This is a genomic window from Nocardioides sp., assembly GCA_037045645.1.
Lineage (GTDB): Bacteria > Actinomycetota > Actinomycetes > Propionibacteriales > Nocardioidaceae > Nocardioides.
In genome coordinates this window covers 1-55,977 of sequence record JBAOIH010000003.1, presented here as the reverse complement: position 1 = coordinate 55,977, position 55,977 = coordinate 1, and the positions used below count along the sequence as shown (strand labels likewise).

The following is a 55,977-nucleotide window of genomic DNA, read 5'->3' as shown; positions in this document are numbered from 1 at the left end:
GCGTCGCGTGCCGCGCCGATGCAGTACGCCGTCGAGCTTCTCCCGGATTGGAGGTGCGAGCCACCTCCACCGAGGCTCGACTGCTCATCACCTCCACCGCGCGATCAAGCGCATCCTCGGCGGCGGTGCCGGAGTCGGAGTTGAGAATGACCAGCAACGGGTCCACCCGCCGGACAGTAGCCCAGCATTGGTAAACGCGAGGTGACTTGGCGCAGCGCCTATTTGATAGCGTCATCCGGGCTCACCCGGTGGGCTCTGTTCGGACGAGTTTACGAAGGGGGCCCGCAATGCCCGCGATCGTGGTGCTGGGTGCCCAATGGGGCGACGAGGGCAAGGGCAAGGCGACAGATCTGCTGACCTCCCAGGAGCAGATCGACTACGTCGTACGCACCAGTGGGGGTCACAACGCCGGTCACACCATCGTCGTCAACGGCCAGAAGTTCGCGACCCACCTGCTGCCCTCGGCGATCCTCACGCCGGGCGCGACCTCCGTCATCGGCAACGGTGTCGTCGTCGCGCCGGACGCACTGTTTCGCGAACTCGACGGCCTCATCGCGCGCGGGGTCGACGGCGTAGAGGAGCGGCTGCTCGTCTCCGCCAACGCCCACGTGATCGCGCCGTACCACCCCACCATCGACAAGGTCACCGAACGTTTCCTCGGCAAGAACAACATCGGCACGACCGGTCGCGGCATCGGCCCGGCGTACGCCGACAAGGTCAACCGCCTCGGCATCCGGGTCGCCGACCTCTTCGACGACAAGATCCTGCGCCAGAAGGTCGAGGGGGCCCTCGACGTCAAGAACCACCTGCTGACCAAGATCTACAACCGCCGCGCGATCGAGGTCGATGCGGTGATCGAGGAACTGCTGTCGTACGCCGACCGGTTGCGACCGATGGTCACCGACACCGGGTTGCTGCTCAACCGGGCCCTCGACGACGACAAAACGGTGCTCTTCGAGGGCGCCCAGGCCACCATGCTCGACGTCGACCACGGGACGTACCCCTTCGTGACGTCCTCCAGCGCCAGCGCGGGCGGGGTGTGCACCGGATCCGGGGTCGGGCCCACGCGCATCGACCGCGTCATCGGCGTGATCAAGGCGTACACCACGCGCGTCGGCTCCGGCCCGTTCCCGACCGAACTCTTCGACGAAGACGGCGAGAAGTTGTGGAAGGTCGGCGGCGAGGTCGGTGTCAGCACCGGTCGCGACCGTCGCTGTGGCTGGTACGACGCGGTGATCGCACGGTACGCCAGCCGGGTCAACGGCCTGACCGACCTGTTCCTCACCAAGCTCGACGTGTTGTCGACCTGGGAGAAGGTGCCGGTCTGCGTGGCGTACGACGTCGATGGGATCCGGCACGACGAGATGCCGATGACGCAGACCGAGTTCCACCACGCCAAGCCGATCTATGAGCACCTCGACGGCTGGTGGGAGGACATCTCCGGCTGCCGGACCTTCGCGGAACTGCCCAAGAACGCCCAGTCGTACGTCTTGGCGCTGGAGGAGATGTCGGGCACCCGGATCTGGGGCGTCGGGGTCGGCCCGGGGCGCGAGCAGACCCTCGTCGTGCGCGACTGACTACGTCCATCTGAGACGGGTGGTCGCGTGCGTACGGCGGCTTCGGTCAAGGTTGGCCTCATGAGTCGTCCTTTCAGCAAGCAGCCGCGCGACCTCGCCGGACTGAAGATCGCCATCACAGGAGGCGCGCGCGGCATCGGTGAGGCCACGGCCGAACGCCTGACCAAGGCGGGGGCCGACGTGATCATCGGCGACCGTGACCTGGAGGTAGCGCGCAGCACCGCCGAGCGGATCGGTTGTCGCGCGGCACCACTAGATGTGACCTCCGTGGAGTCGTGGGAGGCGTTCGCGGCGCAAGCAGGAGCGCTGGATGTGCTCATCAACAACGCGGGCATCATGCCGATCGGTCCGATCTTGGAGGAGCCGGCCGCGGTAGCGCACGCGGTCTTCGCGGTCAACGTCCACGGCACGATCAACGGCGTGAAGACGGTAGGGCCGGCAATGGTGTCCCAAGGCTCCGGCCACATCGTCAACATCTCGTCTGCAGTGGGACGTATCCCGGCTCGTGGCGGCGCGACGTACTCCGCCTCGAAGCACGCGATCGTCGGATTCACCGACGCGGTGCGCCAAGAACTCGCGCCGCACGGGGTGATCGTCAGCATGGTGCTGCCGTCGATCATCCGTACGGAACTCGCGGCTGGGGTGCCGGACACCCCCGGTGTGCCACCGCAGACGGCCGACGACGTGGCCGTGGTGATCGAGGACGTCCTGCGCAAGCCGGTCCCCGAGGCGTGGGTGCCACGGTGGATCCAGCCGATGTCTCGGCTCACCGGTGTCCTGCCGCGCGGAATCCAGGCCAAGATGATGGAGCGCGCCAAGGGCAACGTGCTCGATGAGGTGGATCCCACGGCGAGGGCGGCGTACGAGGAACGTGCGCGTGGCTGAGCGGGCGGACTCAGCCCCCGTTTTGTCCGCTCAGCCCCCGGTTCGCCGGGGGTTGAGCGCACCTGGGTCCGCTCAACCCCCGGCGACCGGGGCTGCGTAGGCTCGCCTCCCGTGAAGACCCTGATCATCGGCACCGGCGGCCGCGAGCACGCGCTGGCTCTCGCGCTGTCGCGCGAGCCGGGTGCGCAACTCCACGCCGCGCCGGGCAACCCCGGCATCGGGCGGCTCGCGACCCTGCACGACCTCGATCCGCTCGACGGTGTGGCGGTCGCCGCGCTGGCGCAGCAGATCCACGCCGACCTCGTCGTGATCGGCCCCGAGGCGCCACTGGTCGCCGGTGTCGCCGACGTCGTACGGGAGGCTGGCATCGCCTGCTTCGGCCCCTCGCGAGAGGCGGCGGTGCTGGAGGGTTCGAAGTCGTTCGCCAAGGACGTGATGGCAGCCGCTGGCGTACCGACGGCCAGATCGCACTCGTGCACCACCAAAGCCGAGGTCGAGGCTGCCCTGGACGACTTCGGGGCGCCGTACGTGGTCAAGGCGGACGGACTCGCGGCAGGAAAAGGGGTCGTGGTCACCGACGATCGGGACGCCGCGATCGCACACGCCGAGGGTTGCGATCGGGTCGTGATCGAGGAATATCTCGACGGTCCCGAGGTGTCGCTCTTCGCGATCTGTGATGGCGCGGCGGCCTATCCGCTGCAACCGGCACAGGACTTCAAGCGGATCTTCGACGGCGACGAGGGACCCAATACCGGCGGCATGGGGTCCTACACACCGCTGCCCTGGGCGCCCGAAACGTTGGTCGACGAGGTGCTGAGCAGTGTCGTCCAGCCGACGCTGGACGAGATGGCCGCACGAGGCACACCGTTCGCAGGCCTGCTCTTCGTCGGTCTCGCGCTCACCTCCAAGGGCACCCGAGTGGTGGAGTTCAACGCCCGCTTCGGTGACCCCGAGACCCAGTCGATCCTGGCGCTTCTCGACAGCCCACTGGGGCCCATCCTGTACGCCGCCGCAACGGGGCATCTCGCGGACGTGGAGCCGCCGAGATTCAAGCCGGGCGCCGCCGTCACCGTGGTGATGGCCAGCGCCGGGTATCCGGCGTCGAGCAGCAGCGGCGACGTGATCGTCGGCACCGAGACGCTCGACCGGGAGCCCGACGTGCACGTGCTCCATGCCGGGACCGCCGACCTGGTGGGAGAGTTGATCACCGCCGGAGGTCGCGTCCTGGCCGTCACCGCGACGGGTGCCGACGTGGCGGACGCACGCGCCAAGGCGTACGAGGGGGTCGCGTCGATCACCTTCCCGGGTGCACAGTGGCGCCGCGACATAGCGGCCCGCGCTGCTGGACTCTCCTGACCGCTCAGCCGACCACGGTCGCGCGTACGTCCGAGGAGATTTCTTCTTCGCGGGGTGCGATCACCATCGTCGGTCCGACCACCGCGAGGGCGGTGGGTGCTTCCAGTCCCAGCGCCGGCCAGGCCGACGCCACACACGAGAGCCCCTCGACCGACCACGCGTGCTCGACGACGACGTCGCCCGCTCGCAACCGGGCGATGAGGGGGAGCAGTTGCTCCCACGAACTGGGTGCGTCGGGGCTCAGCCCGGCCCAGTCGGCCGAGTCCACGGCTGCCTTGAGCGCCTGGTCGCTCAACTGCGACAACAATGCGACACCACCGGCGGTGCGTACGGCGTGGGCGAACGGTGCCGGTCGCTGCATCGCTTCGCGAAACTCCGGTCCCTGCCATGTCGCCAACGGCTGGGCCGACAGCCCGGTCAGTTTCAACGCGACCGCGGTGACGCCGAGTCGACGACCGATCCCGCCCACGATGTCGGTGACATAGCCCAGGATGTCGGCCGGGGCGCCCCAGCCCATGCCCAGGGCGCGCGGGCCCAGCACATACCGTGTCCCGGTGCGCTGCACCCAGCCCTCACGCGCGAGACCGGCGAGCACCCGGCTCACACCGGCCTTGTCGACGCCGAGCTCGCGGGCGAGTTCGGACACGCCGCGAGGCTCGGCCTGGATCAGTTCAAGAGCCGAGAGACCACGAAGCAGGCTCTGGGACATGCGGTCCATCCTCCCATGAGTGCATGAGATGAAACCTGGCGAGGCAAGGCAAACCCAAGGAAACGAGCGGCATCGCCAGATCACGGCCTGGTGAGGGCAGATCCGCCGACAGCCGGACCCGTCGCGAGCCAGGCCCGCCGATAGGCTGCGGGCTGTGACCGTTCCCAACGTCTTGGCCACCCGATATGCCTCCCCCGAGTTGCGTGGGATCTGGTCGCCGGAGCACAAGATCGTGCTCGAACGCCAGCTCTGGATCGCGGTGTTGCAGGCACAGAAGGACCTCGGCATCGACGTCCCGGACGAGGTGATCGCGGCGTACGAGCAGGTCGTCGAGCAGGTAGACCTGGCCTCGATCGCCGCGCGCGAGCAGATCACCCGCCACGACGTGAAGGCGCGCATCGAGGAGTTCTCCGCCTTGGCCGGGCACGAGCACATCCACAAAGGCATGACCAGCCGTGACCTGACCGAGAACGTCGAGCAACTGCAGATCAAGCAGAGCCTGGCGCTCGTGCGGGACCGGATCGTCGCGACGCTCGTACGCCTGGGGCGGCTGGCCGCCGAGCACGAAGCCACCGTGATGGCGGGACGTTCGCACAACGTCGCTGCCCAGGCCACGACCCTCGGCAAGCGTTTCGCGACCGTCGCGGATGAATTGCTGCTCGCCCTCGAACGTGTGGAGGAGTTGAGTGCGCGCTATCCGCTGCGCGGGATCAAAGGCCCGATGGGAACCTCGCAGGACATGCTCGATCTCCTCGACGGCGATGCGTCGAAGTTGGACGCGTTGGAACAGCGCGTGGCGCAGCACCTCGGCTTCGACCGGGTCCTGACCAGTGTCGGGCAGGTCTATCCCCGCAGCCTCGACTTCGATGTGGTCTCGGCACTGGTGCAAGTCACTGCGGCGCCCTCCAACCTGGCGACGACGATCCGGCTGATGGCCGGCAACGAGTTGGTGACCGAGGGGTTCAAGGAGGGCCAGGTCGGCTCGTCGGCGATGCCGCACAAGATGAACACCCGCTCCTGCGAGCGCGTCAACGGTCTCGCGGTGATCACGCGGGGCTACCTCTCGATGCTCGGCGAACTCGCCGGTGACCAGTGGAACGAAGGCGACGTCTCGTGCTCGGTCGTACGCCGGGTCGCCCTGCCCGACGCGTTCTTCGCCGTCAACGGCCTGTTCCAGACCTTCCTTACGGTGCTCGACGAGTTCGGCGCGTTCCCCGCGGTGATCCAGCGCGAACTCGACCGCTATCTGCCGTTCCTGGCCACGACCAAGGTGCTGATGGCGGCCGTACGCAACGGGGTGGGCCGCGAGGCCGCCCACGAGGCGATCAAGGAGGCGGCCGTGGGCACGGCCCTGGCGATGCGGCAGGGGCAGGCCGACAACGACGTCTTCGCCAAACTCGCGACGGACGAGCGCCTCGGCCTCACCCGTGAGCAGATCGAGTCACTGGTCGCCGCCCCGATCGAGTTCACCGGGGCAGCGGTCGCGCAGACGCAGGCCGTCGTACGCCGGATCGACAAGGTCGCCGCGCGCTACCCCGAGGCTGCGGCCTATCAGCCGGGTGCGATCTTGTGAGTCGACCGACCCGTCGGATAGCCGCACGGTCGCGGACGCGGCGATCCCCGGTTGACGTTCCGAACTAAGGCAGTTGGCGACTTCGGCGAGCGCCGCCACGCTCGGGCGCGGGCGGCGCTGGCCCGAACTGCCTTAGTTAGTAACGCCATGCCGCCGTCACCTCACGCGGTCGGGCGTACGTCCATCACCACGTCGAACTCCAGCAGGTCGGCGCCGGAGGCCACCGGCGTGCCGTGCTCGCCCTTGTGGGACGCGCGGGCGTCGCCGTCGCGCCAGGCAGCGTACGACTCCTCGTCCTCCCAGTGCGTCACGACGAAGTAGCGAGACTCGCCCTCCGTGGGGCGCAGCAGCTGGAAGCCGAGGAAACCCGGCGAGCCGTCGATGACCCCGGCGCGGGCGCCGAAGCGGCGCTCGAACTCCTCAGCCGCCGGAGCAGGGACAGTGATCGCGTTGATCTTCACGATGGCCATGCAGCCACACTAGGCCGCGTCCGGTCGGCGTACGTGTGCGGCCAGCAACTAGGCTCGATCCGTGGCCGAGCTCAGCATCCCTCCCGCGACGCCGATCACAGGCGCCACCCATCTGCACTCGGGGAAGGTCCGCGACCTCTACCGACTCGAGGAGGGGCCCTACGCCGGCAAACTGTTGATGGTCGCGTCCGATCGGATCTCGGCCTTCGATCACATCCTGAGCCCCGAGATTCCCGACAAGGGCGAGATCTTGACCCGGATGAGCCTGTGGTGGTTCGAGCAGGTCGCCGATCTGGTCCCCAATCACATCGTCAGCACCGAGGTGCCCGACGCCGTGCGAAACAGAGCGGTCATCTGCGAGCCGCTGGAGATGTTCCCGGTCGAGTGTGTGGCGCGTGGCTATCTCACCGGCTCCGGACTGCTCGACTACCAGGCGACCGGCGCGGTCTGTGGAGTCGACCTCCCCGCGGATCTGCGCGACGGCGACCGACTGCCGACCCCGATCTTCACGCCTGCGACCAAGGCCGCTTTGGGCGATCATGACGAGAACGTGGACTACGTCACGGTCGAGCAGACGATCGGGCGCGACGACGCTGCGATCCTGCGCGAGTTGACTCTGGCGGTATACGCACGCGCCGAGGAGATCGCGCGCGAACGCGGCATCATCCTGGCCGACACCAAGTTCGAGTTCGGCCGTCGCGGCGACCACGAGATAGTGCTCGCCGACGAGGTGTTGACCCCCGACTCCTCCCGCTTCTGGCCCGCCGACGACTGGCAGCCCGGGCGGGCTCAGCCGTCGTACGACAAGCAGATCGTGCGCAATTGGCTGCTGTCACCCGAGTCGGGCTGGGACCGCGCCAGTGACACCGCGCCACCCAGCCTGAGCGGCGAGGTCGTCGAGCGGACGCGCGCGCGTTATCTCGAGGCGTACGAGCGCCTCACGGGTCAGTCCTTCTGATGGCGACGGTCCGGTTCGCGACCGCCGTCGATTTCGCCCACCCGCCCTCCGTCGCGTTCAGATATCTGGTCGAGCCGCGCAATCGGCCCGAGTGGCAGGCATCCCTGCTCAGCGTGCGGCTGGACGACAAGTCCGAAGCGCCGCATCCGGGCATGCGATGGCGCGACACCACGATGGCCGGCGTCAAGCCGCACATGGAGATCACCGAACTCAAGCCATTTCGACTCTTCTCCGAGCAGGGGCGGTGGCGTGGCGTCACCGGGATCCTCACGCTTCGTTTCGTCGCGACCCCGACCGGGTCGCGAGTCGTCGCCGAAGGCGCGATCCACGGCAGCGGTGTCTGGTCGGCTCCGGCGCGAGCCGCAGGAGCGTTGGCCAGGCGTTCGATCCGATCCGACCTCAAGCGGGCGGACCGTGTGCTGACTGATCGGGGGCCGCGGGAATAGGTTTGGCTCCATGACCAACCTCGCCTCGCTGCTCGAAGACTCCGCCCGTGACTTTCCCGACCGCACCGCGGTGGTGCTCGGCGACCTGCGGTTGTCGTACGCCCAGGTCAACGGCGCCGCCAACCAGGTGGCCAACGCGCTCACCGAGCGCGGCATCGAGCCGGGCGACAAGGTCGCGCTGAGTTGTCCCAACCTGCCGTTCTTCCCGATCGTCTACTACGGCATCCTCAAAGCTGGCGCGACCGTGGTTCCGCTCAATGTGCTGCTCAAGGGCCGCGAGGTCGCCTACCACCTCGCCGACAGTGACGCGAAGGCGTACTTCTGCTTCCAGGGCACCCCGGAGCTGGCGATCGGTGCCGAGGGCTGGGCGGGATTCCAGGAGACCGACGCCTGCGAGGACTTCTTCTTGATCACCGTGGACCCCGCGGCCGATTCGCCGATCGAAGGCGCGCAGACGCTGGGGCAGGCACTCCACGGCAAGGCGCCGACCTTCGACACGGTGCCGACTGATGACGACGACACAGCCGTCATCCTCTACACCTCCGGCACCACCGGCCAGCCCAAGGGCGCCGAGTTGATGCACCGCAACATGATCAGCAACGCGAGCCTGGGCACCGAGCTCTTCAACGCCGATCCGCAGGATCCCGACACCTATCTCTGCGTGCTGCCGCTCTTCCACTCCTTCGGCCAGTCCGTGATCATGAACGGTGGTTTCGCGTACGGCGGGACGGTGGTCATGTTGCCCAGGTTCGAAGCCGTGCCCGCGCTGCAGTTGATGGACAAGGAAGGTGTCACCTTCTTCGGCGGCGTCCCCACGATGTACTGGGGCCTGCTCGGTGCGCTGGAGGACAGCGGTGTCGACCCGGCGAAGGTCAGGGCCAACCTGCGTGTCGCCGTCGCCGGCGGCTCGGCCCTGCCCGTCGAGGTGCACAAGGAGTTCGAGAAGCGCTTCGGCGTCGTGATCTTGGAGGGGTACGGGCTCTCGGAGACGTCGCCGGTCGCGAGTTTCTCGCGGCTCGGCGCGGCCGTACGCGTCGGGTCGATCGGCACCCCCGTGCCGGGTTGCGAGATGAAACTGATCAATCCCGAGCCGGGCGTACGGGAGGACCTCGAGGACGCGCCCGACACGGTCGGTGAGATCGCCATCAAGGGCGACAACATCATGAAGGGCTACTACCAACGCCCCGAGGCCACCGCCGAGGCGATCGTGGACGGCTGGTTCCGTTCGGGGGACCTGGCTCGCAAGGACGCGGACGGGTGGTACTACATCGTCGACCGCTCCAAGGACATGATCATCCGCGGCGGCTTCAACGTCTATCCCCGCGAGATCGAAGAAGTGCTGCTCACTCACCCCGACGTGTCGCTGGCCGCGGTGATCGCAGTGCCGCACGAAAGCCACGGCGAGGAGGTCAAGGCCGTTGTCATCCGCAAGCCTGGCGCCACCGTCACCGAGGACGAGTTGATCGCGTGGGGCAAGGAGCAGATGGCGGCGTACAAGTACCCCCGCATCGTGGAGTTCGTCGACTCGTTGCCGATGACGGCCACTGGCAAGATCCTCAAGCGCGAATTCAGCTGAGACCGGGGGCGGTTGCCGTCGGGTGCAACGGGCAGACTTGGGTCCGTGCCCACCCCGGATGCCGATGAGAACGAGCGCAGATCTGCTGCGTCGTGGCTGGCTGAGCGTACGCCGGGCCAGTGGGGATGGGTCTGCTCCTGATCGCCTTGGCGATCTCTGCGCCGTTCGGGGGTCTGGACCGCGCGGTGGATCGCACCGAGCACGACCTCGAGCCCGGCAATACGGTGACCGCTCGGCCGTTCGAGATCGAGATCGAGAAGGTGCGTCAGGTGTCGACGCTGGACCCCGTGATGACGCCCGACGAGGGCAACAAGATCCTGTGTGCGTTGGGCAAGGTGACCGTCGATGCCCAGCAGCCGGTGTTCGCCAAGACCCTCGCCGAGGCCGTGCTGTTCCAGGATGCGGGGGTGATCGACCCGCCGCCCGGTCAGATGCCCGCGACGGTCCTCTCGCGACAAGACGGCAGCCTGATCGACCTGTTGCAGCCAGGCGTCGAGTACGACGTCGCCGTCTGCGCCCAACAGGACGGAGCCTGGCAGCGTCGTCAGGTCCGAGTCGGCGTGGCGCAGTTCGACTTCCGTGACGACGAACGTTTCCGGCTCTTCACCAAGGAGTGGTACTACGACAAGCCGGTGCACAGCGGCGACTACGACGTGGAGATCCGGTCGTGAGGGCGGGCTGGCTGCGTACGAGCGTGCTGCTGGTCCTGGCGCTGGGACTGGGACGTTGGATCAACGCCACCTACTCGACCGAGCAACTCTCCGGTGACCCGTTCATCCGAGACGCCCGGGTTGGCACCACCGTCGAGTTGCGGTACGCGGACGTGACGGCCGACGAGGTGCGGTTCGCCCAGGAGTTGCGCATCGCGGGGTTGCCGAGTGTGCGTACGACGGGCACGTTCGTGTTGGTCGACCTCACGGTGCGGGCTCGCACGGAGCCGATGCGGATCGGTGGCCTGCAGATCCAGACCGATGACGGGCGCGAATACTGGCCGAGCTCGCGGTTGAGTTGCTATCCGGGGGTGGCGCCCACCGGGCTGGACTGGCACGCCACGGCCTGTTTCGAGTTGCCGACACGGGCGCTGGCGGGAGCGGTGCTGCTGGTCGCCAGGGGCGCGATCCCGGAAGGTGCCCACCGTCGTGACGATGTGGCGCGCGTCGACCTCGGCATCTCGCAAGTGGCCGAGGACGCTGTCGGGTCCCGGGATCCGGTGAGTGTGGTGGCCGTACGCGGTTCGTTCGACGAGCCCGACCGCCGCGAGCAGCCGCTGGAGGAGGTGACCCGGTGAACGACTCAGGATCCTGGTGGCGCCGCAATCTCTGGGGCCTGCTCGCGCTGCCGCTGGCGGCAGGAGTCTTCGCGGCGGGCGGTGCCGACCGGGTGCTCGATCTGCAGCGTGCCCAGAAGGTCACCGTGCAAGAACGCGTCGACGTGGGCGAGTGGGCGGAACTCGATTCGTCGTACGAGGACATCCTGGGCCGCATGCACCGCGAACTGCGGGTGAAGCTGGAGTCGGTCGGCAACGCCACGGCCGACGGCGACCTGGACTGGGTCGACCCGCCCGCGCAGGGTCGCGCAGTGGCGTTCAAGCTGCGTTGGGAGGCTGCGCCGGATCAGGTCGTGGCGGGCTGTCGCGCGTTCGTCTACGACGAAGAGGGACGTGAATATCAGGCGCTCAACCCTGCCGGTGTCGACTGCGTCCCCCTCGCCACGCCAGGGCCGTACGAACCCCTGCCGGGCGCGACCGAGCGTGACCCAGGACACGGTGATCCCCGGCCCGGCAGGTGGACGACGACCATCCGTTTGGTGCTGCCTGACGACGTCACCGCGCAGGTGCTGCGACTTCAGTGGACGGGTCCGGACGCGTTGGAGTTTCGTTTGCCCGGATGAGCCACTCGGTGGCGGCGGCCAGCAGGGCAGCGATGACCACGCTGGTCAACGCGAGCCCGAGGGAGCGTTCATAGGGCGCCAGCGCGATGAAGGAGTCGTACTCCATCGGCCCGAGGATGGCGCGCGACGCCAGGGGGACCAGAGCCGGCAGTCGGGTTGCGATCACGAAGGCGAGGCAGAACAGCAGCGCGGCACCGAAACCGCCACGAGTCAGCATCCGCAGGCCGTTGCTGAAGGCCGAATAGCGCTCTCGTACGTCGTCGGTGATCGGCGAACTCACCTGGGCGAGTCGGCCGAGTGGCCCGTTCTCGCGGCGATCGACGGTGGGAGTGGTCGGGGGAGTCAGCTTGTGTCCTAACACGATCGAGCCGAGCAGGAGCCAGGCGACCGGCACGACGATCACTGAGTCGAAGGAGGAGATCAGGTCCCAGGCCCACCTCAGCGGATCGGCAAACCATGAGCCCTGCGCCATCAGGGACTCGTAGCCGTCGAAGCCGTCAGCTACGAGCTTGCGGGTCGTGATCCAACTGAGCGCGTCGAACTTCCACACGACGAGCAGGTTGGCGACCTGTGCGGTGTAGTAGAACTCGACCAGCACGCCGGTGACGGCCAACAGGGCCCAGGGTTTGGAGCGCTCGGCTCGCGCAAGCAGCCACCGTACGACCCAGGCCCCGACCACGAGCAGCGCCACCACCCACCAGGCGTAGAGCCCGATGCGATCCGTGGGGTCGAAGTTCGCCTGGTTGGTGAAGACCTGATCGAACTCCGCGACCGAGGCGGAGTTCTTGAAGTACTGCAGGTCATCGTCGAAGAGGCCGAGCCCCACGTACACCCCGAAGAACGGCGCGAGCACGCTGGCCATCACATCGATCAGCCGCCGCTCGCGGTGCGTGGTGACGTCATCGGGGGCTTTGACCTCGCGCAACGTGCTGATCCGGGGGAGTCGGGAGCCGGCGATGATCACCATCACGATCAACGGCAACAGGAAGGCCAGCGGCGACATCGCCAGCAGGATCTGGGCGAGGAACGACTGGTGATCGCTCAACGCCACCGCAGCCCAGATCAGTGCCAACCGCAGACCTTGCCCGACCAAAGCCAAGGAGAGCAGCACGGGCCAGTGGTCCCACAGCACCCGACCCGCGGTGCGCAGCACCGTGAAGGCCGAGGCGAGACTCACGCGCAGAGTCGACACGGCACCATCCTTCCCGCATTCGGGCCCGCTGATGCTCGCGGACCCCGTCCACACCGCGAACGGCAGAACCCTAGACTGCCGCCATGGCACGGTTCGTCGTCGATGTGATGCCCAAGCGCGAGATTCTCGATCCCCAGGGCAAGGCGGTGCTCGGAGCCTTGCCTCGGCTGGGATTCGAAGGCGTGATGGACGTACGCCAGGGCAAACGTTTCGAGATCGAGGTGGAGGGCGAGCCCTCCGACGAGTTGCGCGAACGGGTCCGGTCGATGGCCGAGACGTTGTTGTCCAATCCGGTGATCGAGGACTACGAGGTCCATGCCGAAGAGCACACCGTCGCCGAGATCGCCCACGAGGAAGGCCGATGAAGGTCGGGGTCGTCACCTTTCCCGGCACGCTCGACGACGTGGACGCGGCTCGCGCCGTACGCCTTGCCGGGCACGAGTCGGTCTCGCTGTGGCACGGTGACGAGGATCTGCGAGGAGTCGACGCGGTCGTCTTGCCCGGCGGCTTCTCCTACGGCGACTACCTGCGTTGCGGCGCGATCTCGCGTTTCGCACCGGTGATGCGCTCGGTGATCGCGGGTGCTGAGCAGGGGCTGCCGGTGCTGGGGATCTGCAACGGCTTCCAGATCCTGTGCGAGTCCCACCTCCTGCCCGGAGCCCTGATCCGCAACGATCACCGCAAGTTCGTCTGCCGAGACCAGCGGCTGCGAGTCGACAACACCGACACGGTCTGGACGCGGGCGTACGAGCCGGGGGCGGAGATCACCATCGCGCTCAAGAACGGCGAAGGCGGATTCGTCGCCGACCAGCCGACGCTGGACCGGCTCGAAGGCGAGGGTCGGGTCGTGGTGCGCTACCTGGACGACAACCCCAACGGCTCGCTGCACGACATCGCCGGGATCGCCAACGACCGCGGCAACGTGGTGGGGCTGATGCCACATCCCGAGCATTCGGTCGAGGCGCTCACGGGCTCGGGAACGGACGGTCTGGGGTTCTTCACCAGCTTGCTGGAGACCGTCGCTTCCTGACGTCAGCGGCGTAGGACCCCGCGCTGAAGCAGCCGCCAGGTCTTGGGGGCAGCCACGCCCGTGACCTTGATTCGGGCGGCCGACTGCCAGGCACGCAAAGCCGCATCGGTGGCTGCGTCGAACGTCCCCGACACGGTCAGTTGGGCGTTCCCAGCAGCATTCAACGCCCGTTGCAGGCGGCGTACGGCCGGCCCAGCGGAGCCGACCTTCACGATGGTGCGGTCTCCGGCGGAGAGCAGGGCGACCCAGTGGGCTCGCTTCCAGTTCTTGCTCGCCGGGAATCCTCGGGATTGCAGCCAGGCCAGCGTCGTCTCTGGGAGCGCACGCTGCTTCAGGTGGCGTGGCCGGATCCGCTGCGACACTCCCTGCTCGGACAGCAGGCAGTTGAGCGCGGCGAGGACTGCCGGATCGGTGCTCGTACGGACTCGGCGATAACGAGCGAAATCCACCGCGACTCCACCACAGTGGGTCTCCGGCGCGGCGACCGAGCCAAGTCCCAGGTCGAGGTAGTTGGAATCGATGTTGATCGTGACGCCGCCCCAGGTTTCGTGGTGACCACCGCGGTATTGCTTCATTCGGCCGCCGGGTCGCCAGCCGTCGTCACGGATGTACGACGTCGAGGTGTTGGCGTACCCGTCCCAGCGCGCGATCCACACCTGATCGGGCAGCGCGAACTTCCCGGGACGCAGCACTCGCGCGTCATCGAGCATCTTGATGCCGGAGCTCGCGCTGGAATAGAAGCCGGCCACGTAGCCGCCCGCCTTCACCTGAGTCACCCAGGCAGAGGTGAAGCGCAGCGCCGACTCCCGGCAGTGGGTGTTCTTGATGTCGAATCCCTCGAGGTCGTACCAGAGGGTGCTGCCTGGCGCGAAGCCCAGCGCCTTGGCGTCCGCGACGCTCTGATTGCCTTCGAGTACGCCCTGGGCGGTCGCTTTGGCGTACGACCTATCGGCCCCAGGCGTCGGGTCGATCGAGTAGTCGTCGGAATAGCGCGGGAATCGGGCCAGGCACGAGGCCTGCGGGCCCAACGTGATCGGCAGCAGGCGCCAGCCCATGGCCAGGTTGCGCGCGACCCATTCAGGCGTGATGTTCGGCTGGTCGCGACAGGCGCGCGACTTCCCGGAGATGTAGATGCCCGCGGCCAGGAACGGCGAGAACTTCATCCACCGGTCCATCGCACTCTGGGTCGGTGCCAGGCACTGGTCGAAGCCGTAGCCGGTGATGTTGCCCGGAGTGACGGGATTATCGGCCTGTGCTGGTGGCCCCCACAGGGTGCTTGTCAGCGCGAGGCTTGCGCACGCGGCAAGGAATCGCAGCGGCAATCTGGGCATGGGGATTCTCCGGGTCGGCCAGCGAGGTAGCGAACACCGTAACCTCACCAGCCACTTTGGCCACAGCCGTCGTCGCGTTCAGCCGAGGAAGTCCGTGGCTGGGCGCAGCGTGGTTCCCTCCAGAATCCAGCCGCGAGCCGCCTTGGTCTGCGAGACGATCGAGAACGAGAACGGATAGTCGCAGTAGGCGGTCGACATGTCATACGTACGCTCCGGAGTGCCGCGGCCGTACCACACAGCCCGATCGCCGCTGCAGTCGCTTTCGGAGTTGTAGCGAGTCCCAGTAGAGCTCGAACATCTCGTTGATCGAGCGCCACCAGGTGTAGCGGACATACCCGGTGTCGTAGTCGTCGACCGGACACTCCCAGGAATCGATGGCACCCACCGACAGGTCGTCGCTGGGCCGTTGGAAACACGAGGAGTCGGTCGCCAGGTCAGGAAACACCCACATCAGGCCTTCCGTTCCGGTTGGCTCGCCGCAGGAGGATGCGTCCTCGGCGGTGGAGCCGTCCCAGCATTCGTAAGCGTCGGCGGTCGTGGTCTCCTCGGTGGGCTCAACCTCGGCATCAGGCGACGTGTCGTCCTCCGGGGTCTCCTCCGGGGCGGGTGTCTCACTGGTCGCCGTTGCGGGAGTGCCGTCATCACCGCGCTGTTGCCACAACCACCATCCGCCGCCGATCACAACGGCGATGAGCAGACCCGTCAAAGCGCCCACCAGGGCCATCAGCCCCACGCCGCTTCTGCGAACTGGTGGCGGCGCCGGACTATATGCGGCGGGTGGCGCGGCCACCTCTTGTCTGCGACCGCAGTTCTCGCAGAACGCGGCGCCAGTGGAGCGGGCGCCACAGTCCACACAGAAGTCATTCGCTGCCATGGGACCTCCTTCGACGTCAGCGGTCGGGCGAATCGGGACCGGCCGTCCAAGGCCCTGGTGGTGCTGCCTGGGGAACGGGTGTGGCGGTGCCCTGAAGATTCGCCATCAGCCGGGGCACGCTGGGCAACGCGAGGTAGATCAGCGCCGCGGTGGGGATGGTGAACAGCCAGGCCACGTCGCGAGCAAGGAGCGTGGAGGTGCCGTCCTGGTCCCGGAGTACGGCGACCACCACTGTCCAGAGCACCACAAGGACCGCGGAGATCACCATCGCGACCTTCCGGCCTGCGGAGCCTCTCAGTATCAGCGTCGCCGTGATCGCCATGGCTGTGGCGATCAGCGACAAGAACAGCCCGACTGCCTTGCCGGCGCTGGTGCTGGTGACATCGCCCAACAGGACGATGGAGAACGCCACGCTCAGGGTGAAGGCGATCGCACCGAGCATCGGGGTCAGCAGGAGCAGTTTGCCGGTGGCCACGAAGCCCGCCTGACGGTCGTACTGCCTGACTCGGGCGACGACCGGACGCGCGACCGCGAGTGCCGCAGCCGCCCCGATGGCAAGCACCCCACCCTGCAAAGAGTTCCACTTCTCCACGTCGTTCACCATCAAGAGGTCGTACCCCTCGAAGCTGTCGCTCCCCGGGCCGCGGGCCAGCAAGGAGACGCCTAGCACCGTGAAGCCGAGCACTGCCATCAGCACCGGCCCACCCGGGTGGGACGACAGCATCGAGAGCGCGGCCGGAACATGGACGATCAAGGTGACCACCAGCGTTCCTAAGATGATCCAGGCGAAGTAGTCCCAGCCCACGTAATCGCCGACGTCGCGGATCCCCCACAGGCCGAGCACGCTGTACCCCGCAGCGGACACCAACGCCAGAACGGCCGCAATCTTGGCCGCCGCCACCCATCCCGAGCCCCTGAGCGGATCGTCCTCGGTCTGGCGAGGCTGGATCGCAAGGAAGAGCCCGGCCATTGCCATGCCGACGCCGGTCCCGATCCCGCCCTCACCGAGGTCGTTGATGTTGATCAATTCGTTGCCCACCGCGAGCAGGATGCCCATTGCCAAGGGCAACCCGAGCGCGGCCTTGATCAGGCCGATGGCCGCGGGCTGTAGGCCCGGGGCGAGGAGGCGTACGTACGGCACCCCCAGGGCAAGCGCTGCGATCAGGACGCCGAGCACCACCCACCAGTGACCCGCCCCGTCGTCGTCAAGGTCCCACGGCATCGCCAGGCTGGCGAAGAGACAGAACAGCGCACCTGCGTCGCGCGCAAAGTCCGACCAGGAGAGTTTCTTGGCCAATGCCGAGAGGTCCGGCGTGGGGAGCGGGGCGTACGCCTGCGGCGGCGGCGCCTGGCCGGCTGACTGGTACCAGGGTTGATCTCCCGGCTGATCGCCGGGTTGGAATCCGGGTTGGCTTCTGGGTTGGCTTATGGGCGGTGGCGCCAATGGGGCTGCTGGTGGCGCTGCGGGTGCCGGTGCGGGAGCGGGCGGCGCAGCATCCCCGCGGGCTGCTCGGGTGGCGAAGTCTGACACCACGGTCTGCTCAATGGGAGCCGAACTCGGCGGCGTCGCGGGAGGGGACGGTGGCCGCTGAGCGGCCGTCGGAGGCGGCGCAGGCGCGGCGGGCGCAGTCGGTGCCGCGTTCGGAGCAGTCGCGACAGCGGGGGTGCCGCAACTGCCGCAAAAGCGGGTGCCCGTGTTGCGAGCACCGCAGTTTCGGCAGAATTGTTCCATGGGACGTCCTTCCGAGCGTGTAGTCGGAAGTTAGCCCGAGCCGCACCTGGACAGCCGTGGAATCCATCTCCGGCAGCCTCCCCTTTTTGGGGGTTCTTTGCGCTCATGGCCGGGATTTCGGTCCCCGTTGACGCTGACCTTGTGACGATGCGGTCGTGACGCACTGTCGAGGATGCGGGACCGAACTGGACCCGGGAACGCGCTTTTGTGGCCATTGCGGGACCCCTGTCGCCGAGGCGCCGGGGCAACCTGCCAGTGCGACGCCGAGAACACAGTCGCTCCTCGAGCAGGCCCAGCAACGGCAAGCCGCATATCAACAAGCCCCAGCCCAGCACGGTGGGTCCGTTCAGGGGCCTGCGCACCCCAAATCGCGCCGCGGCTTGGTGCTGATGCTGGTGGCGGGCGCCTTGGCCGCGGCCCTGGCGTTGGTCCTCGCCTTTACCGTGGTGCTCCCGAGGTTGACCGGGACGGACTCCAACGCCCCCGACGCGGTGGCGGCGCAGGCCCGTGGGGCGGACGAAGAACCGGAACGCGCGTGGAACTTCGCGGAGCCTGGAATGGGTGCCGGGAATGTGGTGTTCGGCGGGGACCGGATCCTCGTGGGGATGACTACCGTCGAGGGCGGCTCCAGCGAACTGATCGCCCTGGATGAGGACGGCAAGGAGAAGTGGCGAGCCTCGCAACCCGAGGGCTATCCCGAGTTCCAGTTCGTCGGCGGTGATGACCGAGTGCTGGTCAGTTGGTTTGAGGAAGACGCCGACACGATCACGGTGCAGTTGTTAGATGCCAGCGACGGTAGGGAGATTTGGCAGCAACGCTCGGTCGCTCCGACGGTCGTCGGGGATACGGCCGTGACCTGGGAGTACGTCGACGAGGGAGCGGTCCTGCACGGCATGGATCTCGACTCCGGCGAGCCCACCTGGACCTACGAAACAGAGCAAGTCTCGTTCAATCGGCACGTCCTCTTGGCGCTGGAGGACTCGACGATCACTCGGGTCGATCCCGAGAACGGCGAAGAACTCTGGTCGACTGATACCGAGTTGGACCTGGGCGAGGACTACGCGGTTGTCTCCGCATATGTGGGGGACACCGCGCTCGCGGCCAAGGGCGAGTACGAGGTTGCGGCGCTCGATCTCGACAGTGGCGCCATCTTGTGGGCCAAGCAGGATTCGGGCGTCAACAACGGCTTCTTCGGGGACCTGCTGATGCTTGAGAGCACCTCGGACGACGAGTACGAGGACGGCGAGGTCACCTTCTATGACCGAGAAGGCGAGGCGGTGGGCCGAGTCGTGGTCGACAGCGACGACTATTTCTTTGCCGAGCCCTTGTCCATCGAGGGCGACCCCTATCTGTACGACTCCGGGGGCGACCGGCTCATTGACGCGTCCCTCGAAGTCATCGACAACTTTGGCTCCTCGACAACCTTGACGGGTGTGTCCAATGGCTTCTACGCCCTGACTGACGGAGTCTTGGAGTTTCGAGACGTCGACGAGACGTCACCGAAGTGGAGCAAGACCCTGGGCGGGTCCAACGACTCGTTCGTCATCCGTCCGGTCGATGATCTGATCCTGGTGGTGAGCGACGACTTAACGGCGTACAAGTGACGAGATCCCGCGATCGCGAGCCAAGAGTCCGCTGAGCTCGGACGCCAGTCAGAACGCGGAGCGGGGCCGACTAGATTGGCACCGTGCTCGACACTGTTTCTGCCGCTGCCCAGGACCCCCACCACGAGCAGCCGTGGGCCGAACTCGGCTTGAAGGCTGACGAATACGACGAGATCCGCCAGATCCTCGGCCGTCGACCCACCAGCGCCGAACTCGCGATGTATTCGGTGATGTGGAGTGAGCACTGCTCGTACAAGTCCTCCAAGGTGCATCTCAAGCAGTTCGGCGAACTCATCCAGGAGACCCCGCGCGGGAAGATGCTGGCGGGCATCGGCGAGAACGCGGGCGTGATCGACATCGGTCAGGGCTATGCGGTCACGTTCAAGGTCGAGTCGCACAACCATCCGTCGTACGTCGAGCCTTATCAGGGAGCGGCCACCGGAGTCGGCGGCATCGTCCGCGACATCCTGGCGATGGGCGCCAGGCCCGTTGCGGTGATGGACCCGCTGCGCTTCGGCCCGCTCGATGCCGAGGACACCAAACGGGTGCTGCCCGGGATCGTCAGCGGCGTCGGCGGCTATGGCAACTGCCTGGGCCTGCCCAACATCGGCGGCGAGGCGGTCTTCGACGAGACCTATCTCGGCAATCCGTTGGTCAACGCTCTCTGCATCGGCGTCCTGCGCCACGAGGACCTGCACCTGGCGAAGGCGTCCGGAGCAGGCAACAAGGTGATCCTCTATGGCGCGGGCACGGGCGGCGACGGCATCGGCGGGGTGTCGGTTCTGGCCAGCGAGACCTTCACCGAGACCGGACCGACCAAGCGGCCCAGCGTCCAGGTCGGCGACCCCTTCATGGAGAAACTCCTGATCGAGTGCACGCTCGAACTCTTCAAGGCCGGCGTCGTCGCCGGCATCCAGGACCTCGGCGGCGCCGGGCTCTCGTGCGCGACCAGTGAACTGGCCAGCGCCGGTGACGGTGGCATGCATGTCGACCTCGAACTCGTGCCCCTGCGTGACCCCACGCTGGCGCCGGAAGAGATCTTGATGAGCGAGTCGCAGGAACGGATGATGGCGGTCGTCGAGCCCGCCGATGTCGAGGAGTTCCTGACGATCTGCGCCAAGTGGGACGTCGAGGCGACTGTGATCGGCACCGTTACCGACACCGGGCGCTTGCATATCGACTGGCATGGCGAGCGGGTCGTCGACGTGCCCCCGCGCAGTGTCGCGCACGACGGACCGACGTACGAGCGCCCGTACGCTCGCCCGGACTGGCAGGACGACCTCCAGGCGAACGTCCCCGACGGACTGTGGCGCCCGAGCACGGGCGACGAACTGCGCGAGAACGTGCTGCGGTTGGCGGGCTCGCCGAATCTGTGCGACAAGTCGTGGATCACCGACCAGTACGACCGCTATGTCCAGGGCAACACCGTGCTCTCACAGCCGTCGGACAGCGGGATGATCCGCGTGGACGAGGACACCCATCTCGGCGTCGCGGTCTCGACCGACTGCAACGGTCGTTTCGCGAAACTGGATCCGTACGCCGGTGCTCAACTCGCGCTCGCCGAGTCGTACCGCAACGTCGCGACGGGCGGCGCCACCCCGCTGGCGATCTCCGACTGCCTCAACTTCGGCTCGCCCGAGGACCCGGCGGTGATGTGGCAGTTCGCCGAGGCGTGTCGGGGCCTGAAGGACGCGTGCGCCGAGCTCGCCATTCCCGTGACGGGCGGGAACGTTTCGCTCTATAACCAGACCGGCGAGACCGCGATCCTGCCCACGCCAGTGGTTGCGGTGTTGGGCGTTATCGACGACGTACGCCGCCGTACGCCCACCGGATTCGTGGCGCCGGATCAGCCGATCGTGCTGCTGGGCGAGACGCGGGAGGAGTTCGGCGGCTCGGAGTGGGCGCACGTCGTGCACTCGCACCTCGGCGGGTTGCCACCGCGCGTGGATCTGCGCGCCGAACGAGCCCTGGCCACGGTGCTGATCGACGCGTCTTCGGCGGCGTGTGTGACCTCGGCCCACGACCTGTCCGACGGCGGGCTCTCCCAGGCACTCGTCGAGGCGGCGCTGCGGCGCGGGATCGGCGCCCGGGTGACGCTGGACGACCCGTTCGTGGACCTCTTCAGCGAAACTGCCGCACGCGCGATCGCTACCACCACCGACGAACGCCTCGACGCCCTGCTCACGATGGCGGGTGCGCTCGGAGTGCCGGCTCGCGTGATCGGGCGTACGGGCGGCAACGAACTGGTCGTCGAGAACCAGTTCGGCATCGGGCTGGACGAACTGCGTGCGACCTGGGCGGCCACGCTGCCGAACGCCCTGGCCTGACCTCGGTTGAGGAGCGGCCCACGGCCGCGTCTGAGAAACCGCGCCCACCCCGGTGGTTGAGGAGCGGCCCACGGCCGCGTCTCGAAACCACGTTCATGAGCAAGCGGATGTGACGGGCGCTCCCCGGCGTCGCCCGCCTCATCGGCTCGTGGTGCTCGCGACGCAACGCCCCCCCGGCGCTGCACCCCGCGTGCGTACAGGATGTTAGGCGGCAACGCCCCTGTCTGTCGGTAGGGTTAACCCCCCTGATCGGCGACTTGCGGCCACAGGTCCGGGCGCGGAACCTCGCGGATCGACCGGCTCGCGGTGACCAGGGTCGCGCAGATGGCTGATCCCGCGATCAGCGCCGCGATGGCGACTGCGCTGCCGTACGCATGCAGCAGCCAGCCGCCCAACAACGGAGAAAGCGGCAGCACCGACAACGCCAGGAACTTGGAGGCAGCCGAGACCCGGCCCTGCAGTGCATCCGGCGTGATCGCCATCCGATAGGCCGAGATCCCGGCATTTCCTGCGGGGTTGATCAACAGCAGCGAGAAGGTCACGGCGGCGACCACCGCGGGGGAGCCCCACCAGATCAGCGGGATCAGGGGAAGCGCGCTGAGCCAGGCGATCAGCACAGTGAGCCGCCCCGTTGCCAACCGCGAGACGATCGCCGGAGCGAGCGCGGCGCCGATAAGCCCGCCGGCGCCGGCGGCGGTCGAGACCAAGCCGATCGCGGTGGGGGCGTACCCCTCGGTGATCATCCGCAAGAACACGACGAAGAAGACGGCATCACCGAGCAGATTGTTGACGGCCGCCCAACTCAGCAGCACCCGGAAGAATGGCCGCTGCCACATCCAACTGAAGCCCTCGCGGATGTCGCGCCGCCACGAGGAATCGGCGGTGCGCGACGAAGGCCCTAGGTTCGTACGCAGTCTCGTCACGGTAAGGATCGCGACGGCATAACCACGGCGTCCACTGCGAAGGGCAACCATCGGCTCATCGTGTAGAGCACGCCGCCCAAGGGGCCGCCCGCCAGACTCGCCACATGCTGGCGAGCCTGCACCTGACTCAGCGCAGTCGGCAGGTCGTCCTGATCGACGATGGTGCGGATCGCGCTGGCCTGTGCGGGGTCCATCAGTCCGTTTGCGCAGCCCATGGCCAAGGCAGCCAGCATCAGGTGGGGCAGTGTCAGAGCGTCGAGTCCCGCGCTGACCGCCAGTGAGGCCGCCGCCAGCAGGCCCAGAGCGCTGGCGTTGCGCATCAACCGTTGCCGGTCGACCCGGTCGGCGATCACGCCTCCGGGGAGCAGGGTGCCGACCCAGCCGAGCAGGAACGCGGCTTCGACCCAGGCTGCGGCGACCACTGAGCCGGTGACTGCATAGGTCACGAGTGGGAACGCGAACCCGGTGACCTTGGCGCCGAGTTCGCTGACTGTGTCGCCCCACCACAACAAGGTGAAGTCGCGGTTGCGAGCGAGCGCTCTGAAGCCGGGCACGTTCACCACAGTAGTTGCGCAAGATTCATTGCGCAATAAGTGTTGCTAAAGTTGTGGCGTGCCTCCACCGGTTCAAGATCCGACTGTCTTGCGGGCTATTGCGCATCCGTTGCGTTCGCGGATCCTGCACGAGCTGACCTCGTCCGGACCGATGCGTGCGGCTGACGTTGCCAAGCGGCTGGGCGTCGCGGCCAACAGCGCCAGCTTTCATCTGCGGCAGTTGGCCCGATATGGCCTGATCGAAGTAGACCCCGAGGTGGGTCGTGACCGGCGAGATCGCTTCTGGCGTGCGGTTTCCCACGACGGCGTCAAGGTCCAGGTGGAGGGCATGGCCACCACCCCAGAGGGCCGTGCCGCGATGGCCGTGTGGAGCCGGCAGAGTCAGGCGTGGGCACAAGCGGTGGTGAGGGCGGCGTACTCCTATCCCGGGGGCGAACGCGAGTCCGGCGAGAGTGCGTACGTGGGGATCGGTGACTCGCTACTTCGCCTCGATGCGGCTGACGCCGCGGAGCTGAACGACGAACTGTCCGCGGTGCTGGATCGCTGGCGCGAGCGCACCCGCGGTCGCGAAGATGGGGAGACGTACGTGTTCCTCTCGGTGCTGTTGCCCGATCCGGGCCGAGGAGTCTGATGCGGCGGTTGACCTATGGGCCGGACGCCTCACAGTTTGCGGAGCTGACTGAGCCGGACGGGCCTTCGCGTGGGGTGGTCGTGGTCATCCACGGCGGCTTCTGGAAGGAGGCGTACGACTGCTCGCTCGGCCGTCCGCTCGCAGCCGACCTGGCCAGCCGTGGCTGGGCCGCACTCAACCTCGAATACCGCAGGGTCGGCAACGGGGGAGGGGTGCCGCAGACTCTCGACGACATCTCCGCTGGGATCGATCTGCTCGCCGACACCGACCTCGATCTCTCGACGGTCGTGACCTTGGGTCACTCCGCGGGTGGGCAGTTGGCGGCGTGGGCCGCCGGTCGTCACCGGCTGGCGCCGTGGTCTGACGCCCGGGTTCGGCTGACAGAGGTGATCTCGCAGGCGGGCGTACTCGACCTGGCGGCAGCGCATCAAGCAGGCCTCGGCTCCGGCGCGGTCGAGCGATTCCTCGGCGTGGTCGATGACGACACGCTCGGCCTGGCGGACCCGAGCAGGCAGTTGCCGTTGGACGTACGCCTGTGGGCGGTGCACGCGCGTGACGACGAAGATGTCCCGTTCGGGCAGTCGGAGGCGTACGTGGCGCGGGCTGGTCCGCGCGCGACCTTGGTCGAAGTCACAGGCGGGCACTTCGGGGTCATCGACGTGACGAGTCCGGCCTGGGCCGACATCGTCGAGATCCTGGAAACCTAGGGGACAATCGGGTGGCCAATCGGTGTAGGCGCACACTTGATGCCTCCCGCCGCCCCCCTCCAAGGAGCCCGCCGTGCCCGGTCGACTGCGTCGCGCCAGTGCCGATGAGGTCGAGGGCGCCCTGGCGCGGGACGGCCGCGACCGGGCGACCACCCGGATGCTGGTCAAGCACTTCCTCGCGGTGCTCTCCGAACGCGCGCCCGGCAATTCGGTCGAGGTGCGCGTGCCACCCCACGCGGCGGCGCAGGTGATCCCCGGCGTACGCCACACCCGCGGCACTCCACCCGCGGTCATCGAGACCGACGCCGACACGTGGATCGCCCTGGCCACGGGCAACCTGACCTGGGCGGAGGCCGTCGGGTCAGGTCGCGTCCGCGCGAGCGGCGAACGCACCGACCTCACGGCGTACCTCCCCCTCCACGAGCCCAAAAATCAGTAGATCCAACCCGGAGCATCGGGGATGTCTTCGGAGAGTTCGATCCCCTCGGCGGCGGCGATCACCTCGGCGGTCGTCACCAACGCGACCCGTGGGTCTTTCAGGAGTTCGGCGAACGCGGCCAACGACAGATCGGGATTGAGCTTGCCCAACTTGTACGTCGTCGGCAGGCCGTAATAGTCGAGTTCGACGATGGTGTCGCCGTTCTTGGCCAGCACCATCTCCAGGTTTCCCGGCGCGGTGGCAGCGGTGGGCTCGTTGAAATAGATCACGGTGCCGTGGCGGCGTTGGCAGTCGTCGAAGGCATAGAGTTCTTCGCCGACCATCCCGGTCTTGACGAAGCGTTCGTCGCAGGCGCTCTGGTTGGCGTACGCCGTGGCCGAACTGGTCTGGTGCACCTTGATCAGGGCGTACTCGTCAGAGTCGGTCCACAGGCCCGCCTCGATCCACAGCTCCCCGTCCTCGGTGCGAGTCTCGCCTGTCGCCTCCCTGGTCGTGTTGCCGGTGGCGTCGGCAAAGAGGTGTACGAGTGCCTGCGGCGTCAGCTCGGTGGACTCCTCGCCTGCCGAGGTCAGGGCTGATCCCGCCATGACGGCTTTCTGCGTGGTGAGCCAGTCGATGCGTGGATCCTTGAGCACTGCGACGAGGCGCTTGACCGAATAGGGCAGCGTCAGCATCTCCACGGGGTTTCTCGTGATCGGTTCACCGTTGTAGGACAGATACGCCACCGAGTCACCCTTGGGCAGGGCGATGTCGATCAGGCCGGGGTCCTCCTCGGGCTCTTCGAGATCCCAGGTGACGATCGCGCCGTCGACCTCGGCGCACTGCTGCGGTGCCTCCAAGTCCGAGCACGACGCAGGCAGCGGCGACGACTTGTCGAGTCGCCGCAGTCCGATCCGCAGCGTGGAAGTCGTCGTCGGGCTCATCGACCCGCGGATCGAGTCGGCGTCCTGCGAGACATCGACGTCCAGCGGCTCGGCATCGAGCAACTGCGACATCACCCAGACCAGTGACGCAGGGGTCGCCTCGACCGACCCGTTGTCGGCCGGATTCTCCTGACCCGCACCGCAGGCAGTGAGCAACGCGGCAGTGAGAACGCCGCCGACCCACCCCGAGACACGCATGGGTCAGTGCTGGTCAGCCAGCACGGCCGTGATCTGGCTGATCAGCAGGTCGATGTCGTCCTCCGACGCGACCAAGGGCGGCGCGAGCCGGACGGTCTGACCGTGCGCCTCCTTGGCCAAGATGCCGCGACCGAGCAGCGCCTCGGTGACGTGGCGACCAGTGGACACGGTCGGGTCGATGTCGAGACCAGCCCACAGACCGCGTACGCGCACCGCAGCCAGACCGCTGCCCAACAGGGGCGTGAGCCCGGCTTCCAGTCGCTCACCCAAGACGCGAGCCCGTTGCTGGAACTCACCAGTCGCGAGCATGGCGCACACCTCGTGCCCGATCGCGGCGGCCAACGGGTTGCCGCCAAAAGTGGAGCCGTGGGTGCCAGGCGTGATCACGCCGAGCACGTCGCGGTCCGCCACGACAGCCGACACCGGATAGAGGCCACCGCCGAGCGCCTTGCCGAGGATGTAGACGTCCGGCACGACGTCTTCGTACTCACACGCGAACGTCTTGCCCGTACGCGCCAGCCCCGACTGGATCTCGTCGGCGATCATCAAGATGCCGTGCCGGCTGCACAGCGTGCGTACGTCGCGCAGATAACCCTCGGGCGGGATCACCACTCCGCCCTCGCCTTGGATCGGTTCGAGCAGGATCGCGACCGTGCGGTCAGTGATCGTGGCCTCCAACGCCTCCAGATCGCCGTACTTGACGACCGAGAAGCCGGGGGTGAACGGGCCGTAGTCGCGGGTCGCATCGGGGTCGGTGGAGAAGGAGACGATCGTGGTCGTACGCCCGTGGAAGTTGCCCTCCATCGTGACGATCTCGGCCTGGCCCTCGGGCACGCCCTTGACCAGGTAACCCCACTTGCGCGCCACCTTCAGCGCCGTCTCCACGGCCTCGGCGCCGGAGTTCATCGGCAGGATCATCTCCTTGCCGCACAGCGCCGCGAGGTCGCGCGCGAACGGGCCGAGTTGGTCGTTGTAGAAGGCCCGCGACGTCAGCGTGAGCCGGTCGATCTGCTCGTGCATCCGGGCGAGCAGCCGTGGGTTGGAGTGCCCGAAGTTCAGCGCCGAATACCCCGCAAGGCAGTCGAGATAGCGCTTGCCGTCCACGTCGGTCACCCAGGCGCCCTCGCCGGAGGAGAGCACCACCGGCAGCGGGTGGTAGTTGTGCGCCGCATAGCCCTCGGTGAGTTCGATGTGGGCCGCCGACCGCGTCTGGTGACGCGTGATCTCCTCGCTCATCGGGCCATCGTGGCACCACGCGTCAATCGGGGCGAATCATCCCCGCGCGACGCCCGCTAACGTGGCGCTCATGACGACGCATGCTGACGACGCGACCCTGCAAGCCAATGTGCAGGAGGTGCTGCCCGGCCTGCGCCGCGACCTGGAGGACCTCGTACGCATCCAGTCGGTGAGCGCCGATCCCGAGCGCGCCGCCGAGGTGCAGCGCAGCGCGGAGGCTGTCCGTGACCTGTTCGCCGCGGAGGGCTTCGATGCCCGCATCGTGACCGCGCACGACGACGGTGTCGCGCCGGCGGTGATCGCGCACAAGGCGAGCAAGATCGAGGGCGCCAAGACCGTGCTGCTCTATGCCCACCACGACGTCCAGCCCGAGAACGATCACGCCGACTGGGACTCCCCGCCGTGGGAACCGACCGAGCGCGACGGCCGGCTCTACGCGCGCGGTGCCGCCGACGACAAGGCCGGGATCGTGGCCCACCTGGGTGCCGTACGGATCTTCGGTGACGACCTGCCGGTCAACCTGGTGATGTTCGTCGAAGGCGAGGAGGAGGTCGGCTCCGACACCCTGCCCGCGTTGCTGGAGCGCTTCAAGGAGGACTTGCGCGCCGACGTCATCGTGATCGCCGACTCCGGCAACTGGGACATCGGGGTGCCTGCCCTGACCACCAGCCTGCGCGGTCTGGTGCGGATGGACGTGGAGGTACGCACGCTCACCCACGCCGTGCACAGCGGCATGTGGGGCGGACTTGTGCCCGACTCGATCATGACGCTGGCACGCCTTATCTCGACGCTGCACGACGACGAGGGAAACCTCGTGATCGAAGGCCTGTTCAGCGGTCCCGCCGCCGACGTCGACTACCCCGAGGCGCGCCTACGTGCCGAGTCGGGTGCGGCCTCCGGGATCGAATGGATCGGCAGCGGTTCGACCGTCGAGCGCCTGTGGACCAAGCCCGCGTTGAGCATCACGGGCCTCGACGCCCCCAAGGTGGCAGGCGCGTCCAACACCCTGGTCCCGGCGGCCCGCTGCCGGATCTCGTTGCGGATCGCGCCGGGCGACACCACTGCCAACGCGGTGGCGCGGCTCCAGGCTCACTTGGAAAAGCACGTCGCCTGGGGAGCCACGCTGGAGACGACCGTGGTCGACACAGGCGAGGCGACCCAGATCGACGCGACGGGTCCGGCGTACGACGCGGCGCGCGCCGCGTTCACCCAAGCCTGGGACGGCACCGCGCCCATCGATATGGGTGTGGGCGGGTCGATCCCCTTCATCGCGGAGTTCCTCGACGCGTTCCCCGAGGCGAGCGTGCTGGTCACCGGTGTCGAGGACCCCGACACCCGAGCACACGGCGCCAACGAGGGATTGCATCTGGCCGAGTTCGAGCGGGTCGTCCTGGCCGAGGCGTTGTTGCTGCGCAACCTCGCCGACGGGTCATGACGCCCGGCTGAGCACCTCGCGCACGATCTCGACGGCGGCTGCTCTCAGTTCGGCTGGGGGCCGGTCGTCGCCGTACTGCACGGTGACGAGCAGGTTGCCTTGTCGCGCCGTCACTACCTGGTTGTTCGCGCCACCGCCCTCGGCCTGGAAGCCCCACGCCTCGGCCTCGTCGCCGAGACCCTTGATCACATCGTCACGACCGTCCGCGGCGAAGGCCGCGGCGGCCGTCCGCACTGCGGTTTGACCCGTCGCTGCCGACGGTGGCACCGCGTACGCCGAGACCGTGAGGTAGGGGTAGACCGAACTCAACGTGCCCCAGTGGCAGCCGCTCAGTCGTCTCTGCGACTGGCGAGGGGTCGTGGCCACGCTGGGCGCGTCCTCGACCAGGTCTTTGGCGGCCGTGGCCACGCTCTTGCACAGGTCCGAAGTGGCGGTGTGGGGTCCGTCCTTGCCTCGGGTGGGCGCCTTCGCGGGCGCACCCAATGCTGCGAGGATCTCGCGGGCGGCGCCGACGACGGCTGACTCGACCGCGTCCGGGCGTACCAATTCGGCATAGCGGTCCTCGATGAGTCCGGCCTGGGAGGCTCGCACGAGCACCACCGCATTGCGCCAGCGTGCCACGATCGCCGTCTCGGTCTGCGCGCCGTCGGTCGAGGGGCGCGTGGCGAACCACGCCTGGTCTCCGAGGCCTTCGAGTGCGCTCGGGGTGAGTCCGTCCGCTTTCAGCGTGTCGGTCAGCTTTTCCGCGCGGCGCTCGGCGGCTGCCTGCGCGGTCGTCGAGTCCGTGGGTGTGGCGATGTCGACCGAGGTCCGCAGGTTGCGTTCGACGTACGACGGATCGAGGGATGGTACTCGCGCAGTCCGTGAATCGCGCCAGGTGTCGTGGACAAGCGAAGCCACCGAGTATCAGGCGCGCCGCTTCCGAGGCATCCGCGTTGCCGTTAGCGAGGTCGATCTGCTCGACTTCTGGCATCGCCGCCGTGGGCGATGTCGTGCGCGATGGCCTCGCTCAGCGACGGGTTGATCGTGCGCACCTCCGGACGCCAGTCTCGTCGACGTTGAGATCGATGTCGTAGGGATAGATCAGTTCCTTGGCCGTCAGCCTTGCCCGATGTTCCAAAGGTCCGACACCACCATCTGCATCAAGCCGGATGACGCCCCGCGTCTGCTGGAACCCGTCGTTCTCCTTGAACTTGCCGACCAGCTCGCGCAGATCCGGGTGGAAAGGGATAGGCATCGACCACGCGCGTAGTGCAGCGACTCCGGCGTCGTAGGTCGTCAGGTTCATGCGCGCGGCGTCGCGCAGGGCGTCGCGGTAGGCTGCTAGCAACGCGCCTCGACCTTCAGACCGTCGGCGCCACGCCCTCGAAGAGCCGCTTGCGCAAGGATGTGGTACAGCTCGTCCCCGTTGGGGTTCACCGGCGTGATGGGCACCGCAATGCGCTTGGCCTCGGCGCCGATGCCCTGCACGGCACGGCCGAAGGCAGCCTGCAAGACTGGCTCTGGCCGATGCTGAAGTTCGTGCCCGCCAAATCGGACAGCACCAGACAGACGTTGTCCATCTCGGCCACTGCGACGAACAAGGTTCGCGAGCGCCGTGGTGGTGACCACGCCCAAGGTCGGCGTTGCCAACCGGCACCGCCACCGCGTACTCCAGGTACGGCGGCAGTTCGTCCAGAAACAAGCACCAACGGATCACCGCCGAGCAGCTGCTTCCAGGCCTCCGGGCCCGGGCGCGCTGCAGCAGTGGGAGAAACGTAGCGCGCGAACTGCTCTGCCCTGCCCACCTGCTCAGCAATTGAGCCCCAGATGCCGCCGGGCGCATCGGTGCTGCGCCCGTTGAACCCGACCACGCGGCAACGGCCGAGCTTAGGTGCCGGATCCTTGTCTCCCAGCACTCCGACGCCGCAGTTCCGGGTCCCTGTGCCAGCAGCCCAAGGCCGATCATGCTGTGGGTCTTGCCGCCACCCATAGCCTGCGACAAGCAGAGAACACGGACGGACCCCGCGCCGCTACCCGACAGGTGCCTGAAGTGCTCGGTCGAACCAGCATCATGCATGCCCGCTGGTGAAGTAGTTCTCGTCAAAGAACTCACCGCCATGCACCTTACCCTTAAGAAAGGTATCGAGGCTCAACACCGTGGCGCGACGATCTGCCGCAAACACGGATCCGCGTGGAGTGCACAGGGTCTTGATTGTCATGAGCTCTGGTGTTGAGATAGGTCTTGCGGGGCGCCCGCAGCGAAGCTGTTGGGCTGAGAAGAGGGCTTCACTCAGTAAGCAAGAGTGGCTTTGTCTGTGGGCACCTCACCCTCCCCTCTCAGTGTATTGGCACGGCTCCTGTCCTCAGCCCTCTTCGTGAAGTCATTGCGGTACTGCGATTTGCCTTGGTAGTGCTGCATGAGATTCACGATCACTTCGGGCCGCCGCTCTTCTTCTGTCGATCCCGATTGGAAACAACCGGCGCAGACTCAACTTCAACCTCAGCGACCGATGCGTTGAACGCATAGAACTCATGCAGCTTGGCCGCCAGCATCTGCTTGTCCGGCAGCTGGGTCTGGTACTGCGCCACCAAGCGCCGGCGACAGCGATGCGGCTGAGCGCGTACTCCACCACCTCGCTGTCCTTGGACGCGCACAGCAGCACGCCGATGGCTGGGTTCTCGTGCGGCTTGCGCACGTCGCGGTCCAGCGCTTCAAGGTAGAAGTTCAGCTTGCCCAGGTGCTCGGGCTCGAACCGATCCACCTTGAGCTCGATGGCCACGAGGCAGTTCAGGCCCCGATGGAAGAACAGGAGGTCGAGCGCGAAGTCGCGGCCACCCACTTGCACCGGGAACTCCGAGCCGACGAAGCAGAAGTCGCGCCCCAGCTCGATGAGGAAGGTGCGAAGTTGACCCAGCAGGCCGCTGTGCAGGTCGGCCTCGGTATGGCCGGCCTGCAGGTTGAGGAACTCGACCGAGTAGGCATCCTTGAAGGCGCTCGCCAGCGGCGGCGCCATGCATTTGTGTCAGCGCTGCCGACACTTTTGCTGGGCTCAGCACGGCGCGCTCGAAAGTGCCCAGGCTGTACTGGCGCTCCAGCTCGCGGCTGGTCCACTTCTCCTGCACCGCCAGGCGCAGGTAGAACTCCCGCTCCTCGGGGCGCTTGGACTGGGTCAGGATGATCAGGTTGTGGGTCCACGGCAGTTGTGTCAGCAGCGCTGTCACTTTCTTGTCGGCCGTGCTGTAGGCCTCGAAGAACTGCCTCATCCGAAACAGGTTTCGGCGCGTGAAGCCGCGCTGCCCTGGCATCGTGCGCGCGAGGTGCTGCGCCAGGCTATCCACCACGCCCTCACCCCAGACGGCCGCGGCCAACTTGGCGCTGATGTACTCGCCGATGCGCCAGTACGAGACCGACGAGTTCGCTGTTGACTGCTTGATAGGCTCGCTGGCGGGCCTGCTCAATGAGGCCGACGACCTCGGCGAAAGAAGTTTCAACCAGGTCGATAGGTTCGGCCTTGGCGACAGCCCGGGTCGCCACCGGCTTGCGCTTCATGACAGGTTTGCGGTCGCTCATGGTGTGCTCGCGTGGCGGCGGCTATGGTTCACGCAGAGCCAGGTCGACCGTGGCCAGCATCAGGCACAGGGTCATGGGCTTCACGGGCGACTCAATGAAGCCGCGCGAGATCGGTAGAACCGCCGGGCCTGCTCCGAGATGGCGTGCACCAGAAGCGCGGTGACGCCGGCGATGTCGGCGGCCTGAATCGCGCGCCGGATGGCGTCGTTGAGCAGCGCGGTGCCGATGCCCTTCTGGTGGTGATCCTTGTGGATGGCCAGACGGCCGAGGACGAGCACAGGTATCGGGTCGGGCCGGTTGCGCTTCATCGGTGGACGGCGCGTCGGCGTGGCCGATGGCGCCGGCGGCCAGGCAGTAGTAGCCGATCACGGCCTCGCCCTCGCACACGACGTAGGTGCGCGACGAGCCATTGGCCTGGTTCTTCGCCGCGCGCCGCTTCAGCCAGTCGTCCAGCGACGGCTCGCCGCTGTCGAAGTCGGCGAGTTGGTGCTGCTTCGGCTCAGCGGCTGCGGCGCCGAGAGCATCGGCACGGTCACTTCCCGCGGCGGCTCGCAGTCTTTGCTGCCGTGGCCGCAGCCGTGTCCCAGGGCGCTTGGGCCTTGAGGGTGCGGCGCAGGCGGTCAGTGGGCGCGGGCGGGTTGTCGAGCATGTCCTGGAAGGCGGCAAAGCCTCTTCGCGTCCAGAGCGAAGTAGGTCTGGTCGAGCAGCACGTCCTCGGCCTGCCTGCAGGCGGCTTCGAGCATGAAGTCCGAGCGGCTGCGGCCCAGGCGGTCGGCGGCCTGGTCGATCAGGTCGCGCTGCCCTGCCTTGGCGCGGATGCTGATCGTGACGGGCTCTTGGGCTTGGGACATACACACCTCCATGTATGTCAATCATAGTACATTCATGTACGGCTATCGGCAAGACAATCGAAGTGTCCACAGCGGGCGATCTGGGTGTTCTACGGTAGAACGGACATCGCGGAGCGCATCCCCGCTGGGCGGGATCTCGCAAGTTTTGGTGGGCGTTCTACCGTAGAACAGCCAAAAGCAAAGGGGGCCGACAGGCCCCCTCATAGATCTCTGGTTCACTAGCAAAAGCTCAATCGAAGAGCTTCTCCAGGAACTCCCGCAATCGCTTCTCTTTGGCAGCAGACAAGCCGCCCGCTTTGATCTGAACGGAGACGTTGCCCTTTGGGTCCTTGTCCCAGAAACCGACAACCTTGCCCTTGGATGTGATCTGCACCGGAGCCTCGCGTGTAGTCGAGGCACCCGCGCCGGTGAGTCGTGCAAGGACCTCCTTGGCCGGCGAGCTTCGGGGTCATCGCCGCAAGTTCGCGCGCCTGAGCCAGAACATCATCGGGGCTCTTGTCGATCGCGGCCTTCAGCGCAGTGCCCCATCGAAACTGCAGGCTAAGTGGGCTCGGGAAAGCCTCGATCACTTCGGGCGGCAGTGACGCCAACTGGATCGCAGTGCTGACGTTGCCGACCTGAGCGCCGATCGAGGTAGCCAGCCTTCTGAGCGAAGGGAACAAGCCGTCATCAATCGCACGCTTGTACATGACACCCTGCTCCCAGGGCGAAAGGTCCTGGCGCTCCCGGTTCTCGCGCTCCATCTCTGTGAAGAGCTGAGCGTCGGTGAGCACCTCGACGATCGCAGCCACGGGCAATCCCAAGCTCAAGGCATGCGCGATGCCGTCGATGGCCGAAGGCAATCTCGTATTCATCTTGCCCGTCACCGCCCTGCCCTACCCGCCTGACTTTGATCGGCTGCACGTTCCGACCAGCCGCCTGAATCTCGGCCTTCAAGCCTTCGAACTCGGCGCCCGCAAACGACAGCTCGTGCCGGTTCGCAAAGCGGCTCGGCTTGATCCGCTTCGGATCCAAGAACTCGACGATGGTGGCGTCCTCGAACCGCTCAAGCTTCGCGCGCAGGTCGCGGTTTTCTGCCTCGACCCCGCGGCCCATCGCAATCGACGCGGAAATCGCACCCATTGCCGTGCGGGGCCGATCAACCGGCGCCGGCGCGGCGGCCGGCGTTTCGTCTTCGTCATCGAAGCTGATGCTCTTGGCCTTGTCGGTTAGCTTGCTCATTCCGCGTCCTCCGTCTTCGTGACTTGCCTCAGCCAGGCGCTCACCATCTGGCCTTCAACGATGTCGACAAACTGGTCATAGGCGTCTACGGCCCGCTTGATGGTCCTGCTGCCGGCTGAACCAGGCTTCATGTCATAGATCGACCCAAACTCCGCACTTGCCGACGCGGCCGTTGCCGTCTTTGGAATCTCTATGGGCAACACCTTCGAACCGTAGGCGGCGCTGATCCACTCGCGCACGACATTGGTTGCGATGTCGCTCGCATCCACCTTGGACAGCAGCACGTCAACAAACTCGAATCGCTTGGACTTGCCACGGGCAACCAACTCCTTGGTCAGGTCATAGAACAGGTCCCAAAACTGAACGCTGGACGCGAAATCGAGCGCGTTGGGCGGGAGAGGGGTGATGATCCCGTCAGCGGCCATCATGGCGTTGATGGTGACGTAGGAAAGGGCAGGGGGCGTGTCGATGATGATCACGTCGTAGGTCTGACGAGCCTGCTCGATGCCGTAGTGCAGTACGTTCCAGAACTGGAAGCGCTGACCCTCGTCCCGCTGGCGGCCTGGAAGCGCGAACTCGGCACTGAAGAGAACCGACGTCGCTGGAATGAGGTCGATACCGTCCCAGTACGTCGAGCGGATCGCGTACTCCACGCTTTCCTGTTCACCCAAACACAGCGGCAAGATCGTGTGCTCGGCCTCGACCTCGGCGTCAGGCAGGATGCCGAAGAGGGTGGTGAGACTGCCTTGTGGATCGCAGTCGATCACCAAGACCTTGTGGCCACGAATGCTCAGGCCCTGAGCAAGCGTCACTGCGGTCGTAGTCTTGGTGACGCCGCCCTTGAAATTGGCGACCGCGACTGTGATTGCCTCGGCGCCTGGCGGACGCATCCGTCCGGTGCGAAGCTCCCGCGTCCAGGCCCGCACATCTGGCAAGCTGAATTCACGACGAGTGCCCGCGGAGTTCAGCCCGCCGGCGGGCAGGGTGCCTCCCTTCTTGGCGCGATAGTCGATCTGGCGAGTGTCCAGGTTGACCAGGCTGCCGAGCTGTGCCGGGGAGAAGTGCGGAGGCTCCTTCTGCGCATTCGGAGCTAGCATTGCCTTCCGGACCTTGGCCAGGATCTTCTTGGCGCGTTCGGCTTGCACACCGATATCTGCAAGTTCTACTTGCTCTCGTCCCTCGACAAGGATGTTCGTCACGTAGCCTCCAACACTGGTTTAGCCAGCATTGTAGGTTCTGACGGAGCTTAGAAGACAAATCTACAAATCGAAGGCACAACCAACGCGATTGCCACACTTGCCGGACAGCCCTTGCTTTTCGGTATCTGTGGATAAGTCAGGTCCAGATCTTCACTATCCTTGAGAGCTTTAGAGACTTTGCATTCAGCTTTTTCTCTATAGATCAACGGCTTAGCGCGTTTTCCGTCCGGCATCTGTGGCAATCCCGTCCGCCAGGTGTGGCGGTACGGTCCGGCATCTGTGGCAATCGCGTCCGTCAAGCGTGGCTGCCGTCCGCCATCTGTGGCGCAAGATATCCACAAGGGCCCACTTTGGTCACGCCTACGGGGTGTCCGGCAAGTGTGGCTAGAGCAACTACAGAGAAGCGGGTGCAGGTCCAGTCTTCAAGATGGACCCGCCTTGGTAGGTCACAGCTGAGCGTTGGCTAGGTGTCCGGAGCCGTTGGACGTAAACTCTCGGCATGTCGACGGTCAGAAAGGCGCCTCAAACTTTGCATCAGCCCGCAGCGTCCAGCGCAGTTGGGACGCTGAGCAAGTCCGTTTTCGCGCTTGCCATCGAGCCGTTGACCATGGCCCTGACGGTGACTGGACGCAAGGCCTATGACGTCATGCTGTGGATCGCACAGCGTGGCCCAGCTGCTGCCGATGGGGGCTACACGAGCCCCGTGAGCGCGATCCTTCGCGGCTATGGGTCGACAACCAAGGCGTCTGAGCGCGTGCAGCGCTACATCGAGCAGATGGTGCAAACGACGGTCGTCTGGCGGCCACTGGCAGCGAGCGAGCAGGGGAACATGCTGCTCGAAGGCTTTGAGGCCGCGGCACCAGAGAAGATCAGCGATGAAGCTCGCACTTTCCCATTGCTCGCCGAGGCCCGCTTGTACATCCGTGGCGGTGAGGCCTGGGTGACCTGGTACTACCCACCGTCGATCAAGGAGCAACTGATCAGCCCCGAGCGATGGGCCCAGATCGAGTTGAACTCCATCGCCAGGCTCTCGACCTACACCGCCGTCGCGCTGTACGAGATCTGCGCCCGCTACAAGGACAGCCCTGGAGGCTTGACCAGCCGCCACGAGCCGGAGTTCTGGACCCGCGTGCTTCGAGAGGGTGGTGGCATCAAGCCCCGTGAGTTTCGGAAGTTCAAGAACGAACTCCTGATGCCGGCTGTCGCCGAGATCAACGAGGAGACCGAGATCGAGGTCGAGCTCATCGAGCATCGCGAGCAGAGCACGCTACACGCCGTCCAGTTCAAGGTCGCGCGCAAAGCGAAGGAGAAGGCCAAGATTCCTGACGCGGCGGATGTGACCTTGGTGATGCGAGCGGCGAAGTTGGGCGTGCGTGAGTCCGACCTGGATGCCCTTGTCGCGAAGTACGGGGCACTCAAGGTCACGGAAGGCCTGGATGCCATGGAGGCCTACATCAGTGACCCCAGCGCCTCGAAGATCATGAACCGAGGCGGCTACTTGAAGGCCGTGCTGGCGAATCGTTTTCCTGACGGCGGAGTGCCCGCGCCACTATCGCCGGCGGAAGTACGGCCGGTGCCCAAGGTCGACCCGAAGCGCGAACAGCAGGAATTGGTGGAGGCATGGAAGGCCAACCGGCAGAAGCAGATTCGAGCCGAGTTCTCAGCCTTGCCGGAAGACGAGAAAGCAAAGTGGATTGACCAGGCCGCCCCGACGATCTTGCAATGGTCCGTGACGACGCCGGCCATGCGGAAACGTGTTGCGGACCGTGACTGGGAGTCGCCCCTGATCAGCCGAGTCGTTCTGGACGTTTACGCCACGGCGCGGCACGGGGCAGGGTGGAAGGAACCCAGCGAGATGGACCTGGTTATGTTCACGGTAGCGGCGGATCGCCAGCAGGCTTAGGGCCCACCGGGGAGCCAAAACGCTGCCGATCGATGGCGGCGCCAGTAGATCGAGTCAATTTCGGAGTGACATTCCATCCCCATCAGCTACATGATAAGTATCCTTATCACCATGCGCAAAAACGGGTGACAAATCGGCCCTTGCCAGGAGACAATCGGCCAAGTGCTTGATCCGTAAGGAGAACTGCCGATGGCCGGCCCGCTCGACATCGACGACGACATGCAGCGCATGGTGCTGCGCAAGGGCGAGGCCACCGCGAAGGGCGGCCACGCCTTCCAGCGGCTGCTGCAGCTCGCCGAGACCCGCGACTCCGGCCAGGTCCGGCGCGTCGCGCTCTTCATCGCCGCGACCTACAACGGCGAGGCCTTCCCCTTCGATCTGTTCGAGCTGCGCGCGGTCGACGAAGCCATCAGCGACGACATGCTGCTGTGCATCGACGCGCTGCGCTGGGGCCAGTCCGACCTGCACAGCCTGGTGCCCGACGGCGACCGGCGGGTGAGGGCGGTGATCGAGCAGTGGGGCCTGAAGTGGCCCGAGGCGCAGTGACCGCCGGCCACCTCGGTGACTGAAACCTACCCGGCCCCGCTCGACGACGCCGCGCTCGGCGCGACGTGGGCCGCGGCCTGGTCGGCGCTCGGCCGGCCGGCGCCGGCCGGCCTGCAGGCCGAACTGATGACCGCCTGGTCCGAACCGCAGCGGCACTATCACGACCAGCGGCACCTGCGCGAGTGCCTGGCGCTGTGGACGCGGTGGCGCGAGCACAGCCCGCGCGCCGGCGAGGTCGCGATCGCGCTGTGGTTCCACGATGCCATCTACGACCCGCAGGCCCCGGTGTCGGGAAGCAACGAACTGAACAGCGCCGCGTGGGCGGCCCGGTCGCTCGTGCGCGCCGGCGCCGACAGCGACACCGCGCAGCGCGTCCACGATCTGGTGATGGCCACGCAGCACGACGCGCCGGCCGCGCTCGGGGTCGAGCCCGGACGCCCAGCTGCTCGTCGACATCGACCTGTCCATCCTCGGCAGTCCGGCCGAGCGCTTCGAGCGCTACGACCAGGACGTGCGCAAGGAGTACGCGTGGGTGCCCGGCTTCCGGTATCAGGAGGCGAGGGCGCAGGTCCTGCAGAGCTTCCTCGACCGACCGCGGCTGTACCACGGCGAGCACGCGGTCGCGCTGCTCGAAGCGCAGGCCCGCATCAACCTGGCCGCCGCGCTGTCGCGGCTCGCGCAATGAACGCGCGCGACGACAAGGCGCTGGCCAGCCCGAGCCCGAAGCGGCCGAAGGCCGCGCGGGCAGGGCAGGGCGCTGGTGCTCCGGCGCCGCTGTTCGGGACCTCCACCCGAACACCGCCGCGCAGCCTCGCGCCGGTCAGCGCCGCACGGCAGCGCAAGCTGCACGTCGGCCACTTCGCGTTCATGCGCTCGGTGGTCCAGGGCCTCGATCCCCGCGAAAGCTGGGAGCGCTACTTCCGCGTCGAAGGCGAGGCCACCGACCAGCGCACCGTGCGCGCCACCATCGCCTGGATCCGCGACGAGTTCGCCGCGGCCGCGAAGCGCGAGGACCGGTTCGGCACCGCGCGCCTGGTGCGCATCGACGCGACCCGCATCGCCGACCCGTCGCTCGAACTGCCCAGCCTCGAAGCCTTCGCCGAAGCGCACGGCCTCGAAGACGAGCGCCAGGCCGACCAGATCGCCGCCTACGAAGCCGAGTACGGCCGCGCGACGCAGCGCCTGCGCCGGCGCGCCCGACTGATCGCGCGCCAGCTCGAAGCGCTGCGCTGGCTCGAAAGCCTGGTCGCCCAGTCGCCGAAGGCCGGCGACTCGGTCGCCGCCTGGCTGAACCCGACGCTGGCCAGCCACCTCGAAGCCGCCGACATCTTCACGCTCGCCCAGCTGGTCGAGCGCATCAACGGTGTCGGCCGGCGGTGGCACGCCGGCATCAAGGCGATGGGGGAGGGCAAGGCCCTGCGCATCGTCGAGTGGCTCGCGCGAGCACCAGGACAGCATCGAGCTGCAGCTCGGCCGCCATGTGGCGATGCCGCGCAGCAAGCTCTACGCGCACGAGCTGCAGGCCGTGGTCGCTACCGGCCACCGACATCCGCCCGCTTGGAGAAGTTCATCGTGCCGGCCGAGCTCGACGGCACCCGCGGCCTGTACCGCCGCCCGCAGGCGCAGTGCCTGCTGAAGGCCACCAACGACTACCAGGCCATCCTCGCCTGGCTGCGCTCCAAGCACGGCCTCACCCCCGAGCAGAAGGCGCACCTCAAGGCGCGCCGGCGCCAGCGGGACACCGGCGTCGAGCAGGGCATGGACTGGCTGCAGGCGCTGTCGCACACCCAGCGCGCCTACCGCAAGGAAGCCGAGCGCTTCCTGCTCTGGGCGATCACGCACAAGGGCAAGGCCCTGTCCTCGATGAGCAACGAGGACTGCATCGAGTACCGGGACTTCCTGGCCGACCCGCAGCCGCGCAGCCGCTGGTGTGGCGACCGCGGGCGCGAGCGCTGGTCGCCGCTGTGGCGGCCGTTCGAGGGGCCGCTGTCGGCGTCGGCGCAGCGGCATGCGGTGACGATCCTGAAGAACCTCTACGGCTTCCTCGTCGACCAGAACTACCTGATGGGCAACCCGTGGTCGGCGGTCGGCGTGCCGCGGACCTCGGGGCCGAAGGTGAACGCGGGGCGGAGCTTCAGCCTGGCGCAGTGGCAGTTCATCGAAGGGCAGCTGAAGATGCTGCCGGCGACCTCGGCGAACCAGCGGCTGACCTTCGGGCTGCACCTGCTCTACGCGACCGGCCTGCGGCTGTCGGAAGTGGTGGCGGCGACGGTCGATGACCTGCAGTGGGTCGAGTACCCGGCGGATGCGTCAGACGATCAGCCCATGGAAGGCTGGTTGCTGCGGGTGATCGGCAAGGGGCAGAAGGAACGCGAGGTGCCGCTGCCGGCCGATGTCGTGGGCGAGCTGGCCAGGTACCTGGTTTCGCGGGGGCTCGATGCGGACCCGGAGGACATCGGCAACCAGGGGGCGTTCCTGCTCGGCAAGGCCAGCGACGCGGCTGAGCGCGCGCCGGGGCTGAGTACCGGGCAGGCGATCGACCCGCGGCAGGGGATCGCCGCGACGACGTTCTACGACCAGATCAAACGCTTCTTTGAAGACTGCGCCGGCGTGCTGCGAGGGCAGGGCGACGCGAAGGGCGCGGAGCGCTTCACGAAGGCCAGCACGCACTGGATGCGGCACTCGCACGCGAGCCATGCAATCGCCAGCGGCATGCCCATCGAGATCGCGCAGCAGAACCTCGGACACGCATCGCTTGCTACGACCACGGTGTATGTGACTACCGAAAAGCGGCGACGGATGAAGGCCGTTGATGCTTTCTGGAAGAGGTAGAGCAGCTGCGCCAACAGACCGGCGCATCGCAGCCATCCGGCAGCGAGGCGCAGACTATGAATGATCGAACTACAGGCCCAGCATGAACTTGGCGGCCCCAAAGTTGGGGGCGTAGCCCATCGACACCATGCCGAGGTCCGCAGCAAAGTCGGCAGGCAAGTGCGTCGTGCTTGGCGCGTAGTACTCCTTGGTGTTCGAAGACGCGAACACGATCGGAGCGGAGAGGCCGGCAGTTCGGAGCTGCTGAGCGGCTTCAAGGTAAGCCTCCACGATCACGCAGTCCTTGATCGAGTCCTTGCCCTTGCGCGCAGGGGCCCGAGGTGCGTTCACCCGCGCCAGTGCCCTTCCAGCCACGCCGGGGTTGTCCGGCACACGCATAGCGGCAGCCGTCCACCGATCCAGTACCAGGCGTGCCCGGCCTACGTGCCCATGAAGATGGGCAGTGCTCATCACGCCGGTCGCTCCGAACGCCGAGGCGACATCGTGAATCCGTTGGGCCTGTCCGTGGAACTTCGCCAGCTTGTCCTCGGCCTCCTGCTGGACTTCCTGCAGGTGGACGGCCAACTCGATTCCGATCTGTTCGGCCATCAGCACCACGAGAACAGACTTCGACTCGGCGGCGTGCAGCAAGTCGAGCCCGGCTTTCGCATCCGCTAAGCGCACGGTCTCGCGGGTGATGTCTCGGACAACATCCAGGATCGTGCAAGTGTCGAGACACAGGATTGGAGCGCCCAGCGCCACCAGGTCGGTGATCTGCGCCGGAACAAGACTCATGGCCTGGAGGCGTCGTACTGCTGGAGCAATCCGAGCCCGAACTCGTAGTCGATCGCGAGTTCATGTGCGGCTTCATCGGACCAGCCCTCGACTTCGGCCAGCCAACGAGCCAGCCGGTCGGCGTCCAGGCGAGCCCGGGTTCGGTGAGCCGCGATCAGAAATTCGAACCACCGCTCCTGGTCCTTTGGGTGGCTAGCACCTGTTGACTTATTCGCCGCGCCTGAGAATCGACGCAACGCAGCTGCGGGCGCGGCCTCCAGCCAATCCTCCAGCGTCTGCTGGGGAGCCGTCAGGGCTACGACAAATCCGCCGACCCTTGCTGCCGGCTCGGCCACTCGCGTCACGAAGTCTCGGAGAATTTGGTTGTATTTGGAGATGCCGAGTTCTCCGACATTGCGCGGCACGATGTTCGCAACTCGGAAGCCATCGTCTTCCTGCCAAAGAACCAGCGCGGACTCGTCGATGCCCCCAAAGGCATCACGTATGAGCGCAATCACATCCTCCTGCTTGAGCGCATAGGTCCTGACGTTCTGTTCACGCTCTGGGTCGTGCCTCCAGGGTGCCTTGACCTGCGCGAGGATGTGGTCTCGTATCGAGATGTCTGCGGATCGGGTGCGCAGGTACAGCTCTTGGAAAACCTCGAGTGATTTCGCCGTCATTGTCAGTACCTGTCTTGCCTTCTTCTGCAGTGGCCGCTAGATCAGCGGCAGAGATTTCGCCGTGAAGGCATCCCTGGTCAGGTGCGCCAGATAGGCCGCTCCTGCGAGCAGCCCCGCCACACGGAGTAGCCGCTGCAAGTCGTCTTCGGCCTCCCATTTGTACAGGCGGTGCAGGCCATAGCCCAGGCCTGCAAACAGCGCGACGCTGTGAAAGAACTTGCGGTGATTGGGGTGCAATGCTGGCTCCAGGACATCAGGAAGCGACGGTAAGCAAGCCGCTGCCGCGCCCACCGCGATGGGGGTGGCATCGGCCGGCTGCCCCTCGCGATCTCGCACGATTGCGCATACACAGGCGACAGCAATGAAGTTGAATTGAGCGTGTTCGATCGCGCAGGCCATCAGTCGACTCCGACAAGGGTTTGCAGGTGGGGGCAGCGCTGGTCAAAGTCCCAACAGCCGCTTCCGGTCTTTGCGGTACAGCTTCACCGCCAACAACAGGCACGCCGCCAGAGACGCCCACGCCGCCTTGTCGTACCTGTGAAACAGCTTCTCGCGCACAACGTCCGTCAGCGGCGCCAGCGCGCCATGAAGCTCAATCCTGCCGACGAAGTAGTCACCAGCCACCATCAGCCCGACGAAGGACACCATGCCCAAGACAACCGCAAACTGGGTTCGCGACGAGTAGGCAAGTACCACCAGGATCTCGGCCAGCCAGTCTTTCATCGTTGCCTCCTGATTTGGCGGCTCAGCGTTCCAGCGCTGAGCGCGCGGCAGCGATGGCCGCATCGGAGCCCTGCAACTCGATTGAAGCAGGCCCGCCGCTGGCAGTGCGCTTGAATCGAACAGTGATTCCGCCGTGGCGCATGGCTGCAGCTTTCGCCTTCGACTCGAGATCCTTCTCGATTGCGGCGGTTGCCGCCCGAAGCAGATCGCCGGGCTTGGGGCCCTTGAAGGTGATCTTGATCATTTGGAATCCTTCGGCGGGCACGGGTCGTTGCCGTACGAGTCGCGAGCACGGATACGGCCATCCTGGCCATGGATCAGCAGTTCGCCCTGCCCCTGGCGCGCCATCTGCCGGCCAGACTGGATCGCCTGCGACTGGGTGTCGAAGACTTGGCTGGCGCGCTGCCCGCCCTCGCGCAGGGTGCCCCACTGATCGCCGCGCTGAACCACGTGAACATTCTTACGGTTGGCCATGTCAGGACTCCAAACAGGTTGACATGAGCGAGTTTACAAACGACACTTCGCAAAGTCAATCTGTAAACCAACAAGTCGGAGCACACGATGATCGGAAACCGACTGAAGCGCGCCCGGGAGGCCCTTGGCCTCTCGCTTCGCGACCTTGAGGGCGCCATCCACGGTCAGGTGTCAGCTCAGGCCATCGGCAAGTACGAGCGCGGCGAGATGATGCCGGGGTCGACGGTGCTGCTCGCACTGTCCAAAGCGCTTCACATCACGCCCGAGTTCCTGCTCAGTGAGCGGGAGGTCGAGCTCACGGGCGTCGACTTTCGCAAGGCGCCCCAGGCTGGCGTGAAGGAAGAACGCGCGGTCGAAGCGTCCGTGCTCGATCAAGTCGAGCGCTACCTGGAGTTAGAGGAACTGCTGCCAGGCATGGACGACGCCTGGGCTGCGCCAGACGGCCCGGAGTTCGAGATTCACCGCGTCGAGGACGCAGAGCAGGCGGCAGACTCACTGCGCAAGCTGTGGTCACTGGGAATCGACCCGATCCCGATCATGGCGGAGCTGCTGGAGGACAAGGGGGTCAAGGTCATCGCCCTGGATCTTCCTGAAAGCGTGTCCGGATCGAAGGCATTTGTTCAGCGCCGCGAGCAGAACGATGTGCCGGTCATCGTGGTGAACCAGCACCACAACGGCGAGCGTCAGCGTTTCACGCTGGCGCACGAACTGGCGCACCTGGTACTTCGCTTCAGTGACCTGAGCGACGCCGAGCAGGAAAAGGCTGCCGACCGCTTTGCCGGCGCTTTCCTGATGGCGAAGGACATGATGCTCCGGCTTCTGGGCAGCCACCGCACGTCCATTTCACTTGGCGAGTTGGCGGAGCTGAAGAAGTTGTTCAAGGTCAGCATCGCCTCGCTCGTTGTCCGCTGCGCGCAGCTTGGTGTGCTGACGAAGGCGGCCTACGGGCGCCTCTGGTCGCAGATCAAGGGCCTCGGCTGGAACGGCCCCGCATCTACCGAACCAAACGCACTGCCACCCGAGGTGCCGCTACGGATGGAGCGCATGTGCATGCGGGCCGTCGCTGAAGGCGCGATCTCGGAGGCCAAGGCTGCGGAACTCCTCAATATCAGCGTGCGGGAACTGGACCGGCGGCTGATGGGGCAGGCGGCTTGATCGACCATGATCATCCTGGTCTCCGACACGTCCATCCTGATTGACCTGGAGCGGGGCGGGCTTCTGGAGGCCGCCTTCTCCTGCGGATTGACGATGGTGGTGCCGGACTTGCTCTACGAGAGAGAGCTGGAGCCAGAGAACGGCGCGCTGCTCCGGAAGCTTGGCCTTGGGCGTTGTGTCGCTTGACACCCGAGGAGGTTGCAGCTCGCTCAGCAAGCTGCGGAACCGAGCGCAAGGCGCTGTCGCTGCCCGATTGCTTTGCGCTCAGCTGCGCGACACGCGCCGACCATGCACTGGTTACCGGCGACAAGGTCCTGCGGAATGAAGCGGCGGCGCGACTGGGCACCGTCTACGGGTTGCTTTGGATGTTGGATCAAATGGAAGCATCCGGCAGATGTGGCCAAGACACTGCTCTACGAAGGACTCGCCCGCATCTCAGCTCACCCACGCTGCAGGCTGCCGCTCGGCGAGGTTCGAGCGCGACTAAACGGTTGGGCTCCGGCCTAGTTCAGCGATCTGCTTCACACGGCAGAAGCCCTTGGCGCTTCAGCTTGCGTCGCAACTTCTGCGTCAAGGCCTTGATCAGACTTGGGGTAGCGAAGTCGCGAAAAATGCTGTGACGCCGGACGGCGTCACGAACTTCGCTGCTTCCCTTTCTTGGAACTGAACAATTTGCAAGACGGTGATCTCGACTTGAAGCCCCAAGGTTGTTCTGCCAAAGGCGGCCGCGGCTCTCAGGCTTCCGCTCGAATTGCCGCCAAGCACAACAGCATACGTCGCGTGCGACAAAACTTGAACCGAGCGCGACCGGGATACGACTTGGTTCGATCGCCAGCATCGCGACTTTGCGGGAAGCTGGGTATCAATCGACAGGAAGTCACCAGTAGCGCTCTCTCCAGACCTGCTGAACGTGGCGAAGGCCATACTCGAGATTCGGAACGATGAAACCCTCCTTCCGCTCGCCGGCGTGAAAGATCTCGCCCCAGAAGCGCCCTTCCTTTGCGGGCGATACTTTCATCAACCAATGATCTCCACGCCGGTCTACGACGACGCGTTCAAAGTGGCCCACAGTGTTTGAATGAAAAAGCGAAGATGAAGAAGCCCCATTCGGGGAGTTCAAGTCGACTGGATCGATCACTGCGGGAGTCTGGTGAAGATCGACCAGATGGTGCGCTCGATCCATCACTGTGACTTCGGCAAAAAGCAGTCGAATGCTGGCCCCGAGGTGCTTAGAGACGGCCAGTGACACTCGGTGCTGGTGATCAATAGGTCTTCCCCTTTTGTCCCTCTGGCCGACTCGAAAAGCAACGGCTGCGTGCGTCGCCTTCCAGCCTGACAGCTCTGGCGCCAAACCTCGCGAGACGACGGTCAGTGCTGAAGCCAGTGCCAACATCTTTCGTCCCGTTTTTTCGGCCGACTCAACCTCAAGCCAATAAACACACTGCTTTTCCTGCCCGCTCTGGTCGCTTGCGGCGAACTGAATGAGCGCATCAGGATATTTCGCGAGTCTCGGATTCTCCGTCCGCAGTTCCAGTTCGGTTTTGAACTCAGCACCGCGGTCAGCGTATTCCAGCAGTAGCCCGGTGGTGAACAAGTCGTGCTTCCAACTTGCAGGCGGAGCCCACCGACCTTCTTCAGCGCGCCCCCAATTGTCCCCCGCTCGCACGGGAATGTTGATGGTTCTGGCCAAGTGGCGTGCGCCTGCTTTCGAAAGGACGAGAGCTATCCCAGCGCCGTCCGGGAGCTGACGATGAATGACCCACTTTTTGGCATGCCAGCGGCCGGCATATCGGCTTATGGACTTGCGCCTAGCGTCGTCTGCGCGCTCCAGTTCAAGTTCCTTCCCGGACTTCGAAAGTGGACTTGGCCAAATAATGTGTGACAACTCTCGCAGCCTTAACCATCCGAATCGGGATATCCAGTAGAGGCTACGAATATCTATTGAATCTGCTGCCGGTACCGCAAACATCAGAAAGTCCTGTGCTCAATATGACTTTGGGCGCGGAGATGCGATTTGGCCTCGGGTACCTCGCGTTGTACCAGGCCTGCGACACGACAGGTAGCGCATGTCGCACCTTTGAAGCCGTTGCTTTCATAGGTAGAGCCGGCCTGCTTACGCCTGCAGGTTTTAGCCCTGCTATAGGCGTTTTGGTGCGAGGGAGCGGCTCGCATCTGAGGAAAGCGACTGGAGCGATGCATTGAGGGTGTGGTGTTGTCAGGCTTGGATTTTGGGCCGCCCGCGTCTCTAACAGCCACCAACTGACAAGAATATTTGGAGGACACTCTGTCGTAGCAGCAAGAACAGCTTTGCTAACCGGAGTGGCTCCAGATGCCTAAACTGTGCCTCCGCTTCACCCATCGGCTGTTTGCCGTATGACTGGTCGCCAGTACTGCAGATCTTCTCACCTGCAATTGCAGAGTTTGCGGATGAGCAGTTGACGAAGCAGATGATCGACGAAACGTCCAGGGGCAGTTCGTGCGGGTCGCCAACTCCGCATACTCGTGAATGCCAAGTTGTGAATCGGGTAGGTGCTGTTCATGCCAAGTCTGGATCTCGCGCCGTCCTAAACCTTCAGGCCCGTGTAGTATGGTCAAGTGCCAATCATGGATGTATGGCCTGCTGCCGGTTTCAAGGACACCTTGTTAAGGTGGAAGATGAAACTGGAGGTGGTTTATGGGAACGAGACGGCAGTTCAGCCGGGAGTTCAAGCTTGAGGCGGTGAAGCTGGTCAAGGAGCGCGGGGTGGCGGTAGCGCAGGCCTGCCCGCGATCTGGACGTTGCACGAGAGCAGTGCTGCGCAGCATGGATGCGCGAGCTGGCGGCGGATCCTCAGCAAGCCTTTCCTGGCAAAGGCGTGATGAAGCCCGAGGCAGCCGAGATTGGATCGGCTGCGCAAGGAAGTGGCCAAGCTCAAGATGGAGCGCGACATCCTGAAAAAAGCCGCGGCCTACTTCGCGAAGGAGTCGACTGTGAAGTTCGAGCTTCGTGGCGAAGCACCGAGGGGCCTGGCCGGTCGGATCTGATGTGCGAGGCGCTCGGTGTCTCGCGAAGCGGCTTCTACGCCTGGCGCGGTGCGGCCCCAGAAGCCAGCCGCAGTCTAGACAGACGAGGTGCTGGGTGCAGCACGTTCGCAACAGCTTCCTGGGCAGCGACCGCACCTACGGCGCCCGCCGCGTCTGGCACGACGTGCTGGCGTACTGGGGCATCGACTGCGGCCTGCACCGTATCGAGCGGCTGATGCGCGCTGCAGGCACTGCGGGCCAGGCCAAAGCGCCGAGGCTTGCCCAAAGACAGGGGTGAGCGCAGCGCCATTGCCGACAACGTGCTGGACCGGCAATTCCAGGCCGATGCGCCCGAACCAGAAATGGGTCGCTGACTTCACCTACATCTGGACGGCCGAGGGCTGGCTGTACGTGGCGGTGGTGCTTGACCTGTTCTCGCGCCGAGTCGTGGGCTGGTCGATGCAGGACCAGCATGACCTCGCAGTTGGTGGCCGACGCCTTGATGATGGCCGTGTGGCGCCGGGGACAAGCCGCAGGCGCTGCTGCATCACTCCGATCAGGGAAGCCAATACACCAGCGAGCACTTCCAGAGGCTTGCTGACCGAGCAGGGCATCGCCTGCAGCATGAGCCGTGCTGGCGAGGTCTGGGACAACTCGGCGATGGAGAGCTTCTTCAGCAGCTCTGAAGACCGAACGCACGGCACGCAAGGTCTACCGATCGCGGGAGCAGGCGCAGGTCAGATGTGTTCGACTACATCGAGCGGTTCTACAACCCGACACGCCGACATTCGACGCTCGGGCTACGTCAGTCCGATACAGTTCGAGGAAGCTCTAAGAAGCTTAGGTCGGTGTCTACGGAACCGGCAGCAGGCCACTGCGTGAAGGCGTGATCCAGCGTTGGTGGCGTGCGGAGGTTGGCTGGTCGTCTCGTTGGTCTGGCCGCCCAGTGTGGACAAGTGGGCGTGATGCGAATCGAAGAACGTCGGGACTTGTCGTGCTTGAACGACCGGATCGGCCGTCATGCGTTCTGTTGGAACGGGCAGTTGAGCGTTCCGATGGAACGAGGCGGTCTGGGTGATGGTGTTGGATGTTCTGGCTCCCGTCCTGTCGAGTGGTCAATGTGGCTCCATGACTTGGCAGGAGAAGACTGGATGAGCGCGACGACGCTTTGGCTGGTGGTGGGGTTCACTGGTAGGTTTCAGGCGGGATTGATCGATCACTCGACAGGTCCGGTCGGCGGCCCATCGGATCGTTCGGTTGGAACGGATCGCGTTCCTGCCCAGCGTGGGTTCTGCCTTCCAGCCGTCGAGGCGTGCTGGAGGAACGGCGATCCTGCCGTCCTGGGTTGGGGCGTTCCCTTGGAACGATCCTGCCGGGCTGGGTCGGTTGGCTCGGTCCGGGCTCGCTGGGTTGGTTGTGGCGGCGGTTCCCTCACGCGCCTCAACCTGTCAGTTCGGCTTACACGTAGCCCGGGTTGGGCCTTCGGCTGGGGCAGGGCCCATCTGATGAAGCACTCCTCGAACGGGATGAGCGGATTCCGAGAGGCGCTCAGCCTGAGTGAGGCGTTCGACTGGAACGAGTCGATGTTTCGCTCCGTTCGCCGTTCGCCGTTCGCCGTTCGCCGATCGACTGGCGGATGGCGCCGCCTTGGGGTGAGCCGAGGAAGCAGGGCCGGCCCGAAGTCGCGCCACCGCAAGACCTCGAATCCAGCAGGAGGCACCTGCGCCGTTCGGGCCAGTGGACTTGGTGCATGAGTGGGGAAGGTCAGCGGCTGGTGCGGGAGATCGGGTTCAGCGGTCCTTCCGCCCTAGCACTGGGGCCGACCGTGCGGGAGGCGCGTGACAGGAACGGGCCGTTCTACAACGGAACTCCCTTGGAAGACCGGGTCGACCGGTGGACCGAATCGCAGCCTCGGTTGAAGGGCGGTGTGACGGCTGCCGCCGGCTTGGTCGGGTGCTGCTCGTTCGGTGGTGACGCGCGGGTGTGCGTGTGTGCGTGCGTGAGGTGGATGGTGATCGGATGAAGGGGAAGGATTCTTCGAGGTCAGGGTAGTCGTCTCCGTCCATGTCCGGCCTGGCTCAGCGGCTGGGGCCGCTTCGCCGGATCGTCGAGGTGCTCCGGCACGCCGGCGATGCGTTCGGCACCAGTCGGGTTCGGTTCGAGTGCGGACACGAGGGGTCGGTGTCGAGCGGTGCCATCTACAAGGGACGCTGCCGTCGTTGCCGGCAGCTGGCGGTGCTGACACCTCCCGGCTGAGCCTACGCGCAGCAGCACCTTGGGCCGGAAACACTAATTTAGCCCGCCCCTCAACGAAGCCACTGACCTGGCCGGAGTGATCGAACCTGACAGGAATCGATCACGTTGTCCCCGTCCGATCCTGTCGATCTGGTCGAAGTCAGCTGGAACGTGAATGTTCTACCGGGCTGGACCGTTTCGACGGCGCTCAGGCCGGGCAGAAAGCGGACGAAGGTCGAAGGCGCTGAAGAGGTCTGAATCGTTTGGTGGGGACGAGTCGATGTCGCTCGAGGCGGGTGGGTCGGTCGATCGGAAGCATTGAAGATGGCACTGTTCGATCAGGCCTTGTGGAGGCCGTCGCGGAACACGCCGCTGCGGGCGGCGCGTTCGATGCGCTCGCGGTTGACGCTGATCGCCGACCTGGGGCCGGGCTCAGCTCGAATCGAGGACTGGAAGAGGTCGATGAAGCCGGCTTCTCGTCGATGCGGCCAGGCTGTCGATGCCGAGGGCCCTTCGATCCCAGGATGTCCGGAAGATGTTCGCTGACCTGTCCGGGTCGACGGCACTCGTCCTGTCGGAACGAATGGCGGAACGGACGATCGGCGGGGTCGGTTCGATCGTTCAACGAGAACGAGTCGTGCCGTTGGCCCGGTCTGGATGGACACGCTGGTCACGGAAGCTCCGGGCCCCGGACCAACACTCGCCTTGGTGGTTACTACCAGGACAGAGTTTCCAAGGGTACGTCGAGCTGCACTTGGGTGTTCGCGGAACACGAGCGAACGCCGACAGTGCCGGATATCGGCAAGATGCCGAGCGCTGCGTCGACCATCGCTCGTGACCGCCGATTTTCGATCTTGCGATTTATCACCAGCGATCGAAAAATCAGGCATTTGAGCTTCGCACGCTAGCTCGACGTCGAGGTCAATGTCTAGTCAACTCGAGAGAGTTGCGAGTACTACGAGCCACGCATGGCGGCGTGAAGGCTCGTACGAAGGCACTTGGCGGCAGCAACTCCGCCTTCCGAGAGACATGCCGTCAACGTCAGTGTTGGCGTTACCCCGAAACACAGCCCATGCCGTCGCACGCTGGCCGTGCCGTGCCAGTTCCGACGCGATCTAGGGACACCGACGCAGCGACCGGTGTTCTTTCCGCCAGCAACTGCCCGATCGCTGCGCCCAGCACCAGGTCGTCGACAACCCCGAAAGCGGTGCAGTCGCGCGCGGCCCTGCCGATCGAACAGCACGACACTGGGCGTGCCATGCAGGCCCCACTGCGCCATGGTGACAGGCAGCGGCCCCGCCTCGGCGGCTTGGTCGATGCCGATCGGGAATGGCAACCGGTATTCCTGGATGAAGGCCTGCAAGGCCTGTGATCCCATCACCTCGTGATGCTCGAACACCGTGTGCAGCCCGATGACCGTCACTGCCTCGCCCTGAAACGCCTCATGCACACGCAGCGCCTGGGGCAGGCCGTGCGACACACATGCCGGGCACAGCATCTGGAACGCATGGACCAGCACGACGCGCCCTCGCAGGTCCCTCAGTTCGACGGGCCTCGGGGTGTTGAACCAGTGCGAGGCCCGCCACCCTGGCAGGCTGGTTGCCTGCCCGGGTGGCGACGGGGTGCCCGCACGACCCGGCGTTGCAGGCGACGGCATCAGAACTCCCCGTCCTTGATGTAGGGGTGGCTCCACAGGATGGCCTGCAACAGCACGGCCTTCACCCACGCCGCGTGCATCTTCTCGACGTCCGCCGCTGAGGCCCCCTTCTTGGCCAGGAAAGGCTTCAGCGTCGTGGTGATGGGGATGGTCAGCGCGGGCAGATAGCGAAAGTCCACTTGTGCGGGGCCATGGGCACCGTCGGTCTTGTTCTTCTTGACCCGGTTGTGGCGCAGGCCGATCTCGTACTGCCAGTCCAGCCAGGCCTGGTCGTACTTCGCGTCGGCGGTGTCCAGGATCCACAGCGCAAAACGCTTGCGGACGGCGGCCAGGTAGGCGCCGTCCGGCTGGCCGCTGCGCGTGTCGCCGAAGAACACCACCAGCTCGGGCGTCGAGGCCACGAAGCCGTACCAGACATCGAGGATGGCCTCGGTCTGGTCGGCGAGGATGGCCCGGCTCTGGCGCAGCGCTGCCACGTCGTCGGCGCCGAACAGCATCGACTTCTGCAGCGCCGCCAGGTCGGCCATCGAGTACGGCGCACGGGCCAGTGTCGGCTGGCCCAGCGCGTAGCCGGGTGCACGGCCTTGCGGCGCTGCCGCGCCGGCATCCGCCACCACACCGAGCGTGGTGGCGGCAATCAGCAGTTTCAGCATCTTCATGAACAACTCCTGGTGTCTTGGGTTGGAACGGGTCCGCCGACCCGGATGTGATTGCGCAACGTCCCCAGTGTGTCCCCATCATCTGTACCATGGATGCTGTGGAGTACTCAAAACACCATCCATCGTTCAGAACCGGAGGCAGCGACCCTGCCCCCCGCCATTGATCGACTTTCCGGTCTGCTGGATCGTTTCCGCGTCCGGGCCCACCTGTTCCATGCCGGCGCCCTGTGCGGCACGACCGCCTTCGACGCGAAGCCGGGCCGCGCCTTCCTGCATGTGCTGCGCCGGGGCGAGCTGGTGGTGACGCACGGCAATGTCAAAGGCCTGAAACGCCGCGTCGTCGTGAACGAGCCGACGCTGATGCTCTACCCCCGGCCGGTGGCGCACACCTTCCACAACCCGCCGCGCGACGGATCGGATTTCACGTGCGCCACGCTCGACTTCGATGGTGCCGAGCACAACCCGCTGGTGGTGGCGCTGCCAGCTCTGGTGCTCGTCCCGCTGGATCAGGTCGATGGCCTGCAGCCCGCGCTCGACCTGCTGTTCGCCGAGACCGACCGCGTGCGCTGCGGCTCGCGACTGCTGGCCGACCGCTTGTTCGAGGTCGTGCTGATCCAACTGCTGCGCTGGCTGATCGACCACCCGGGCGCGAGCGGCGTCGGCAGCGGCCTCATCACAGGGCTGGCTGATCCCCGTCTGGCCAGGCTGCTCGTCGCGCTGCACGCGGCGCCCGCCGAGGCGTGGCCGCTGGAGCGCATGGCGGTGCAGGCCGGCATGTCGCGCACGGCGTTTGCCGTGACCTTCAAGCAGGCCACCGGCGCCACGCCAGCGGGCTACCTCGCCGACTGGCGACTGACCCTGGCCATGTCCGAGCTGCGCGCGGGCGGATTGCTCAAGGCCGTGGCCGACGCGGTGGGATACGGCAGCGCCACGGCGCTGTCCAAAGCCTTCAAGCAGCGCTACGGTGTGGCGCCGCGAGACTGGCGCAAGGCGGACCAGGGGCAGCACGAGACCTGACCAGGGCCCAAGGCTGCGTCGGCCTTGACGAACCCCGCCCCTACAGCGCCCGCCCCACCCCGATGCAGGCCAGCCCCGCAAACACCACGCCGGCCGCCACGGCCCGCTGCTGCCACCGCGTGCGCTGGCGAAACACGACCAGCGACATGGCGGTCGCCAGCACGATGTACGCATTGGTGTCGGCCACCACCTCGGCTGCGGAAAGCGTGCGCATGGCCTCGATGACCAGGGCATCGGCCACGGCGACGCTGAAGTAGCCGACGACGCCGATGGCGGTGCCGATCCACGCTAATGCGCCCGGCACCTCCCCGAAGGCGGGACCCATGCAGCAGATGCCGCATAGTCGTATAGTGGTAAGTATTCAATGACTTACTAACGACGCTCGGGACCCCCTCATGCAGATCCGGCTCTCCACCGAAGAACGCCAGGCAGAGATCGTGGCTGCGGCGCTGCGCCTGGCGCGCGAGTCGAGCCCGGCCTTGATCACCACCAGCGACATCGCAGCGGCCATCGGCGTCACGCAGGGTGCCGTCTTCAAGCACTTTCCCACCAAGGACGCCATCTGGCTGGCGGCCATGCGCTGGGTGCGCGAGACCCTGCTGCAAACGCTGCAGACCGCCGTGGACGACGCGGTCACGCCCCTGGACGCGTTGTCTGCGATGTTCCGCACGCATGTCGAGTTCGTCATCGCCCACCCGGGCGTGCCCCGGTTCATCTTCCATGAGCTCCAGCAACCTGCCGACTCCGCGGCCAAGAGCGAGGTACGCGCCGTGCTCCAGGGTTACCGCAAGCTGCTCGTCGGTCAGTTGAATCTGTCGATCCAGAGCAAGCTGGTCAGCCCCGAACTGGACGCCGAAGCCGCTGCGACGAGTTTCATCGGCCTGATCCAGGGGCTGGTCATGCAATCGATGCTGACTGGGCGCACGGCTGCGATGCGCCAGCAGTCGGATGCCCTCTACGCCCTTTACCGGCGCAGCCTCGGGGAAGCCTCATGAAACTCTCCTCCATCGGCATCCGCCGAGTCGTCCTTGGGCTCCTGGGCGTCCTGCTGCTGGCCGCGTTGGCCTTCGTGGTCATGCGGTCGGGGCCGCTGGCGCCGACGCGCGTCACGGTCGTGCAAGCAGCCGAAGGCCGGCTCACGCCTGCTCTGTTCGGCATCGGCACGGTCGAGGCAAGGCGCAGCTACCTGATCGGTCCGACGGCGGCCGGCCGTGTGCGCACCGTGACCGTGGACGTCGGCAGCCTCGTCAAGGCGGGCCAGTTGCTGGCCGAGATGGATCCGGTCGACCTGGACGAGCGCACGGCGGCGCTCGACGCCGCAGTGGCGCGTGCCGGCAGCGCCATGGCTGGCGCGGATGCCCAGCGCCGCGACGCCCTGGCACGCCAGGCGCTGGCGGCCGTCAACGCGCGTCGCACGGTCGAGTTGGGCCAACAGAACTTCATCAGCGCCAATGCCGTCGAGGCCCGGTTGCAGGAGCAGGCGTCGGCCGACGCGGTTGTCACCGCGGCCACTGCCAACGTGGCTGCGGCCCGACAGGATCAACAGCGCCTGGCGGCCGAGCGGGCTGGACTGCGCCAGCAGCGCGCCAACGTGCGCCTGCTGGCCCCTGCCGACGGCGTGGTGATCAGCCGCGATGCCGAACCCGGGTCGACCGTGGTGGCCGGGCAGGCCGTGCTGCGGGTGATCCAGCCGTCGTCCCTGTGGGTCAAGGTGCGGCTGGACCAGGCCCGCTCGGCCGGGCTGACGGCGGGTCTGCCGGCACAGGTGGTGCTGCGTTCGAACCCCGGGCGCGCCGTCGCCGGAAAGGTCGCGCGCGTCGAAACCATCAGCGACAGCGTGACTGAAGAGCGCGTCGCCCAGGTCAGCTTCGACCAGGCACCCAGCGACCTGTCGGTGGGCGAACTGGCCGAGGTGACGCTGTCCCTGCCGCCGACCGCCAACGCCGTGCTGCTGCCCAATGCGGCCATCAGGCGGCTGCAGGCGCAGATCGGCGTATGGACGCTCGACGGCGGCGACCTGCGCTTCGCGCCGGTGCGCACTGGCCTGACCAGCCTGGATGGCCAGGTGCAGATCCTCGAGGGCGTCAAACCCGGCACGACGGTCATCGTGTACAGCGAAAAGGACATCGGCGCGCGCAGCCGCATCACGGTGGTCGAGACGCTGGCGGGGCAACAGCCGTGATCAGCCTGGCCGGCCGCGACATCCTGCATTCGTGGGGCAAGTTCGTGCTGACCGGCATGGGCCTGGGCCTGTTGATCGGCGTGACGCTGACCATGGCCGGCGTCTACCGCGGCATGGTCGACGACGCGCGCGCACTGCTGAACAACAGCGGTGCCGATCTCTGGGTGGTCCAGCAAGGCACCCAGGGCCCGTACGCGGAATCGTCCAGCCTGCGCGACGACACGGTGCGCAGCGTGCTCGGGCTGCCCGGGGTGGCACGCGCTGCCAACGTCACCTACCTGACGATGCAGGTACGTCGCGCATCGGCGGGTGATGGTGCGCCCAGCAGCGACAACGACGACGTGCGCGCCATGGTGGTCGGCTTCGAGCCCGGGCAACCGGGCGAACCAGGCTACCTGGTGGCGGGCCGGCACGTCACCCGCAGCCACTACGAAGCAGTGGCCGACGTTCGCACGGGCTTTGCCCTGGGCGAACGCATCCGCATCCGCCGCCACGACTACACCGTGGTCGGCTTGACGCGACGGATGGTCTCGTCCGGTGGCGACCCGATGGTCTTCATCCCGCTGAAGGACGCACAGGAAGCGCAGTTCCTGAAGGACAACGACGCCATCGTCAACGAGCGCGCCCGCACCGCGGCCAACCCGAGCCTGAACCGACCGGGCGTGCCAGGGCTGCTGGAGGCCATCCAGGCCTCGCAGGCGAACAACCGCAACGTGAACGCCATCCTGGTGCAAGTGCAGCCCGGCATGGATGCCGGC

At 66.2% G+C, this 55,977-nt stretch carries 58 protein-coding genes and 1 pseudogene; 31 read left to right on the top strand and 28 right to left on the bottom strand.

The window, feature by feature from the left end; translation table 11 throughout:
- Positions 1–287: 287 nt before the first annotated feature.
- The 3 genes from V9G04_12030 (at position 288) to purD (ending at position 3,818) form a co-directional block, all read left to right on the top strand.
- The gene (locus V9G04_12030; protein ID MEI2713984.1) at positions 288–1,577 is read left to right on the top strand and encodes an adenylosuccinate synthase; all 1,290 of its coding nucleotides are present in this window, start codon (positions 288–290) and stop codon (positions 1,575–1,577) included.
- A 60-nt stretch (positions 1,578–1,637) separates the two neighbouring features.
- Positions 1,638–2,462 carry an SDR family oxidoreductase gene (locus V9G04_12025; protein ID MEI2713983.1) on the top strand — a complete coding sequence of 275 codons (825 nt, stop codon included), beginning with the start codon at positions 1,638–1,640 and terminating at the stop codon, positions 2,460–2,462.
- A 111-nt stretch (positions 2,463–2,573) separates the two neighbouring features.
- Complete coding sequence (gene purD / locus V9G04_12020) at positions 2,574–3,818, top strand: phosphoribosylamine--glycine ligase (protein MEI2713982.1); 1,245 nt, start codon at positions 2,574–2,576, stop codon at positions 3,816–3,818.
- 4 nt (positions 3,819–3,822) lie between these two features.
- Here the strand turns inward: purD and V9G04_12015 are convergent, their stop codons facing one another.
- The gene (locus V9G04_12015) at positions 3,823–4,527 is read right to left on the bottom strand and encodes a helix-turn-helix domain-containing protein (GenBank protein MEI2713981.1); all 705 of its coding nucleotides are present in this window, start codon (positions 4,525–4,527) and stop codon (positions 3,823–3,825) included.
- A 154-nt stretch (positions 4,528–4,681) separates the two neighbouring features.
- Between V9G04_12015 and purB the strand changes: the two genes are divergently transcribed.
- Complete coding sequence (purB, locus tag V9G04_12010; protein ID MEI2713980.1) at positions 4,682–6,100, top strand: adenylosuccinate lyase; 1,419 nt, start codon at positions 4,682–4,684, stop codon at positions 6,098–6,100.
- Between the two features lie 161 nt (positions 6,101–6,261).
- Here the strand turns inward: purB and V9G04_12005 are convergent, their stop codons facing one another.
- A complete protein-coding gene (locus V9G04_12005) occupies positions 6,262–6,570 on the bottom strand; it encodes an antibiotic biosynthesis monooxygenase (protein MEI2713979.1) in 309 nt (102 codons plus the stop codon).
- Positions 6,571–6,631: 61 nt separating this feature from the next.
- Here V9G04_12005 and V9G04_12000 point away from each other — a divergent pair, with 61 nt between their 5' ends.
- From V9G04_12000 to V9G04_11975, 6 genes are all read left to right on the top strand, one after another.
- A complete protein-coding gene (locus tag V9G04_12000) occupies positions 6,632–7,528 on the top strand; it encodes a phosphoribosylaminoimidazolesuccinocarboxamide synthase (GenBank protein MEI2713978.1) in 897 nt (298 codons plus the stop codon).
- Positions 7,528–7,974 (top strand): SRPBCC family protein, encoded by a 447-nt coding sequence (locus V9G04_11995; GenBank protein ID MEI2713977.1) that lies wholly within the window; start codon positions 7,528–7,530, stop codon positions 7,972–7,974. Before V9G04_12000 ends, V9G04_11995 begins: the two co-directional genes overlap by 1 nt.
- A gap of 10 nt (positions 7,975–7,984) precedes the next feature.
- On the top strand, positions 7,985–9,550 hold the full coding sequence (locus tag V9G04_11990) for a long-chain fatty acid--CoA ligase (protein ID MEI2713976.1): 1,566 nt from the start codon (positions 7,985–7,987) through the stop codon (positions 9,548–9,550).
- A 125-nt stretch (positions 9,551–9,675) separates the two neighbouring features.
- Complete coding sequence (locus tag V9G04_11985) at positions 9,676–10,221, top strand: hypothetical protein (GenBank protein MEI2713975.1); 546 nt, start codon at positions 9,676–9,678, stop codon at positions 10,219–10,221.
- Positions 10,218–10,838, top strand: coding sequence for a hypothetical protein (locus V9G04_11980; GenBank protein ID MEI2713974.1), 621 nt, complete (start codon positions 10,218–10,220; stop codon positions 10,836–10,838). The genes V9G04_11985 and V9G04_11980 overlap by 4 nt, the downstream gene beginning before the upstream one ends.
- Positions 10,835–11,440, top strand: coding sequence for a hypothetical protein (locus V9G04_11975; GenBank protein ID MEI2713973.1), 606 nt, complete (start codon positions 10,835–10,837; stop codon positions 11,438–11,440). Before V9G04_11980 ends, V9G04_11975 begins: the two co-directional genes overlap by 4 nt.
- Here the strand turns inward: V9G04_11975 and V9G04_11970 are convergent.
- Complete coding sequence (locus tag V9G04_11970) at positions 11,373–12,632, bottom strand: hypothetical protein (GenBank protein MEI2713972.1); 1,260 nt, start codon at positions 12,630–12,632, stop codon at positions 11,373–11,375. The two genes, V9G04_11975 and V9G04_11970, sit on opposite strands and share 68 nt — an antisense overlap.
- An 83-nt stretch (positions 12,633–12,715) precedes the next feature.
- Here V9G04_11970 and purS point away from each other — a divergent pair, with 83 nt between their 5' ends.
- Both purS and purQ read left to right on the top strand, forming a co-directional pair.
- Positions 12,716–12,997 (top strand): phosphoribosylformylglycinamidine synthase subunit PurS, encoded by a 282-nt coding sequence (purS, locus tag V9G04_11965; protein MEI2713971.1) that lies wholly within the window; start codon positions 12,716–12,718, stop codon positions 12,995–12,997.
- The gene (purQ, locus tag V9G04_11960; protein MEI2713970.1) at positions 12,994–13,662 is read left to right on the top strand and encodes a phosphoribosylformylglycinamidine synthase subunit PurQ; all 669 of its coding nucleotides are present in this window, start codon (positions 12,994–12,996) and stop codon (positions 13,660–13,662) included. The genes purS and purQ overlap by 4 nt, the downstream gene beginning before the upstream one ends.
- Before the next feature lie 2 nt (positions 13,663–13,664).
- On the opposite strand, the gene V9G04_11955 is transcribed toward purQ, so the two are convergent.
- From V9G04_11955 to V9G04_11945, 3 genes are all read right to left on the bottom strand, one after another.
- Positions 13,665–14,993 carry a glycoside hydrolase domain-containing protein gene (locus V9G04_11955; protein ID MEI2713969.1) on the bottom strand — a complete coding sequence of 443 codons (1,329 nt, stop codon included), beginning with the start codon at positions 14,991–14,993 and terminating at the stop codon, positions 13,665–13,667.
- Between the two features lie 199 nt (positions 14,994–15,192).
- Positions 15,193–15,867: a hypothetical protein gene (locus V9G04_11950; protein MEI2713968.1), complete on the bottom strand. Its 675-nt coding sequence runs from the start codon at positions 15,865–15,867 to the stop codon at positions 15,193–15,195.
- 16 nt (positions 15,868–15,883) lie between these two features.
- Positions 15,884–17,398: a hypothetical protein gene (locus V9G04_11945; protein ID MEI2713967.1), complete on the bottom strand. Its 1,515-nt coding sequence runs from the start codon at positions 17,396–17,398 to the stop codon at positions 15,884–15,886.
- A gap of 590 nt (positions 17,399–17,988) precedes the next feature.
- Here V9G04_11945 and V9G04_11940 point away from each other — a divergent pair.
- Positions 17,989–19,203, top strand: coding sequence for a PQQ-binding-like beta-propeller repeat protein (locus tag V9G04_11940; protein MEI2713966.1), 1,215 nt, complete (start codon positions 17,989–17,991; stop codon positions 19,201–19,203).
- 83 nt (positions 19,204–19,286) lie between these two features.
- Positions 19,287–21,530, top strand: a complete 2,244-nt coding sequence (gene purL / locus V9G04_11935) for a phosphoribosylformylglycinamidine synthase subunit PurL (protein ID MEI2713965.1) — start codon at positions 19,287–19,289, stop codon at positions 21,528–21,530.
- A 236-nt stretch (positions 21,531–21,766) separates the two neighbouring features.
- Here the strand turns inward: purL and V9G04_11930 are convergent, their stop codons facing one another.
- A complete protein-coding gene (locus tag V9G04_11930) occupies positions 21,767–22,504 on the bottom strand; it encodes a hypothetical protein (protein ID MEI2713964.1) in 738 nt (245 codons plus the stop codon).
- On the bottom strand, positions 22,450–23,007 hold the full coding sequence (locus V9G04_11925) for an MFS transporter (protein ID MEI2713963.1): 558 nt from the start codon (positions 23,005–23,007) through the stop codon (positions 22,450–22,452). Before V9G04_11925 ends, V9G04_11930 begins: the two co-directional genes overlap by 55 nt.
- Before the next feature lie 58 nt (positions 23,008–23,065).
- Here V9G04_11925 and V9G04_11920 point away from each other — a divergent pair, with 58 nt between their 5' ends.
- The 3 genes from V9G04_11920 to V9G04_11910 all read left to right on the top strand — a co-directional run bounded on the left by V9G04_11920 (position 23,066) and on the right by V9G04_11910 (position 24,784).
- The gene (locus V9G04_11920; protein MEI2713962.1) at positions 23,066–23,638 is read left to right on the top strand and encodes a helix-turn-helix domain-containing protein; all 573 of its coding nucleotides are present in this window, start codon (positions 23,066–23,068) and stop codon (positions 23,636–23,638) included.
- Complete coding sequence (locus V9G04_11915) at positions 23,638–24,345, top strand: alpha/beta hydrolase (protein ID MEI2713961.1); 708 nt, start codon at positions 23,638–23,640, stop codon at positions 24,343–24,345. Before V9G04_11920 ends, V9G04_11915 begins: the two co-directional genes overlap by 1 nt.
- Positions 24,346–24,418: 73 nt before the next feature.
- A complete protein-coding gene (locus V9G04_11910) occupies positions 24,419–24,784 on the top strand; it encodes a sterol carrier family protein (protein ID MEI2713960.1) in 366 nt (121 codons plus the stop codon).
- On the opposite strand, the gene V9G04_11905 is transcribed toward V9G04_11910, so the two are convergent.
- Both V9G04_11905 and rocD read right to left on the bottom strand, forming a co-directional pair.
- Positions 24,778–25,905, bottom strand: a complete 1,128-nt coding sequence (locus V9G04_11905; protein MEI2713959.1) for a hypothetical protein — start codon at positions 25,903–25,905, stop codon at positions 24,778–24,780. The two genes, V9G04_11910 and V9G04_11905, sit on opposite strands and share 7 nt — an antisense overlap.
- Before the next feature lie 3 nt (positions 25,906–25,908).
- Positions 25,909–27,141 (bottom strand): ornithine--oxo-acid transaminase, encoded by a 1,233-nt coding sequence (gene rocD, locus V9G04_11900; GenBank protein MEI2713958.1) that lies wholly within the window; start codon positions 27,139–27,141, stop codon positions 25,909–25,911.
- A gap of 70 nt (positions 27,142–27,211) precedes the next feature.
- Here rocD and V9G04_11895 point away from each other — a divergent pair, with 70 nt between their 5' ends.
- A complete protein-coding gene (locus V9G04_11895) occupies positions 27,212–28,576 on the top strand; it encodes a dipeptidase (GenBank protein MEI2713957.1) in 1,365 nt (454 codons plus the stop codon).
- Here V9G04_11895 and V9G04_11890 read toward each other — a convergent pair.
- The 7 genes from V9G04_11890 to V9G04_11860 form a co-directional block, all read right to left on the bottom strand.
- On the bottom strand, positions 28,571–29,476 hold the full coding sequence (locus V9G04_11890) for a hypothetical protein (protein MEI2713956.1): 906 nt from the start codon (positions 29,474–29,476) through the stop codon (positions 28,571–28,573). The two genes, V9G04_11895 and V9G04_11890, sit on opposite strands and share 6 nt — an antisense overlap.
- 109 nt (positions 29,477–29,585) lie before the next feature.
- Positions 29,586–29,864 carry a hypothetical protein gene (locus V9G04_11885; protein ID MEI2713955.1) on the bottom strand — a complete coding sequence of 93 codons (279 nt, stop codon included), beginning with the start codon at positions 29,862–29,864 and terminating at the stop codon, positions 29,586–29,588.
- A gap of 1,075 nt (positions 29,865–30,939) precedes the next feature.
- Positions 30,940–31,572, bottom strand: coding sequence for a PDDEXK nuclease domain-containing protein (locus tag V9G04_11880; GenBank protein MEI2713954.1), 633 nt, complete (start codon positions 31,570–31,572; stop codon positions 30,940–30,942).
- Between the two features lie 332 nt (positions 31,573–31,904).
- Positions 31,905–32,129 (bottom strand): hypothetical protein, encoded by a 225-nt coding sequence (locus tag V9G04_11875; GenBank protein MEI2713953.1) that lies wholly within the window; start codon positions 32,127–32,129, stop codon positions 31,905–31,907.
- An 80-nt stretch (positions 32,130–32,209) separates the two neighbouring features.
- Positions 32,210–32,437 carry a GNAT family N-acetyltransferase gene (locus V9G04_11870; GenBank protein MEI2713952.1) on the bottom strand — a complete coding sequence of 76 codons (228 nt, stop codon included), beginning with the start codon at positions 32,435–32,437 and terminating at the stop codon, positions 32,210–32,212.
- A 312-nt stretch (positions 32,438–32,749) separates the two neighbouring features.
- On the bottom strand, positions 32,750–32,980 hold the full coding sequence (locus tag V9G04_11865; GenBank protein MEI2713951.1) for a DUF1778 domain-containing protein: 231 nt from the start codon (positions 32,978–32,980) through the stop codon (positions 32,750–32,752).
- A 218-nt stretch (positions 32,981–33,198) separates the two neighbouring features.
- Positions 33,199–33,771 (bottom strand): hypothetical protein, encoded by a 573-nt coding sequence (locus V9G04_11860; GenBank protein ID MEI2713950.1) that lies wholly within the window; start codon positions 33,769–33,771, stop codon positions 33,199–33,201.
- Between V9G04_11860 and V9G04_11855 the strand changes: the two genes are divergently transcribed.
- The gene (locus V9G04_11855; GenBank protein ID MEI2713949.1) at positions 33,746–34,192 is read left to right on the top strand and encodes a hypothetical protein; all 447 of its coding nucleotides are present in this window, start codon (positions 33,746–33,748) and stop codon (positions 34,190–34,192) included. The two genes, V9G04_11860 and V9G04_11855, sit on opposite strands and share 26 nt — an antisense overlap.
- Positions 34,193–34,197: 5 nt before the next feature.
- Here V9G04_11855 and V9G04_11850 read toward each other — a convergent pair whose 3' ends face one another.
- On the bottom strand, positions 34,198–35,400 hold the full coding sequence (locus V9G04_11850; GenBank protein MEI2713948.1) for an AAA family ATPase: 1,203 nt from the start codon (positions 35,398–35,400) through the stop codon (positions 34,198–34,200).
- Between the two features lie 499 nt (positions 35,401–35,899).
- On the opposite strand from V9G04_11850, the gene V9G04_11845 reads away from it, so the two are divergent.
- The 4 genes from V9G04_11845 (at position 35,900) to V9G04_11830 (ending at position 40,681) form a co-directional block, all read left to right on the top strand.
- Complete coding sequence (locus tag V9G04_11845) at positions 35,900–37,303, top strand: replication initiation protein (GenBank protein ID MEI2713947.1); 1,404 nt, start codon at positions 35,900–35,902, stop codon at positions 37,301–37,303.
- Between the two features lie 189 nt (positions 37,304–37,492).
- Complete coding sequence (locus V9G04_11840; protein MEI2713946.1) at positions 37,493–37,849, top strand: hypothetical protein; 357 nt, start codon at positions 37,493–37,495, stop codon at positions 37,847–37,849.
- 511 nt (positions 37,850–38,360) lie between these two features.
- A complete protein-coding gene (locus V9G04_11835; protein MEI2713945.1) occupies positions 38,361–38,534 on the top strand; it encodes a hypothetical protein in 174 nt (57 codons plus the stop codon).
- Positions 38,531–40,681, top strand: a complete 2,151-nt coding sequence (locus tag V9G04_11830) for a phage integrase family protein (protein ID MEI2713944.1) — start codon at positions 38,531–38,533, stop codon at positions 40,679–40,681. Before V9G04_11835 ends, V9G04_11830 begins: the two co-directional genes overlap by 4 nt.
- 69 nt (positions 40,682–40,750) lie before the next feature.
- On the opposite strand, the gene V9G04_11825 is transcribed toward V9G04_11830, so the two are convergent.
- Genes V9G04_11825 through V9G04_11800 form a run of 6 tightly spaced genes read right to left on the bottom strand, consistent with a single transcriptional unit; the run spans position 40,751 to position 43,311 of the window.
- Positions 40,751–41,455 (bottom strand): hypothetical protein, encoded by a 705-nt coding sequence (locus tag V9G04_11825; protein MEI2713943.1) that lies wholly within the window; start codon positions 41,453–41,455, stop codon positions 40,751–40,753.
- A complete protein-coding gene (locus V9G04_11820; protein MEI2713942.1) occupies positions 41,452–42,114 on the bottom strand; it encodes a hypothetical protein in 663 nt (220 codons plus the stop codon). Before V9G04_11820 ends, V9G04_11825 begins: the two co-directional genes overlap by 4 nt.
- Before the next feature lie 36 nt (positions 42,115–42,150).
- Complete coding sequence (locus V9G04_11815) at positions 42,151–42,513, bottom strand: hypothetical protein (GenBank protein ID MEI2713941.1); 363 nt, start codon at positions 42,511–42,513, stop codon at positions 42,151–42,153.
- Positions 42,514–42,555: 42 nt separating this feature from the next.
- Entirely contained in the window at positions 42,556–42,837 is a 282-nt protein-coding gene (locus V9G04_11810) for a hypothetical protein (GenBank protein ID MEI2713940.1), read from the bottom strand.
- Positions 42,838–42,859: 22 nt separating this feature from the next.
- Entirely contained in the window at positions 42,860–43,081 is a 222-nt protein-coding gene (locus tag V9G04_11805; protein ID MEI2713939.1) for a hypothetical protein, read from the bottom strand.
- Entirely contained in the window at positions 43,078–43,311 is a 234-nt protein-coding gene (locus tag V9G04_11800; protein ID MEI2713938.1) for a DUF2188 domain-containing protein, read from the bottom strand. Before V9G04_11800 ends, V9G04_11805 begins: the two co-directional genes overlap by 4 nt.
- Positions 43,312–43,398: 87 nt before the next feature.
- Here V9G04_11800 and V9G04_11795 point away from each other — a divergent pair, with 87 nt between their 5' ends.
- Both V9G04_11795 and V9G04_11790 read left to right on the top strand, forming a co-directional pair.
- Positions 43,399–44,466: an XRE family transcriptional regulator gene (locus tag V9G04_11795; protein ID MEI2713937.1), complete on the top strand. Its 1,068-nt coding sequence runs from the start codon at positions 43,399–43,401 to the stop codon at positions 44,464–44,466.
- Positions 44,467–44,472: 6 nt separating this feature from the next.
- Positions 44,473–44,652 (top strand): hypothetical protein, encoded by a 180-nt coding sequence (locus V9G04_11790; GenBank protein MEI2713936.1) that lies wholly within the window; start codon positions 44,473–44,475, stop codon positions 44,650–44,652.
- A 691-nt stretch (positions 44,653–45,343) separates the two neighbouring features.
- Here the strand turns inward: V9G04_11790 and V9G04_11785 are convergent.
- Positions 45,344–46,060, bottom strand: coding sequence for a hypothetical protein (locus V9G04_11785; protein ID MEI2713935.1), 717 nt, complete (start codon positions 46,058–46,060; stop codon positions 45,344–45,346).
- Between the two features lie 1,080 nt (positions 46,061–47,140).
- Between V9G04_11785 and V9G04_11780 the strand changes: the two are divergent.
- Both V9G04_11780 and V9G04_11775 read left to right on the top strand, forming a co-directional pair.
- Positions 47,141–48,351 (top strand): annotated as a pseudogene (locus V9G04_11780) (IS3 family transposase).
- A 1,182-nt stretch (positions 48,352–49,533) separates the two neighbouring features.
- Entirely contained in the window at positions 49,534–49,725 is a 192-nt protein-coding gene (locus V9G04_11775; GenBank protein ID MEI2713934.1) for a hypothetical protein, read from the top strand.
- A gap of 934 nt (positions 49,726–50,659) precedes the next feature.
- Here the strand turns inward: V9G04_11775 and V9G04_11770 are convergent.
- Complete coding sequence (locus V9G04_11770; GenBank protein ID MEI2713933.1) at positions 50,660–51,361, bottom strand: TlpA disulfide reductase family protein; 702 nt, start codon at positions 51,359–51,361, stop codon at positions 50,660–50,662.
- Positions 51,361–52,020, bottom strand: a complete 660-nt coding sequence (locus V9G04_11765; protein ID MEI2713932.1) for a protoglobin domain-containing protein — start codon at positions 52,018–52,020, stop codon at positions 51,361–51,363. The genes V9G04_11770 and V9G04_11765 overlap by 1 nt, the downstream gene beginning before the upstream one ends.
- Positions 52,021–52,113: 93 nt before the next feature.
- On the opposite strand from V9G04_11765, the gene V9G04_11760 reads away from it, so the two are divergent.
- Positions 52,114–53,037, top strand: a complete 924-nt coding sequence (locus tag V9G04_11760) for an AraC family transcriptional regulator (GenBank protein ID MEI2713931.1) — start codon at positions 52,114–52,116, stop codon at positions 53,035–53,037.
- A gap of 40 nt (positions 53,038–53,077) precedes the next feature.
- Here V9G04_11760 and V9G04_11755 read toward each other — a convergent pair whose 3' ends face one another.
- Positions 53,078–53,362 (bottom strand): hypothetical protein, encoded by a 285-nt coding sequence (locus V9G04_11755; GenBank protein ID MEI2713930.1) that lies wholly within the window; start codon positions 53,360–53,362, stop codon positions 53,078–53,080.
- A 70-nt stretch (positions 53,363–53,432) separates the two neighbouring features.
- Here V9G04_11755 and V9G04_11750 point away from each other — a divergent pair, with 70 nt between their 5' ends.
- From V9G04_11750 to V9G04_11740, 3 genes are all read left to right on the top strand, one after another.
- Complete coding sequence (locus V9G04_11750) at positions 53,433–54,032, top strand: TetR/AcrR family transcriptional regulator (GenBank protein MEI2713929.1); 600 nt, start codon at positions 53,433–53,435, stop codon at positions 54,030–54,032.
- Positions 54,029–55,219 (top strand): efflux RND transporter periplasmic adaptor subunit, encoded by a 1,191-nt coding sequence (locus V9G04_11745; GenBank protein ID MEI2713928.1) that lies wholly within the window; start codon positions 54,029–54,031, stop codon positions 55,217–55,219. The genes V9G04_11750 and V9G04_11745 overlap by 4 nt, the downstream gene beginning before the upstream one ends.
- Positions 55,216–55,977 (top strand): ABC transporter permease (locus V9G04_11740; GenBank protein MEI2713927.1); only part of this gene is annotated, 762 nt, incomplete at its 3' end. The genes V9G04_11745 and V9G04_11740, both read left to right, overlap by 4 nt.

Bases quoted from the DNA above. Each gene is read 5' to 3' on its own strand.
- V9G04_11795 (MEI2713937.1), top strand. From the start codon at position 43,399: ATGATCGGAAACCGACTGAAGCGCGCCCGGGAGGCCCTTGGCCTCTCG.
- V9G04_11790 (MEI2713936.1), top strand. From the start codon at position 44,473: ATGATCATCCTGGTCTCCGACACGTCCATCCTGATTGACCTGGAGCGG.
- V9G04_12030 (MEI2713984.1), top strand. From the start codon at position 288: ATGCCCGCGATCGTGGTGCTGGGTGCCCAATGGGGCGACGAGGGCAAG.
- V9G04_11845 (MEI2713947.1), top strand. From the start codon at position 35,900: ATGTCGACGGTCAGAAAGGCGCCTCAAACTTTGCATCAGCCCGCAGCG.
- V9G04_11750 (MEI2713929.1), top strand. From the start codon at position 53,433: ATGCAGATCCGGCTCTCCACCGAAGAACGCCAGGCAGAGATCGTGGCT.
- V9G04_11800 (MEI2713938.1), bottom strand. From the start codon at position 43,311: ATGGCCAACCGTAAGAATGTTCACGTGGTTCAGCGCGGCGATCAGTGG.
- V9G04_12005 (MEI2713979.1), bottom strand. From the start codon at position 6,570: ATGGCCATCGTGAAGATCAACGCGATCACTGTCCCTGCTCCGGCGGCT.
- V9G04_11895 (MEI2713957.1), top strand. From the start codon at position 27,212: ATGACGACGCATGCTGACGACGCGACCCTGCAAGCCAATGTGCAGGAG.
- V9G04_11820 (MEI2713942.1), bottom strand. From the start codon at position 42,114: ATGACGGCGAAATCACTCGAGGTTTTCCAAGAGCTGTACCTGCGCACC.
- V9G04_11865 (MEI2713951.1), bottom strand. From the start codon at position 32,980: ATGTCCCAAGCCCAAGAGCCCGTCACGATCAGCATCCGCGCCAAGGCA.
- V9G04_11840 (MEI2713946.1), top strand. From the start codon at position 37,493: ATGGCCGGCCCGCTCGACATCGACGACGACATGCAGCGCATGGTGCTG.
- V9G04_11915 (MEI2713961.1), top strand. From the start codon at position 23,638: ATGCGGCGGTTGACCTATGGGCCGGACGCCTCACAGTTTGCGGAGCTG.
- V9G04_11880 (MEI2713954.1), bottom strand. From the start codon at position 31,572: ATGGCGCCGCCGCTGGCGAGCGCCTTCAAGGATGCCTACTCGGTCGAG.
- rocD (MEI2713958.1), bottom strand. From the start codon at position 27,141: ATGAGCGAGGAGATCACGCGTCACCAGACGCGGTCGGCGGCCCACATC.
- V9G04_11770 (MEI2713933.1), bottom strand. From the start codon at position 51,361: ATGCCGTCGCCTGCAACGCCGGGTCGTGCGGGCACCCCGTCGCCACCC.
- purQ (MEI2713970.1), top strand. From the start codon at position 12,994: ATGAAGGTCGGGGTCGTCACCTTTCCCGGCACGCTCGACGACGTGGAC.
- V9G04_11745 (MEI2713928.1), top strand. From the start codon at position 54,029: ATGAAACTCTCCTCCATCGGCATCCGCCGAGTCGTCCTTGGGCTCCTG.
- V9G04_11870 (MEI2713952.1), bottom strand. From the start codon at position 32,437: ATGAAGCGCAACCGGCCCGACCCGATACCTGTGCTCGTCCTCGGCCGT.
- V9G04_11990 (MEI2713976.1), top strand. From the start codon at position 7,985: ATGACCAACCTCGCCTCGCTGCTCGAAGACTCCGCCCGTGACTTTCCC.
- purS (MEI2713971.1), top strand. From the start codon at position 12,716: ATGGCACGGTTCGTCGTCGATGTGATGCCCAAGCGCGAGATTCTCGAT.
- V9G04_11810 (MEI2713940.1), bottom strand. From the start codon at position 42,837: ATGAAAGACTGGCTGGCCGAGATCCTGGTGGTACTTGCCTACTCGTCG.
- V9G04_11985 (MEI2713975.1), top strand. From the start codon at position 9,676: ATGGGTCTGCTCCTGATCGCCTTGGCGATCTCTGCGCCGTTCGGGGGT.
- V9G04_11765 (MEI2713932.1), bottom strand. From the start codon at position 52,020: ATGAAGATGCTGAAACTGCTGATTGCCGCCACCACGCTCGGTGTGGTG.
- V9G04_11930 (MEI2713964.1), bottom strand. From the start codon at position 22,504: ATGGTTGCCCTTCGCAGTGGACGCCGTGGTTATGCCGTCGCGATCCTT.
- V9G04_11830 (MEI2713944.1), top strand. From the start codon at position 38,531: ATGAACGCGCGCGACGACAAGGCGCTGGCCAGCCCGAGCCCGAAGCGG.
- V9G04_11950 (MEI2713968.1), bottom strand. From the start codon at position 15,867: ATGGCAGCGAATGACTTCTGTGTGGACTGTGGCGCCCGCTCCACTGGC.
- V9G04_11755 (MEI2713930.1), bottom strand. From the start codon at position 53,362: ATGGGTCCCGCCTTCGGGGAGGTGCCGGGCGCATTAGCGTGGATCGGC.
- V9G04_11940 (MEI2713966.1), top strand. From the start codon at position 17,989: ATGCTGGTGGCGGGCGCCTTGGCCGCGGCCCTGGCGTTGGTCCTCGCC.
- V9G04_11905 (MEI2713959.1), bottom strand. From the start codon at position 25,905: ATGCGTGTCTCGGGGTGGGTCGGCGGCGTTCTCACTGCCGCGTTGCTC.
- V9G04_11805 (MEI2713939.1), bottom strand. From the start codon at position 43,081: ATGATCAAGATCACCTTCAAGGGCCCCAAGCCCGGCGATCTGCTTCGG.
- V9G04_11955 (MEI2713969.1), bottom strand. From the start codon at position 14,993: ATGCCCAGATTGCCGCTGCGATTCCTTGCCGCGTGCGCAAGCCTCGCG.
- V9G04_11775 (MEI2713934.1), top strand. From the start codon at position 49,534: ATGTCCGGCCTGGCTCAGCGGCTGGGGCCGCTTCGCCGGATCGTCGAG.
- V9G04_11875 (MEI2713953.1), bottom strand. From the start codon at position 32,129: ATGAGCGACCGCAAACCTGTCATGAAGCGCAAGCCGGTGGCGACCCGG.
- V9G04_11995 (MEI2713977.1), top strand. From the start codon at position 7,528: ATGGCGACGGTCCGGTTCGCGACCGCCGTCGATTTCGCCCACCCGCCC.
- V9G04_11825 (MEI2713943.1), bottom strand. From the start codon at position 41,455: ATGAGTCTTGTTCCGGCGCAGATCACCGACCTGGTGGCGCTGGGCGCT.
- V9G04_12025 (MEI2713983.1), top strand. From the start codon at position 1,638: ATGAGTCGTCCTTTCAGCAAGCAGCCGCGCGACCTCGCCGGACTGAAG.
- V9G04_11815 (MEI2713941.1), bottom strand. From the start codon at position 42,513: ATGGCCTGCGCGATCGAACACGCTCAATTCAACTTCATTGCTGTCGCC.
- V9G04_11760 (MEI2713931.1), top strand. From the start codon at position 52,114: ATGCTGTGGAGTACTCAAAACACCATCCATCGTTCAGAACCGGAGGCA.
- V9G04_12015 (MEI2713981.1), bottom strand. From the start codon at position 4,527: ATGTCCCAGAGCCTGCTTCGTGGTCTCTCGGCTCTTGAACTGATCCAG.
- V9G04_11885 (MEI2713955.1), bottom strand. From the start codon at position 29,864: ATGAACCTGACGACCTACGACGCCGGAGTCGCTGCACTACGCGCGTGG.